Origin of the sequence: Pseudomonas sp. BIC9C (assembly GCF_034541995.1) — a bacterium.
Taxonomy (GTDB): Bacteria; Pseudomonadota; Gammaproteobacteria; order Pseudomonadales; family Pseudomonadaceae; genus Aquipseudomonas; species Aquipseudomonas fluorescens_CC.
On sequence record NZ_JAWDGM010000001.1, the window covers coordinates 1,614,518 to 1,671,594 of the forward strand.

At 60.6% G+C, this 57,077-nt stretch carries 54 protein-coding genes (2 of these 54 running past the window's edge); 21 read left to right on the plus strand and 33 right to left on the minus strand.

Translation table 11 applies throughout. The features are described 5' to 3' along the window. The 3 genes from yjiA to RS887_RS07545 form a co-directional block, all read right to left on the minus strand. Positions 1–117, minus strand: partial view of a GTPase gene (gene yjiA / locus RS887_RS07535; protein WP_322614916.1) — the start only. It extends 855 nt beyond the left edge of the window; the window shows 117 of its 972 coding nt (coding positions 1–117); it begins with the start codon at positions 115–117; its stop codon lies beyond the left edge, outside the window. 132 nt (positions 118–249) lie between these two features. Further along, positions 250–447, minus strand: coding sequence for a YbdD/YjiX family protein (locus RS887_RS07540; RefSeq protein WP_007895266.1), 198 nt, complete (start codon positions 445–447; stop codon positions 250–252). 15 nt (positions 448–462) lie between these two features. Further along, positions 463–2,529 (minus strand): carbon starvation CstA family protein, encoded by a 2,067-nt coding sequence (locus RS887_RS07545; RefSeq protein WP_322614917.1) that lies wholly within the window; start codon positions 2,527–2,529, stop codon positions 463–465. 160 nt (positions 2,530–2,689) lie between these two features. Here RS887_RS07545 and RS887_RS07550 point away from each other — a divergent pair, with 160 nt between their 5' ends. Further along, entirely contained in the window at positions 2,690–3,058 is a 369-nt protein-coding gene (locus RS887_RS07550; RefSeq protein ID WP_322614918.1) for a PilZ domain-containing protein, read from the plus strand. A 130-nt stretch (positions 3,059–3,188) separates the two neighbouring features. On the opposite strand, the gene radA is transcribed toward RS887_RS07550, so the two are convergent. Next, entirely contained in the window at positions 3,189–4,556 is a 1,368-nt protein-coding gene (radA, locus tag RS887_RS07555) for a DNA repair protein RadA (protein ID WP_322614919.1), read from the minus strand. A 635-nt stretch (positions 4,557–5,191) separates the two neighbouring features. Between radA and mscL the strand changes: the two genes are divergently transcribed. Further along, the gene (gene mscL / locus RS887_RS07560) at positions 5,192–5,605 is read left to right on the plus strand and encodes a large-conductance mechanosensitive channel protein MscL (RefSeq protein ID WP_322614920.1); all 414 of its coding nucleotides are present in this window, start codon (positions 5,192–5,194) and stop codon (positions 5,603–5,605) included. 43 nt (positions 5,606–5,648) lie between these two features. On the opposite strand, the gene RS887_RS07565 is transcribed toward mscL, so the two are convergent. Then, positions 5,649–6,425, minus strand: a complete 777-nt coding sequence (locus RS887_RS07565) for a ferredoxin--NADP reductase (protein ID WP_322614921.1) — start codon at positions 6,423–6,425, stop codon at positions 5,649–5,651. A 303-nt stretch (positions 6,426–6,728) separates the two neighbouring features. Between RS887_RS07565 and RS887_RS07570 the strand changes: the two genes are divergently transcribed. Then, positions 6,729–7,442, plus strand: a complete 714-nt coding sequence (locus RS887_RS07570; protein ID WP_322614922.1) for a helix-turn-helix transcriptional regulator — start codon at positions 6,729–6,731, stop codon at positions 7,440–7,442. Between the two features lie 175 nt (positions 7,443–7,617). Beyond that, entirely contained in the window at positions 7,618–8,742 is a 1,125-nt protein-coding gene (locus RS887_RS07575) for a methyltransferase (protein WP_322614923.1), read from the plus strand. 64 nt (positions 8,743–8,806) lie between these two features. Here RS887_RS07575 and RS887_RS07580 read toward each other — a convergent pair whose 3' ends face one another. The 3 genes from RS887_RS07580 to RS887_RS07590 form a co-directional block, all read right to left on the minus strand. Then, positions 8,807–8,974: a DUF2474 domain-containing protein gene (locus tag RS887_RS07580; RefSeq protein WP_007975773.1), complete on the minus strand. Its 168-nt coding sequence runs from the start codon at positions 8,972–8,974 to the stop codon at positions 8,807–8,809. Positions 8,975–9,061: 87 nt separating this feature from the next. Continuing rightward, positions 9,062–10,069 carry a cytochrome d ubiquinol oxidase subunit II gene (cydB, locus tag RS887_RS07585; protein ID WP_218486040.1) on the minus strand — a complete coding sequence of 336 codons (1,008 nt, stop codon included), beginning with the start codon at positions 10,067–10,069 and terminating at the stop codon, positions 9,062–9,064. Between the two features lie 3 nt (positions 10,070–10,072). Beyond that, the gene (locus RS887_RS07590; RefSeq protein ID WP_322614924.1) at positions 10,073–11,509 is read right to left on the minus strand and encodes a cytochrome ubiquinol oxidase subunit I; all 1,437 of its coding nucleotides are present in this window, start codon (positions 11,507–11,509) and stop codon (positions 10,073–10,075) included. A 483-nt stretch (positions 11,510–11,992) separates the two neighbouring features. Between RS887_RS07590 and RS887_RS07595 the strand changes: the two genes are divergently transcribed. After that, positions 11,993–13,252 carry an MFS transporter gene (locus tag RS887_RS07595; protein WP_322614925.1) on the plus strand — a complete coding sequence of 420 codons (1,260 nt, stop codon included), beginning with the start codon at positions 11,993–11,995 and terminating at the stop codon, positions 13,250–13,252. Here the strand turns inward: RS887_RS07595 and RS887_RS07600 are convergent. Both RS887_RS07600 and RS887_RS07605 read right to left on the minus strand, forming a co-directional pair. Further along, complete coding sequence (locus RS887_RS07600) at positions 13,249–13,800, minus strand: DJ-1 family glyoxalase III (protein WP_204934912.1); 552 nt, start codon at positions 13,798–13,800, stop codon at positions 13,249–13,251. The genes RS887_RS07595 and RS887_RS07600 overlap by 4 nt on opposite strands. 68 nt (positions 13,801–13,868) lie before the next feature. Then, the gene (locus RS887_RS07605; RefSeq protein WP_322614926.1) at positions 13,869–14,315 is read right to left on the minus strand and encodes a DUF4879 domain-containing protein; all 447 of its coding nucleotides are present in this window, start codon (positions 14,313–14,315) and stop codon (positions 13,869–13,871) included. Between the two features lie 223 nt (positions 14,316–14,538). Between RS887_RS07605 and RS887_RS07610 the strand changes: the two genes are divergently transcribed. After that, entirely contained in the window at positions 14,539–15,834 is a 1,296-nt protein-coding gene (locus RS887_RS07610; protein ID WP_008022569.1) for an NCS2 family permease, read from the plus strand. Then, positions 15,831–16,910: a tRNA (uridine(54)-C5)-methyltransferase TrmA gene (gene trmA / locus RS887_RS07615; RefSeq protein ID WP_322614927.1), complete on the plus strand. Its 1,080-nt coding sequence runs from the start codon at positions 15,831–15,833 to the stop codon at positions 16,908–16,910. The genes RS887_RS07610 and trmA overlap by 4 nt, the downstream gene beginning before the upstream one ends. Before the next feature lie 46 nt (positions 16,911–16,956). Here trmA and RS887_RS07620 read toward each other — a convergent pair whose 3' ends face one another. The 3 genes from RS887_RS07620 to RS887_RS07630 all read right to left on the minus strand — a co-directional run bounded on the left by RS887_RS07620 (position 16,957) and on the right by RS887_RS07630 (position 19,273). Next, complete coding sequence (locus RS887_RS07620; protein WP_322614248.1) at positions 16,957–18,288, minus strand: IS4 family transposase; 1,332 nt, start codon at positions 18,286–18,288, stop codon at positions 16,957–16,959. A 113-nt stretch (positions 18,289–18,401) separates the two neighbouring features. Beyond that, entirely contained in the window at positions 18,402–18,848 is a 447-nt protein-coding gene (locus tag RS887_RS07625; RefSeq protein ID WP_322614928.1) for a DUF2442 domain-containing protein, read from the minus strand. Beyond that, positions 18,845–19,273 carry a DUF4160 domain-containing protein gene (locus RS887_RS07630; RefSeq protein WP_322614929.1) on the minus strand — a complete coding sequence of 143 codons (429 nt, stop codon included), beginning with the start codon at positions 19,271–19,273 and terminating at the stop codon, positions 18,845–18,847. Before RS887_RS07630 ends, RS887_RS07625 begins: the two co-directional genes overlap by 4 nt. Before the next feature lie 226 nt (positions 19,274–19,499). Here RS887_RS07630 and RS887_RS07635 point away from each other — a divergent pair, with 226 nt between their 5' ends. From RS887_RS07635 to RS887_RS07645, 3 genes are all read left to right on the plus strand, one after another. Then, complete coding sequence (locus RS887_RS07635) at positions 19,500–20,411, plus strand: LysR family transcriptional regulator (RefSeq protein WP_008022572.1); 912 nt, start codon at positions 19,500–19,502, stop codon at positions 20,409–20,411. A 140-nt stretch (positions 20,412–20,551) separates the two neighbouring features. Further along, positions 20,552–20,992 carry a type II 3-dehydroquinate dehydratase gene (aroQ, locus tag RS887_RS07640; RefSeq protein WP_008022574.1) on the plus strand — a complete coding sequence of 147 codons (441 nt, stop codon included), beginning with the start codon at positions 20,552–20,554 and terminating at the stop codon, positions 20,990–20,992. Between the two features lie 5 nt (positions 20,993–20,997). Continuing rightward, the gene (locus RS887_RS07645; RefSeq protein ID WP_322614930.1) at positions 20,998–21,852 is read left to right on the plus strand and encodes a shikimate dehydrogenase; all 855 of its coding nucleotides are present in this window, start codon (positions 20,998–21,000) and stop codon (positions 21,850–21,852) included. Positions 21,853–21,946: 94 nt separating this feature from the next. Here the strand turns inward: RS887_RS07645 and RS887_RS07650 are convergent, their stop codons facing one another. Next, positions 21,947–22,624, minus strand: a complete 678-nt coding sequence (locus RS887_RS07650) for a TetR family transcriptional regulator (RefSeq protein WP_322614931.1) — start codon at positions 22,622–22,624, stop codon at positions 21,947–21,949. 102 nt (positions 22,625–22,726) lie between these two features. Further along, entirely contained in the window at positions 22,727–24,628 is a 1,902-nt protein-coding gene (gene quiC, locus RS887_RS07655) for a 3-dehydroshikimate dehydratase QuiC (RefSeq protein WP_322614932.1), read from the minus strand. 505 nt (positions 24,629–25,133) lie between these two features. Between quiC and RS887_RS07660 the strand changes: the two genes are divergently transcribed. Continuing rightward, complete coding sequence (locus tag RS887_RS07660) at positions 25,134–26,468, plus strand: MFS transporter (protein ID WP_322614933.1); 1,335 nt, start codon at positions 25,134–25,136, stop codon at positions 26,466–26,468. 63 nt (positions 26,469–26,531) lie between these two features. Here RS887_RS07660 and RS887_RS07665 read toward each other — a convergent pair whose 3' ends face one another. The 4 genes from RS887_RS07665 to RS887_RS07680 all read right to left on the minus strand — a co-directional run bounded on the left by RS887_RS07665 (position 26,532) and on the right by RS887_RS07680 (position 30,457). After that, the gene (locus RS887_RS07665) at positions 26,532–27,410 is read right to left on the minus strand and encodes a DMT family transporter (RefSeq protein ID WP_322614934.1); all 879 of its coding nucleotides are present in this window, start codon (positions 27,408–27,410) and stop codon (positions 26,532–26,534) included. Between the two features lie 155 nt (positions 27,411–27,565). Then, complete coding sequence (locus tag RS887_RS07670) at positions 27,566–28,381, minus strand: sugar phosphate isomerase/epimerase (RefSeq protein WP_322614935.1); 816 nt, start codon at positions 28,379–28,381, stop codon at positions 27,566–27,568. Between the two features lie 2 nt (positions 28,382–28,383). After that, positions 28,384–29,439, minus strand: a complete 1,056-nt coding sequence (locus RS887_RS07675; RefSeq protein WP_322614936.1) for a Gfo/Idh/MocA family oxidoreductase — start codon at positions 29,437–29,439, stop codon at positions 28,384–28,386. A 241-nt stretch (positions 29,440–29,680) separates the two neighbouring features. Then, positions 29,681–30,457, minus strand: coding sequence for an IclR family transcriptional regulator (locus tag RS887_RS07680; RefSeq protein ID WP_322614937.1), 777 nt, complete (start codon positions 30,455–30,457; stop codon positions 29,681–29,683). A gap of 176 nt (positions 30,458–30,633) precedes the next feature. Between RS887_RS07680 and RS887_RS07685 the strand changes: the two genes are divergently transcribed. From RS887_RS07685 to RS887_RS07700, 4 genes are all read left to right on the plus strand, one after another. Then, positions 30,634–32,382, plus strand: coding sequence for an FAD-dependent oxidoreductase (locus RS887_RS07685; protein WP_322614938.1), 1,749 nt, complete (start codon positions 30,634–30,636; stop codon positions 32,380–32,382). Next, positions 32,366–33,199, plus strand: a complete 834-nt coding sequence (locus RS887_RS07690) for an aldo/keto reductase (protein WP_322614939.1) — start codon at positions 32,366–32,368, stop codon at positions 33,197–33,199. Before RS887_RS07685 ends, RS887_RS07690 begins: the two co-directional genes overlap by 17 nt. A 226-nt stretch (positions 33,200–33,425) precedes the next feature. Continuing rightward, on the plus strand, positions 33,426–34,319 hold the full coding sequence (locus RS887_RS07695; RefSeq protein ID WP_322614940.1) for a neutral zinc metallopeptidase: 894 nt from the start codon (positions 33,426–33,428) through the stop codon (positions 34,317–34,319). After that, positions 34,320–35,279 (plus strand): alpha/beta fold hydrolase, encoded by a 960-nt coding sequence (locus RS887_RS07700; RefSeq protein WP_322614941.1) that lies wholly within the window; start codon positions 34,320–34,322, stop codon positions 35,277–35,279. A gap of 143 nt (positions 35,280–35,422) precedes the next feature. On the opposite strand, the gene RS887_RS07705 is transcribed toward RS887_RS07700, so the two are convergent. The 3 genes from RS887_RS07705 to RS887_RS07715 form a co-directional block, all read right to left on the minus strand. Beyond that, entirely contained in the window at positions 35,423–36,016 is a 594-nt protein-coding gene (locus RS887_RS07705; protein ID WP_322614942.1) for an HAD family hydrolase, read from the minus strand. Beyond that, on the minus strand, positions 36,013–36,882 hold the full coding sequence (gene tesB / locus RS887_RS07710; protein ID WP_008022598.1) for an acyl-CoA thioesterase II: 870 nt from the start codon (positions 36,880–36,882) through the stop codon (positions 36,013–36,015). Before tesB ends, RS887_RS07705 begins: the two co-directional genes overlap by 4 nt. A gap of 105 nt (positions 36,883–36,987) precedes the next feature. Next, positions 36,988–37,557: a GNAT family N-acetyltransferase gene (locus tag RS887_RS07715; RefSeq protein WP_322614943.1), complete on the minus strand. Its 570-nt coding sequence runs from the start codon at positions 37,555–37,557 to the stop codon at positions 36,988–36,990. A gap of 90 nt (positions 37,558–37,647) precedes the next feature. On the opposite strand from RS887_RS07715, the gene RS887_RS07720 reads away from it, so the two are divergent. Beyond that, positions 37,648–38,568, plus strand: coding sequence for a histone deacetylase (locus RS887_RS07720; protein ID WP_322614944.1), 921 nt, complete (start codon positions 37,648–37,650; stop codon positions 38,566–38,568). Between the two features lie 292 nt (positions 38,569–38,860). Next, on the plus strand, positions 38,861–40,102 hold the full coding sequence (locus RS887_RS07725) for a TIGR03862 family flavoprotein (protein ID WP_322614945.1): 1,242 nt from the start codon (positions 38,861–38,863) through the stop codon (positions 40,100–40,102). Positions 40,103–40,219: 117 nt separating this feature from the next. Here RS887_RS07725 and RS887_RS07730 read toward each other — a convergent pair whose 3' ends face one another. Beyond that, on the minus strand, positions 40,220–41,560 hold the full coding sequence (locus tag RS887_RS07730; RefSeq protein ID WP_322614946.1) for a DEAD/DEAH box helicase: 1,341 nt from the start codon (positions 41,558–41,560) through the stop codon (positions 40,220–40,222). A 65-nt stretch (positions 41,561–41,625) separates the two neighbouring features. Then, complete coding sequence (yedA, locus tag RS887_RS07735; RefSeq protein ID WP_322614947.1) at positions 41,626–42,567, minus strand: drug/metabolite exporter YedA; 942 nt, start codon at positions 42,565–42,567, stop codon at positions 41,626–41,628. A 164-nt stretch (positions 42,568–42,731) separates the two neighbouring features. Between yedA and RS887_RS07740 the strand changes: the two genes are divergently transcribed. After that, positions 42,732–43,187 carry an Lrp/AsnC family transcriptional regulator gene (locus RS887_RS07740; RefSeq protein ID WP_057713188.1) on the plus strand — a complete coding sequence of 152 codons (456 nt, stop codon included), beginning with the start codon at positions 42,732–42,734 and terminating at the stop codon, positions 43,185–43,187. A gap of 121 nt (positions 43,188–43,308) precedes the next feature. Here RS887_RS07740 and RS887_RS07745 read toward each other — a convergent pair whose 3' ends face one another. From RS887_RS07745 to RS887_RS07755, 3 genes are all read right to left on the minus strand, one after another. Continuing rightward, positions 43,309–43,920 carry a 3'-5' exonuclease gene (locus RS887_RS07745; RefSeq protein ID WP_322614948.1) on the minus strand — a complete coding sequence of 204 codons (612 nt, stop codon included), beginning with the start codon at positions 43,918–43,920 and terminating at the stop codon, positions 43,309–43,311. Between the two features lie 22 nt (positions 43,921–43,942). Then, positions 43,943–44,422: an NYN domain-containing protein gene (locus RS887_RS07750; protein ID WP_008022614.1), complete on the minus strand. Its 480-nt coding sequence runs from the start codon at positions 44,420–44,422 to the stop codon at positions 43,943–43,945. A 121-nt stretch (positions 44,423–44,543) separates the two neighbouring features. Continuing rightward, positions 44,544–45,314, minus strand: coding sequence for a DUF2076 domain-containing protein (locus tag RS887_RS07755; RefSeq protein WP_322614949.1), 771 nt, complete (start codon positions 45,312–45,314; stop codon positions 44,544–44,546). Between the two features lie 179 nt (positions 45,315–45,493). Here RS887_RS07755 and RS887_RS07760 point away from each other — a divergent pair, with 179 nt between their 5' ends. Continuing rightward, positions 45,494–46,168, plus strand: a complete 675-nt coding sequence (locus tag RS887_RS07760; RefSeq protein ID WP_322614950.1) for a hypothetical protein — start codon at positions 45,494–45,496, stop codon at positions 46,166–46,168. A gap of 66 nt (positions 46,169–46,234) precedes the next feature. Further along, on the plus strand, positions 46,235–47,314 hold the full coding sequence (locus tag RS887_RS07765; protein ID WP_322614951.1) for an endonuclease/exonuclease/phosphatase family protein: 1,080 nt from the start codon (positions 46,235–46,237) through the stop codon (positions 47,312–47,314). Between the two features lie 186 nt (positions 47,315–47,500). On the opposite strand, the gene RS887_RS07770 is transcribed toward RS887_RS07765, so the two are convergent. The 5 genes from RS887_RS07770 to RS887_RS07790 form a co-directional block, all read right to left on the minus strand. Continuing rightward, positions 47,501–48,334 (minus strand): ABC transporter ATP-binding protein, encoded by an 834-nt coding sequence (locus RS887_RS07770; protein WP_322614952.1) that lies wholly within the window; start codon positions 48,332–48,334, stop codon positions 47,501–47,503. Further along, entirely contained in the window at positions 48,322–49,125 is an 804-nt protein-coding gene (locus RS887_RS07775; RefSeq protein ID WP_111288247.1) for an ABC transporter permease, read from the minus strand. The genes RS887_RS07770 and RS887_RS07775 overlap by 13 nt, the downstream gene beginning before the upstream one ends. A gap of 8 nt (positions 49,126–49,133) precedes the next feature. Continuing rightward, on the minus strand, positions 49,134–50,120 hold the full coding sequence (locus RS887_RS07780; RefSeq protein WP_322614953.1) for an ABC transporter substrate-binding protein: 987 nt from the start codon (positions 50,118–50,120) through the stop codon (positions 49,134–49,136). 392 nt (positions 50,121–50,512) lie between these two features. Beyond that, positions 50,513–51,883 (minus strand): aspartate aminotransferase family protein, encoded by a 1,371-nt coding sequence (locus tag RS887_RS07785; RefSeq protein ID WP_322614954.1) that lies wholly within the window; start codon positions 51,881–51,883, stop codon positions 50,513–50,515. A 21-nt stretch (positions 51,884–51,904) separates the two neighbouring features. Further along, positions 51,905–53,395, minus strand: coding sequence for an aldehyde dehydrogenase (locus RS887_RS07790; protein WP_322614955.1), 1,491 nt, complete (start codon positions 53,393–53,395; stop codon positions 51,905–51,907). Between the two features lie 226 nt (positions 53,396–53,621). On the opposite strand from RS887_RS07790, the gene RS887_RS07795 reads away from it, so the two are divergent. Continuing rightward, positions 53,622–54,542: a LysR family transcriptional regulator gene (locus RS887_RS07795; protein WP_277532026.1), complete on the plus strand. Its 921-nt coding sequence runs from the start codon at positions 53,622–53,624 to the stop codon at positions 54,540–54,542. A gap of 118 nt (positions 54,543–54,660) precedes the next feature. Here the strand turns inward: RS887_RS07795 and hrpB are convergent, their stop codons facing one another. Further along, positions 54,661–57,077: the 3' portion of an ATP-dependent helicase HrpB gene (gene hrpB, locus RS887_RS07800; protein WP_322614956.1), read on the minus strand. 100 nt of this gene lie beyond the right edge of the window; the window shows 2,417 of its 2,517 coding nt (coding positions 101–2,517); the start codon falls outside the window, past its right edge; the stop codon is at positions 54,661–54,663.

The window sequence follows — 57,077 nt, forward strand, 5'->3', positions numbered from 1 at the left end:
GTTCTCGATCACGGCAATCTTCAGGCCGTGCTCGGCCTTGAGCATGTGACGCAACAGGGTGGTCTTGCCAGCGCCGAGGAAGCCGCTGAGGATCGTGACCGGGATGGGTGTGAGCAAAACAAAAATCTCCCCTACGCTTAAAAAACTGTAGGAGCGAGCTTGCTCGCGATGAGCGCAAGGTCGACGCGTGTATTCAGAAAGCACGCGTTATCGTTGACGTCCCTCGCGAGCAAGCTCGCTCCTACAAGATCAACAGCACTTCGGCCCACCCTTGCCACCGTAACGGGCTTCCTGACGCTCCCGAAAGAACATCTCATAGCTCATCACTGGTTTGTCCGGGTGTTTGGTCTGCATGTGCTCGACGTAGTTGTCGTAGTCGGGCATGCCGACCATCAGGCGCGCGGCCTGACCGAGGTATTTACCGAGGCGACTGAGGTCATTGAACATGGTGCAAATCCTCGATCACGCTTCCGGCTGCGCCTGGAATGGCGATTCTTTATCCGTACGCTCCTTGCTGCCCCAGGCGGAAATACCGACCTTGAGCGCATAGAACAGGATGCTGAACACCACGAACAGGAACAGCGCAGTCAGCGTTGCGTTGGTGTAGGCGTTGAAGATCACGTGCTGCATCTGGGTGATGTCCTTGGCCGGGGCAAGGATCTGGCCGTTGGCCAGGGCATCGCTGTATTTTTTGGCCAGGGCCAGGAAGCCGATCGCCGGGTTGGCATCGAACAGCTTGATGAAGCCGGCGGTGGTGGTGCAGATCAGCAACCACACGGCTGGCAGCATGGTGACCCAGACATAGCGCTGGCGTTTCATCTTGATCAGTACCACGGTGCCAAGCATCAGCGCGATACCGGCCAGCATCTGGTTGGAGATACCGAACAGCGGCCACAAGGTGTTGATGCCGCCCAGCGGGTCGATCACGCCCTGGTACAGCAGCCAGCCCCACATGGCCACGCAACCGGCGGTGGCGACGAAGTTGGCAGCCCAGGATTCAGTGCGTTTCAGCGCAGGCACGAAGGAACCGAGCAAGTCCTGCAACATGAAACGCCCAGCACGGGTACCAGCGTCGACTGCAGTGAGGATGAACAGCGCTTCGAACAGAATCGCGAAGTGGTACCAGAACGCCATGGTGTTTTCACCCGGCAGCACACTGTGCAGGATCTGTGCGATCCCCACCGCCAGGGTTGGCGCACCACCGGCACGGGCCAGGATGGTGGTCTCACCGATGTCATGGGCCACCGCTTGCAACGCTTCCGGCGTGATGGCAAAGCCCCAGTTGCTGACCGCTGTCGCTACCGCCACCACATCCCCGCCGACGACCGCGGCCGGGCTGTTCATGGCGAAGTACACGCCAGGCTCGATCACCGAAGCGGCGACCATGGCCATGATCGCCACGAAGGACTCCATCAGCATGCCGCCGTAGCCGATGTAACGGGCGTTGACCTCGTTATCGAGCAGTTTCGGTGTAGTGCCGGAGGAGATCAGCGCATGGAAACCCGACACCGCGCCACAGGCGATGGTGATGAACAGGAACGGGAACAGACCGCCCTTCCATACCGGACCGGTGCCGTCGACGAACTGGGTCAAGGCCGGCATCTTCAGTTCGGGCATGGTGATCAGGATGCCGATCGCCAACCCGACAATGGTGCCGATTTTCAGGAACGTAGAGAGGTAGTCACGCGGTGCCAGGATCAGCCACACCGGCAACGAGGCGGCCACGAAACCGTAACCGATCAGCATCCAGGTAATCTGGATACCGGTGAAGGTAAAGGCCTTGGCCCACACCGGGTCCGCAGCAATCTGCCCGCCCAGCCAGATCGAACCCAGCAGCAACAGCACGCCGATCACCGAGATCTCACCGATGCGACCGGGGCGGATGTAGCGCATGTAGATGCCCATGAACATCGCGATCGGGATGGTCGCCATCACCGTGAAAATACCCCAGGGGCTTTCGGCCAGGGCCTTCACGACGATCAGCGCCAGCACCGCGAGGATGATGATCATGATCAGGAAGCAACCGAACAGCGCGATGGTGCCGGGGATGCGGCCCATTTCCTCACGGACCATGTCACCGAGGGACCGGCCGTTGCGGCGGGTGGACATGAACAGGACCATGAAGTCCTGCACGGCGCCAGCCAGCACCACGCCGGCAATCAGCCACAGCGTGCCGGGCAGGTAGCCCATCTGCGCCGCCAGTACCGGGCCGACCAGCGGACCCGCACCGGCGATAGCCGCGAAGTGGTGACCAAAAAGAATGTGTTTGTTGGTCGGAACATAGTCCAGGCCGTCATTATTGAGCACGGCGGGAGTGGCCCGGCGCGCATCGAGTTGCATGACATTGTTGGCAATGAACAGACTGTAGTAGCGATAGGCGACCAGATAGATGGCCACGGCAGCGACCACAATCCACAAGGCGTTGATGGCCTCGCCTCGGCGCAATGCCACGACACCCAAGGCACACGCACCTACGATTGCCAGCACCAGCCAAGGCAGATGGCGTAGCGGGCTATTATTATTTTTCATTTTATTATTCCAGCCAGAGTGGACAAGAAAGACAGCCACCCCGAGTTTAGCGCTCCTGACGGCAAAGGCCATACCCCGACATTGGTCTAGACACCTGCACGCGCTGGCAGCCTTTGATCATGCGGGTCTATAGTCAGCGTACATTTCCGAGGATCGCGCCATGAGCGAGCACCCAGCCGAACGTCGCCGCTTCAAACGTATTGCGTTCGATGCCCGAACCGAGCTGAGTCAGGGGGAGTCCACCTGGCCGGTGAAGTTGGTTGATCTGTCGCTCAAGGGGTTACTGATCGAGCGCCCTGATCCGTGGTTGGGCAATCCGCAGCAGGATTTTCTGGTCGACATCCATCTGAGCGAAGAGGCCGACATCACCATGGATGTGCAACTGGCCCACGACGACCATGGCCAGCTCGGCTTTGTTTGCCTGCACATCAGTCTGGAATCCATCGAACGCCTGCGGCGGTTGATCGAGCTCAATCTGGGCGACGAGGCCGAACTCGAGCGAGAGTTGGCTGCGCTGATCGAATTCTGACGGCCTGACAACCGTCCAGTGTGGGAGCGAGCCTGCTCGCGAAGAGGACATCCCATTCAACATTGATGTTGTCTGTCATACCGTCTTCGCGAGCAGGCTCGCTCCCACAAGGTCCGTGTTTCGTCAGCGACTATTCGAACAATGCATCCAGCGCTTGCTCCAGGCGAGTAACGGCAATGATCTGCAACCCTGCCGGCGCCTCCTTCGGCGCATTGCCCTTGGGCACGATGGCCCGCTTGAAGCCGTGCTTGGCGGCTTCTTTCAACCGCTCCTGACCGCTCGGCACCGGACGCACCTCACCGGACAACCCGACTTCACCGAACACCAGCAGATCGTGGGGCAACGGCCGGTTGCGCAAACTGGACATCACCGCCGCCATCAACGCCAGGTCGGACGCCGTTTCCAGCACCTTGACCCCACCGACCACGTTGAGAAACACGTCCTGATCGTGGGTCGGGATGCCACCATGACGATGCAGCACCGCCAGCAACATCGCCAGCCGGTTCTGGTCCAGCCCCAGCGTGACCCGACGCGGGTTGGCCAGATGACTGTCGTCCACCAGCGCCTGAACTTCCACCAGCATCGGCCGCGTGCCTTCCCAGGTTGCCATCACCACACTGCCCGGGACTTCCTCCTGGGCACGGGTCAGAAAAATCGCCGACGGATTGGAGACTTCTTTCAGCCCCTTGTCGGTCATGCCGAACACGCCCAGTTCATTGACCGCCCCGAAACGGTTCTTCACCGCCCGCAGCAGACGCAGGCGCCCATCGGACTCGCCTTCGAAATACAGCACGGTATCGACCATGTGTTCCAGCACCCGAGGGCCCGCCAGCGCGCCTTCCTTGGTGACGTGGCCCACCAGGAAAATCGCCGTACCGCTCTGTTTGGCATAACGCACCAGCAACGCCGCACTTTCACGCACCTGGGACACACCGCCCGGCGCCGATTGCAGTTGCTCGGTAAAGATCGTCTGGATCGAGTCGATCACCATCACCCTGGGCTTTTCCTGACGGGCCGTGGCAATGATGGCTTCGATGCAGGTTTCGGTCATGACCCGCAGTTGATCCTGAGGCAACCCCAGACGCCGTGCACGCATGGCCACTTGCTGCTGGGACTCTTCACCAGTGACGTACAGCGCCGGCATGCTCTTGGCGAGGTTGCACAGGGTTTGCAACAGAATGGTCGACTTGCCGATGCCGGGATCACCACCGATCAGCACCACCGAGCCATCCACCAGACCACCACCCAGAACCCGGTCGAGTTCGCTGGAAGCGGTGGAGAAACGCGGAACTTCTTCAACACTGACCTCGGCCAGGGTCTTGATCTGCGCCTGCTGGCCGGCCCAGCCGGTACGGCCGCTGGGGGCGGCCGCCCCGCCGCTTTCCACCAGGGTTTCGGTGAGCGTGTTCCAGGCCCCGCACTCACCGCACTGGCCGGCCCATTTGGGGAAGGTTGAGCCGCACTCGGTGCAGCCGTACATGCGCTTGGCCTTGGCCATCGGAACTCCCGGAAAAAAACGCGATGATAACTCAGCCAAGACGCGCGAGTGCGGCCAGAAATTGCACAACCCTTTTGATGTTTTCAAATAGCCTCATTAAGTTCTGGCATATTCAGATACACACCAGACAAATTTTTGTATAAGTTTTTTGCGCAACATGGCCAACAAACGTTAGAGACACGCCCTACCATGCGATTTAAAAACCTATACAAACACTATTCATCCACATACTTCACGCACAGCTCCGAAAACACTACACTAAACGCAGCACCAACTGAGAGAAACATACATCTATTACACACTCGAAACTAACGAAACAGTTCATATCGCTGTAACTGCAACCAGCTGCAATAAAGCATCCTGGCCACTAACTACCCGATCAACTTTAACGCCCAGACTCAGGGATAGTCTCTAAACCTTGACTCCCTCATACAAACGACGCCATTTCACAAAAAAACGTCATATACGAACTCCGCAGAACGCCTGGCCGTCCCTCAGATGAGATCAATCGGTGAGTTTTTCAACACCACCCGGGTCGATTGCCGGCAAGCACAAGAGGCGGTTGATGCGAGCAGGATGCGATTTGCTGATTTACACTGCGTTCATCAACCTCATCTGTAACAAGGAAATAACCTATGGGCGTGCTAAACGAGTTCAAGGCCTTCGCGGTCAAAGGCAACGTGGTCGACATGGCCGTCGGTATCATCATCGGTGCGGCCTTCGGCAAGATCGTTACGTCGTTTGTCGGTGACCTGATCATGCCGCCAATCGGGATGCTGATCGGTGGCGTGGATTTCACTGATCTGGCCATAACGCTCAAGGCAGCAGAAGGCGCTACTCCAGCGGTGGTGCTGGCCTATGGCAAATTCATCCAGACCATCATCGACTTCGTTATCGTCGCCTTTGCGATTTTCATGGGCGTCAAGGCCATCAACCGCCTGAAGCGCGAAGAGGCCGTGGCCCCTAGCCTGCCACCGGTCCCCACCAAGGAAGAAGAGTTGCTGGGCGAGATCCGCGACTTGCTCAAGGCCCAGAACAACCGGCCTTGACTGCATTAGCGAAAAAACGGCGCCTTATGAGGCGCCGTTTTTCTTACCAGAAGTTTTCCACCGCCACCTGTCCAGGTCGCCGACTGAGGCTCAAGTGCATGTCCCGCTGTTTAAGCAGCTTGCGCGTGTCATCAATCATCTGCGGATTGCCACACAGCATGACCCGTGAGTGTTCAGGCGTCAGCGCAACACCCGCGACGCGCTCCAGCTCGCCGTTTTCAATCAGCTCGGTGATCCGCCCGTTCAATGCGCCTGGATGCTGCTCACGAGTAACCGTGGTGATCAATTGCAGTTTGTGTGCGTACTCCACCAGGTACTCACGTTGCGTCAGCCCTGCGATCAGTTCCTGATAAGCCAGTTCCCGGGCTTCGCGAACGCTGTAGACCAGGATGATCCGCTCGAATCTCTCCCAGACTTCGAAGTCCTGGAGTATCGACAGGAATGGCGCCAGGCCCGTGCCTGTGGATAACAACCACAGATCGCGCCCATCGACAAAACGGTCCAGCGTCAGGTAGCCGAAAGCCTGGCGGTCGACCAGCAATGTATCGTCAACGCCCAGGCGGCTCAGTTCGCTGGTGAACTCACCGCCCGGTACGACAATGGAGAAGAACTCGAGAAACTCGTCAAAGGGCGAGGACACCATGGAGTAGGCGCGCCATACCGTGCTGCCGTCAGCCTTGGTGACACCCAATCGGGCAAACTGCCCCGCCCGAAAACGAAACCCTGCATCCCGGGTGGCGCGCAGGGTAAACAGATTCGGGGTCAACGGATGAACCTCGCGCAAGGTCTGACGCGTAAATTTTTCTTCACTGACGGACATGGAAGGCTCCAATCAAAAGACACCCCCAGTGTCCCGCAAAGAAAGCAGCGTAAACACCGACAGTTTGTAGTGACATTAATCTGCACCAGTGACATGTTACAAAATATTACGCGAACCATAGATATAAAATGACATATGGAATTTTTAACTCATCGATTGCCTTAAGAACCTGAAATACACTTTTCCAACAGTCAAAAGAGCAAATTTGTTGCACCAGCACTGTAGGAACTGCCCTACACTCGTGTCGTGCCGGATCTCGGATCCAATATTGCACCCAGAGGACACACTTATGGAGATCATTCTATGGAGATCTGGAAAGAGTCACAGCTTAAGCAATTGGCGCATACGCAAGAGATCAATGCTGCCTATCGAATCGCGCTCAATTTCGCCAGAAACCTTGGATATAAATTCTGTGGTTTTTCAATTACTTCGAACTCAGTCGGGGTCGATGCCAGTACGGTGAACCTGAACAATTTTCCCCATGAGTGGAATATTCAATATGAAAAAAACAACGCCACGCAAATAGATCCGGTAGTAGCGCATTGCAATCATTCATTGTTGCCTGTTCTCTGGAGCGAAGAGCTGTTTTCCAGGACGCCATGGCTATGGCAGTTGTTGCAGCAACAAGGTTTGCAGCATGGCTGGTCCCAGGCGATCCACGACGAGGAAACAGGTCTGCGCAGTATTCTCAGCCTGGCCAGGAGCCATTGCCCGACTTCCGCTTTTGAGCTATACGAGAATCTTGGTTTCTCGGTTTTCATCAGTCGCCATTTGCACGCTCTGGCGATCGCAATGCAACCGAAAAAACCGGCTTCCCCCAAGGCTCCCCCTTTGTCACGGCGGGAACTCGAAGTATTGAAACTGTCGGCCGATGGCAAGACGGCCTATGAAATTGCCAGGATCCTCAATTTGAGTGAACGCACAGTCAACTTTCATGTGCACAGGGCTATCGAGAAGCTCGGCGTCAATAACAAGATTTCGGCCGTCATCGTCGCGGCCCGGTCCGGAGCCATCTGAAAACGCCCGACTGCGGGAAAACCTGCGGGTAATCCAGGCAAAAAAAACGTACCATTTGCGGTCCCTCCTGAGTGATGGCGTGTAGACCTTCACGGCGCAGTACACTCGGACGGCTCCGCCCGCTCCAACGCCTTAGGGCAGCGGGACATCCGTTGATTACCCAGAGCCCCGCCCCATGCCTTTGCTCGAAACACCCTTCGCCAGCCTCGACCTGATCCGCCAGCCCGAACAGCAGAACGAACCGTTGCAAGCGTTCGATGCGGCCGATGAATACCTGCTCAATCATCTGGCCGAACAGCAGCCGGCGTCAGGCACCCGGGTATTGGTGCTCAATGACAGTTTCGGCGCGTTGGCGGCCAGCCTGGCGGGTAAGGTGCGGGTGGTCAGCAGCGGTGATTCGTTCCTGGCCTTCCAGGGCCTGGAAAAGAACCTGGTGCGCAACGGCCTGGCGTTTGATGCAGTACCGGGCATCCCCGCCAGCGAGCCCCCAGTCGGGCCGTTCGACTGCGTGCTGATCCGTGTACCGAAAACCCTGGCACTGCTGGAAGAACAGCTGATACGCCTGCAAGGTCAACTGGCACCCGGCGCCCAAGTGGTTGCCGCAGCCATGATCAAACATCTGCCCCGGGCGGCGGGCGACTTGCTGGAGCGTTACATCGGCCCCGTGCAAGCCTCGTTGGCCGTGAAGAAGGCACGGCTATTGATTGCCACCGCTCAAGACACAACGCCAGCCGTATCGCCTTACCCGACGCGATACAGACTCGACGAACCGGCTATCGAACTGCTCAACCACGCCAATGTGTTTTGCCGCGAAGGCCTGGACATCGGCACCCGGGCGTTTTTGCCACACCTGCCGAAAAACCTCGGCTCGGCGCGGGTCGCCGATCTCGGTTGCGGCAACGGCGTTCTGGCCATCGCCAGTGCCCTGCAAAACCCCGAGGCCCACTACACGCTGGTGGACGAATCCTTCATGGCCGTGCAATCGGCCTCTGAAAACTGGCGTGCAGCGTTGGGCGAACGGGAAGTGACCGTGCGTGCCGGCGACGGCCTGGCCGGCCAGGAACCGCAATCGCTTGACGTCGTGCTGTGCAATCCACCGTTTCACCAGCAGCAGGTGGTGGGCGACTTCCTGGCCTGGCGGATGTTCCAGCAGGCGCGCGAAGCGCTGGTCGTGGGCGGCGCGCTATACATCGTCGGCAATCGTCACCTGGGTTACCACAGCAAGCTGGCGCGATTGTTCCGGGGCGTCGAGCAAGTGGCAGCCAATCCGAAGTTCGTGATCCTCAAGGCGCGCAAGTAACAGGCAAAAAAAACCCTCCGGCAGGAGGGTCGTAAATCCGTGCCTCGAGGCCACGGGAGAGATGTCAGTGCGTGGTCAGGCCGGCTGCGTTCATGAACAGACGCATCAGGCTGGCGACGATGAACAAGGCGCCTACGCTGCCGACCCAGATCAGGGCCAACCAGCCGAGCCGCTGCCACAGCGGCTTTTTTTCGGCTTCTTCAATGTCGTGCAGGGAATGTTTGGCAGCCATAACGTTTCAATCCTCTTCAAGATTGATGGCGTCGCTTCCGACGCCATCGCGAGCAAGCTCGCTCCCACAGGTGCAGGGTGCAACAGGCTAGTGGTAACCGTCTTCATGGGTGACCTTGCCGCGGAACACGTAGTAGCTCCAGAAGGTGTAGCCCAGGATGAACGGGATGATGAACAGCGTGCCCACCAGCATGAAGCCCTGGCTTTGCGGCGGCGCGGCGGCATCCCAGATCGAGATCGACGGCGGGATGATGTTCGGCCACAGGCTGATGCCCAAACCGCTGTAACCGAGGAAGATCAACACCAGTGTCAGCAGGAAGGGCGTGTAGTGCGCGTTGCGGGCCACGGCGCGGATCAGGCCGTACATCGTCACCAGCACCAGAATCGGCACCGGCATGAACCAGAACAGATTCGGCATGGTGAACCAGCGTGCGGCGATTTCTGCGTGGGCCAACGGGGTCCAGATGCTGACGATGCCGATCACCGCCAGCAGCACGAAGGCCAATGGTCGTGCCAGGTCATGCATCTGTTCCTGCAACTTGCCTTCGGTCTTCATGATCAGCCAGGTGCAACCGAGCAACGCATAGGCCACCACCAGCGCCGCACCACAGAACATTGTGAACGGTGTCAGCCAGTCCAGTGAGCCACCGGCGAACTGCCGATTGACCACCGGCAGCCCATCGATGAACGCGCCGAGCGCAACGCCCTGGAAGAACGTCGCAGTGATCGAGCCTCCGATGAACGCCTTGTCCCACAGGTGGCGCTTGTCGTCCCTGGCCTTGAAGCGGAACTCGAAGGCCACACCGCGGAAGATCAACCCGATCAACATCAGGATCAGCGGCAGGTACAACGCCGAGAGCACCACCGAATAGGCCAGCGGAAACGCACCGAACAACGCCGCGCCACCCAGCACCAGCCAGGTTTCATTGCCGTCCCAGACCGGGGCGACGGTGTTCATCATCACATCGCGATCCGTCTTGCCCGGAATGAACGGGAAGAGAATGCCGATGCCCAGGTCGAAACCGTCCATGACCACGTACATCATGATGCCGAAGATGATGATCACGGCCCAGATCAGCGGAAGATCAATACCCATGATTCAAATCTCCTTGGTCAGGCTGTGGTCGGCATCGGCGTGATCGTCGTCGGCTGCAGACAGCGGACGGGCCGGTGTGCGTTTCTGGCCGGGACCGCCGTCGTTGGTTTCCTTGCCTTCGTCGATCTTCGGCCCCTTGCGCACCAGGCGCATCATGTAGCCCAGACCGGCGCCAAACAGCGCGAAATAAACCACGACAAACAGGATCAGGGTGATGCTCATCTGCATGAAGCTATGGTTGGACGACGCATCCGCCGTACGCATCAGGCCGTAGACCACCCACGGCTGACGGCCGATTTCCGTGGTGAACCAGCCGGCGAGGATCGCGATCAGGCCTGACGGCCCCATCCACAACGCCAGGTACAGGAACGGCCGCGAGGTGTAGAGGGTGTCACGCTTGCGCAGCCACAGGCTCCACAGCCCGGTGAAGATCATCAGGAAGCCCAGGCCCACCATGATCCGGAACGACCAGAACACAATGGTCGAATTTGGCCGGTCTTCGGGCGGGAACTCCTTGAGGGCCGGCACCTGTTTATCCAGGGAGTGCGTGAGGATCAGGCTACCCAGGTATGGGATTTCGACCGCGAATTTGGTCTTCTCCTCCTTCATGTCCGGCCAGCCGAACAGGATCAACGGAGTCGCCTCGTCGCCTTTGTTTTCCCAGTGCCCCTCGATCGCGGCGATTTTCGCCGGCTGATGCTCAAGCGTGTTGAGGCCGTGGAAGTCACCGATGACCGCCTGGATCGGCGCCACGATCAACGCCATCCACATCGCCATCGAGAGCATTTTGCGGATCGCCGGGTTGTCCTTGCCGCGCAGCAAATGCCAGGCCGCGGAGGCACCGACGAAGAAAGCCGTGGCAACGAACGCCGCCGTGGCCATGTGCATCAGGCGATAGGGGAACGAGGGGTTGAAGATAATCGCCAGCCAGTCGGTGGGGATGACCTGACCGTTGACGATCTCGAAGCCCTGCGGGGTCTGCATCCAACTGTTAGAGGCGAGAATCCAGAAGGTCGAGATCAGCGTACCGATAGCAACCATCACGGTGGCGAAGAAGTGCAGGCCACGCCCGACCTTGTTCCAGCCAAACAGCATGACGCCAAGGAACCCGGCCTCGAGGAAGAATGCTGTGAGCACTTCATAGGTCAGCAACGGCCCGGTTACGGAACCGGCGAAGTCCGAGAAGCGGCTCCAGTTGGTGCCGAACTGATAGGCCATTACCAGACCGGAAACCACCCCCATGCCGAAGTTGACGGCAAAGATCTTCGACCAGAAATGGTAGAGGTCACGGTAGGTGTCGTTATGGGTTTTCAACCAGAGGCCTTCGAGTACCGCCAGGTAACTCGCCAGGCCGATGGTGATGGCCGGAAACAGGATGTGGAACGAAATGGTGAACGCGAACTGGATTCGGGCGAGATCAAGTGCCTCTAAACCGAACATAAGTCTTCCTCTGTCAGGTAGTACGGCTGCTGGCTGGAAGCCTGCACCCACGGCCCCCACGGATATGGAGTGTGGCGAATCCCTTTTTGTTCTTTTTTGCACGCATCACAACGCAGGACGTCTGGCCTTGCGGCCGCCGGATCAATTCCTTTTGCGGGTTTTGATCTGGATCAATCAACGTTGAAAGAGTAGTCCCATTTCCGGGGATGAACCGCGTGGTCTTTTGCCGCGTGACAAGTTGCCTCATGGCTTTTGTTATCTGCTGCAACACATTCCCTGTGGGAGCGGGCTTGCTCGCGAAGAGGGCGGCACATCCAGAATTGAAGTCGACTGACACTCCGCCTTCGCGAGCAAGCCCGCTCCCACAGGATTTGTCGTGCTGCAGAAATCGATGTCTAGCTAACTAAATTTTTTGTCATGGCAACTTCGTGTTACAGGTTGGTGATAATCTCGCCGTTCCCCCCTCCCCAGATTTGCCCGCAGATGCCCAGCCAAGAGCCCTTGCTGTTACGCCACCATCGCCCTTTTCTCGCGTTCTGGCTGGCCCGGATATTTACCGCCAGCGGCTTCCAGATGCTCACCGTGGCCATCGGCTGGAACCTGTATCAGTTAACCGGCAACGTGCTCGACCTGGGCCTGGTCGGCCTGGTCGAGTTCGCCCCGCGCGTGCTGTTCATGCTGCACACAGGGCATGTCGCCGACCGCTATGACCGGCGCAAGGTTGCGGCGATCTGCCAGTCCTTGCAGGCACTGATCGCCCTTTCGTTGGCCATCGGCAGCGCAACCGACCATGTCACCCGGGAAATGATCTTTATCCTGGCCTTCCTGCTCGGTGCCGCTCGCTCCTTTGAAATGCCGACCACCCAGGCCCTGCTGCCCAGCATCGTGCCCAGCGCGCTGTTTCCCCGTGCGGTGGCCGCCGCGCAATCGGCCCAGCAATCGGCAACCATCGTCGCCCCGGCCCTCGGCGGTTTGCTCTACGCCTTCGGCAGCGTCTGGGTGTATGGCCCGACGGTGCTGCTGTATGTCATCGCCTGTTCGCTGATGCTCAACCTGCCAGCCCGGCAAACCCCGCTGAACAAGGGCAAGGCCACCCTGGATTCACTGCTGGCGGGCATTCGCTTCATCCGCAGCCGTCCGGACATTCTCGGGGCAATCTCCCTCGATCTGTTCGCGGTGCTATTGGGCGGTGCGACAGCGTTGCTGCCGGTGTTCGCCAAGGACATCCTTCTGACCGGCCCGTGGGGGCTGGGCCTGTTGCGTTCGGCACCGGCAGTGGGTGCACTGCTGATGTCACTGTTCCTGGCGCGGTTTGCCGTGGAGCGCAATGTCGGGCGGGTGATGTTCACCGCCGTGGGCATCTTCGGCGTGGCAACCATCGCCTTCGGTCTGTCGACCTCGTTCTGGTTTTCCCTGGCGGTGTTGGTGGTGTTGGGCGCGGCGGACATGATCAGTATGGTGATCCGCGCCTCGTTCGTTCAACTGGAAACCCCGGACGAAATGCGTGGCCGGGTCAGCGCCGTGAACGGTCTGTTCATCGGTGCCTCGAACCAATTGGGCGAATTCGAATCGGGCCTGACCGCCCACTGGTTCGGTACCGTGCCAGCGGTGGTCATGGGCGGGATCGGCACGCTGGTGGTGACCGGGGTGTGGGCCAAACTCTTCCCGACCCTGGCCAGCCGTGATCGCATGCACGTGGCTAAAGATGAAGAGAAGGAGGAAGCGACAGTCCAGGCAGGCTAAACCAGCAACTCCCCCGCCACCGCCGCACGTGTGGCTTTTCCGCAGAGTTGTTCCACCAGCGCCAGGGCAAATGCCAATGCGGCAGCCGAGCCCTGGGCGGTGATGCAGTTGCCATCGACCACTACCGGTTGATCGACGAAGTTACAGCCCAACAGTTGATGGCTGGCCGATGGCAGACAGGTCATGCGCCGTTGACGCAAAACGCCAAAGGCTTGCAGCGCCACGGCGGGCGCTTCGGCGATGCCGGCGAACAGGCGACCGGCTGCCGCCTGATCCTTGATCAATTGTTGCAGGGGCTGATGCGCTGCCAAGTGCTGCGAACCCACCGCACCACCCGGCAAGGCGATCAGGTCGAAGGGCTGCGCCAGCAAGTCCACCAGCATCGCATCGGACGTCAGGCGAGTGCCGCGGGCGCAGGTGAGCATGCGTCGCCCTTCGATACTGGCCACCACCACTTCTATCTTGGCGCGGCGCAGTACGTCGATCAGGGTCACGGTTTGCAGGTCATCGGTGCCCTCGGCGAGGGCAATCAAGGCTCTAAAGGTCATCGGGTACTGTCCACGGAATGATCTTTTAAGCGTAGTCAGCTTTCCCGAGCCTTGTTCGATACCTGAGGCTACTGGATATAAAGCTGCGTCGACATCGTATTGCCGGGCGCGTTGATCGAGGTGTTGCTGAAGGTCAGCGTGCCTTCCTGCTTGCCTGCCAGATCGAGGGCATACAGATAGCCGACGGTTTTTTCCCCGGGAGTGCAACTGGTCAGGTTGCCGTTCTTGAACGCGCAGACCGGTGTGCGGGTGCCATTCACTTCGAAACCGTCCAGGGCGACATGGGCCTCGCGTCCATAACCCACTTCCAGTACGTACACCGTGATGTTCGGGCCATTGTGATCGCAGCGAGTCCGGGTTTGCCCTTCGTCGATGTTCTCGACGCCACAGGACGGCGACGCGACTTTGAGTACTTTCAATTGCGTCAATGGCGCAGCCGAGGCTGCCACGGCCGTTTGAGCCCCGAAAAACAACGCCATCCATACTCCGAAGGCGGCAACCAGACGCTTTTTCATGTAGGACCCATCCACCCCAAAAAACCAGCGCGCAGTATGGCGCACTTGGCTTTGTCGCAAAACATCGACGACGATCACCGCCATAAGCAGCCATATTCCCAAGCTACTGGTATGATGCGCGGCTTTTTCCGGCCCACAGTAATTTCCAGGCGCGTTCTGCTGCCTGTGCTTTGCTGTTGAGGTCGATACATTCACGGCGCCCGGCGCGCCACGGGGAGCAGACATGCTGGAAAGGCTGTTTCAACTCAAGGCACACAACACCAACGTGCGGACCGAGATTCTGGCGGGCGTCACGACCTTTTTGGCCATGGCCTACATTCTGTTCGTCAACCCGAGCATCCTCGGCGAGACTGGCATGGACAAGGGCGCGGTGTTTGTCGCCACCTGCCTGGCAGCTGCCATCGGCTCGACGACCATGGGCCTGATCGCCAACTACCCGATCGCCCTCGCACCGGGCATGGGCCTGAACGCCTTCTTTACCTACACCGTGGTCCTGCACATGGGCCATACCTGGCAAGTGGCGCTCGGTGCGGTGTTCATCTCGGCGGTGTGCTTCTTCCTGCTGTCGATCTTCCGCATCCGTGAATGGATCATCAACAGCATCCCGCTGCCGCTGCGCTCGGCGATTGCCGCCGGTATCGGCCTGTTCCTGGCACTGATCGCCCTGCACAACGCCGGTATCGTGGTCAGCAACCCGGCGACCATGGTCGGCCTCGGTGACCTGAAACAACCGGCGCCGATCCTCGCCACCCTCGGTTTTGCCCTGATCGTCGCGCTTGAAGCCCTTGCCGTGCGCGGTGCAGTGCTGATCGGCATTCTGGTGGTGACTATCGTTTCGATCGTGATGGGCTTCACCCCGTTCGGCGGCGTGATGTCGATGCCGCCATCGCTGGCCCCGACCTTCCTGCAACTGGACATCAAGGGCGCACTGGACATCGGTCTGGTCAGCGTGATTTTTGCGTTCCTGTTCGTCGATCTGTTCGACAACTCCGGCACCCTGATCGGTGTGGCCAAGCGCGCCGGCCTGATGGGCAAGGACGGCCACATGCCGAAAATGGGCCGCGCCCTGATCGCCGACAGCACCGCGGCCATGGCCGGTTCGCTGCTGGGTACCTCGACCACCACCAGCTACATCGAATCCGCCGCTGGCGTGAGTGCCGGTGGCCGCACTGGCCTGACCGCCATCGTCGTCGCGATCTTGTTCCTGCTGGCGCTGTTCTTCTCGCCACTGGCCGCCAGCGTTCCAGCCTTCGCCACCGCACCGGCCCTGCTGTTCGTCGCCGTGCTGATGACATCCGGCCTGGCCGAAATAGACTGGGACGACATCACTGTTGCCGCGCCTGTGGTGATCACCGCGCTGGCCATGCCATTCACTTACTCCATCGCCAATGGCATCGCCTTCGGTTTCATTTCCTGGACCGCCATCAAGCTGATGTCCGGTCGTGGCCGTGAACTGAACCCGGCGCTGGTGATCCTGTCGATTCTGTTCGTGATCAAGCTGGGTTGGTTCAACGCATGACTTTTGATTCCCAGGCCTATGCCGTTCAACTCGAAGAAAAGGTCACGCGTTTGCGTGACCTGCTGGCCCCGTTCGATGCACCCGAGCCAGCCGTTTTCGATTCACCGCTGAAAAACTTCCGCCTGCGCGCCGAGTTCCGCCTGTGGCGCGAGGCCGGTGAGCGTCATTACGCGATGTTTTCCCAGGAAGACAAACGCACGCCCATCCTGATCGAAGAGTTCCCGATTGCCAGCCTGCGCATCAACCAGTTGATGCCGCAGCTCAAGGCTGCATGGCAAGCCAGCGCGGCCCTGAGCCACAAACTGTTCCAGGTGGAGTTCCTGACCACGCTGGCCGGCGACGCGATGATCACCCTGTGCTATCACCGCCCGCTGGACGAGCATTGGCACGCGGCGGCCTCGAAACTGGCCGCGGACCTGAACGTCAGCATCATCGGCCGTTCGAAGGGCAAGCGCGAAGTCATCGGTCACGATTACGTGGTCGAGCAACTGGACGTCGGCGGTCGCACCTTCAGCTTCCGTCAGCCAGAGGGCGCTTTCACCCAGCCCAACGGTACGGTGAACCAGAAGATGCTCAACTGGGCATACGATGCGCTTGGCGATCGCTCCGATGATTTGCTGGAGCTGTATTGCGGCAACGGCAACTTCACCCTGCCGCTCGCCACCCGCGTGCGCAAAGTGCTGGCCACCGAAATCAGCAAGACCTCGGTCAACGCGGCGTTGAGCAATCTCAGCGAAAACGCGGTGGATAACGTCACCCTCGTGCGTTTGTCCGCCGAAGAACTGACCGAAGCCCTGAATGAAGTGCGCCCGTTTCGCCGCCTGCACGGCATCGACCTCAAGAGCTACGAATTCGGCAGCGTGTTCGTCGACCCGCCCCGCGCCGGCATGGACCCGGACACCTGCGAGCTGACCCGGCGCTTCGACAACATCCTGTACATCTCCTGCAACCCGGAGACCCTGGCAGCCAACATCGCCCAACTGCACGACACCCACCGCATCACCCGATGCGCAATGTTCGACCAGTTCCCGTGGACCCATCACATGGAGTCCGGGGTGATGCTGACCCGGCGGTGATTGCTTCTGCCAGGCACAAAAAAGCCGTCGTCACGACTAATGCCAGTCAGTTAAGCTGACTGGCATTTTTATTTTTGATCGGATACTTCGGGGATTTCAGCCTGATAGCTCGCGGATAAACCCGCTCTTCCCGGCGATGCGGCAGTACATAGTGCGGGGCCGAGGCATGCAATTCGGCGAGGTATTTGGGGATGTTCCCTGAGCGATCCGCAGAAACGCCATTGATAAAACCCAGGATCGCCCAAGTACACGCGGTGAAGCTTAGCTCGCACGGATGGATGCCCGGACAATGGCGGCTCATTTCCACCATCTGATAACGCAACAGGTTGTAGCCCAGCAACACGCCCCACAACTCTTGCTCGATCATCTCGGGCGTCTTGCTACGCAACGTGTAGCTGCTGTTGAGCAGTGTCTGTTTCATTTCCCTGAATCCTAATTCGATTTCCCAGCGATGGCTGTATAGGTCGACGATTTCATCGGATGGGAAACGCAGCGGATCGACCATCGACGTCAAAATCTGACAGACCTTGCCCTTTACGGTCTTGCTTAGGAGCCTTGCGGTTAGGCGCTCTGGCAAGCCTGGCCACTGCTTGCGGGCCTGCGGCGAAGTGCTGAGCGAGACCACCGCATCCTGACGCCCCAAGCGCTGAATCACTTCGTACTGCGCACCTTTACGCAGCGGCATCAGCCAATGCCGCTCAGTGCCGGCCTGCTGCCATTGGTGCAGCAACCCCAAGGAGTAGAAACCGCGATCAAACAGCGTCAGCGAGTGATCTGGCGTGGTGTCGATCAGTTGCTCTGCCAGTTTCATTTCGTTACTGCGATAGCCATCAAAAGCACTGCCGATCAGCAAATGGCTGGTCAACTCCATTTGGCAAACCATGCGCACCTGAGGAAAACCGGTATCGCCATGCTGGTTGCTGGCGGAGTCGTAACGCGCACGGTTTTCGGGTGTATCGGGCGTTCGCCAGACGACACCGTCGACCCCCAGTAAACGCAATCCGGCCCAGGTCGGATGGCCGGCCGCTTCATGCCAGCTTTTCTGCGTCAGATCGAAGACTTGTCGTACGGCCTCGCTACCCAATCGTTGACGGGCCTGGACTACGGCGCTGGGTGCGACCAGTGGGCGTTGCCCGGGCAGCATGATGTTCATGCGACTGACCACATCCCACGCCGACATGCGCCGGAAAAACGCCATGGAGATGACGCACCAGAGCATCATTTCCAAGGGCAGACGCCGCTTGCGAAGGGTGGCTACGCCGGCCTGTTCCAACGCTTGCTCGACCAGAGAGGGATCAAGCAACGAGTCCAATCCCTCAATGGAATTGGGAGTCGAGACGAAGTTGTGGGTTAGTTCCAGTGCCCGAGCCAGACGCATAAAAAAATCCGATGCCTATTCAGGCATCGGATTTTGATTTCTTGCGGCCAAAGGTCAAGCGACGAGGCTTAACTGATCGGCATTAGTCGTCACGACGGCTTTTTTGTGGGCACTTACAAGACGACATCGACCTTGCGCGGGCGCCCGCCTTTCCTGCCGTTGGCGCGCGCAGCTTCAGACTTTGCGGCGCTGCTCTGGCGACCATTGCGCGAAGCGACGACCGAGGCTGCCATGGCCATCAGCGGTTTGCTCGCAGAAATCATCCCGGCGATAGATACATGCAGGTCCTTGCCTTCATGGCACAGTGCAGTACCCGCGTAGTCAGTAGTCAGACTGGCGAAGTCCTCGACCTCAAAATCAGCGAACTCCGGATAGTTGGCCACGGGCAACAATACACCGCTGCCATCTTCGAAGCTAACGGCCAGACAGGGGGCCAAGTAAGTAACCGCTGTCGCCTGCAGGCTATTTTTTCTGCGTAATTCGCCACGTTCAATGGCTTTGTTCAGGCTACTTTCCGTTACGGGATTGTCGGCCTGAGCCTTGGCTTTTATCGTTTTCATAACTCAATCTCCACACCTTCCTGTGTGCCCAGCAGAGACAGCACCGTCTTGTTCGTTTGAGGTACGTAGCAAGCCGATCCGATCATGTTGGTGGTACTGACCACCCTTTTCACCACAACGACTTCGTTGCTTTGCCAGTCCCACAATTGATTATCAAGACAGACCGTTTGTAATTTTCGCCACCAGATGCCGCGGGCGCGCCGCAAGTGGGCAGGTGCCCTGAGCGATTGGCGCACCCCCTCAAGCACCGCCAGCGGTGGCCGACGCGAAAGCGGAACCACATCCCAGAGCTCGACACCGTTGTGCCAGAAGCTGAACCTGAATCTCGCACTCCACGTACCCGCTTCCACATGCGCATGAGGCGGACAATGTTCGTCTCGCAACATGATCACTACCGACAGTCCTTTGAAACTGCATACCTTCATTCTAACCCATCCGTTAGGTTTATGAATCCGAGAATCGGACATTCGCTGGAAAATCCGACCGCTGGCATTGGCAGTCGAATCAATTCATCCGTCTTCAGGCTAGCGTCCTCACGATTCCCGGACCTGCGGAACACCACGCGAATTGGTAAGAAATCCTTTCTTTACAGCGCTGGCACCTGATAGATACTGATCCAGCTTCTTCATCTGATCCCCGGTGTAATCAATCATGCAGCGACAATTCGACGATCTTCAGTTGGGCAGCATTGAGCTGTTTTGCCTCGCGGCCGAGGCTGGCAGTTTTACTGCCGCGGCGCTGGTGGCAGGTGTCACCCCCGCGGCCGTGAGCCGTTCGGTGTCGCGCATGGAGGAACGCCTGGGGGTGCGTCTGTTTGCGCGCACCACACGCAGTGTGAAGCTGACCGATAGTGGTCGCCGTTATTACGAAGAATGTCGCCAGGCCCTGGCACAACTGGTCGAGGCCCAGCGCGAGGTGATGGGTCAGCAGCAGGTGCCGTCCGGTACTTTGCGCATCAGTATTCCAACCACCTACGCGCATCATCGAATCCTGCCGCTGTTGCCCGAATTTCGGGCTCGCTATCCGGCGGTGAAGGTCGAGTCGCACATCAGCAATCGCAACATCGATTTCGTCGGCGAAGGCTACGACATGGCGATTCGTGTGCGAGCCATCCCGGATTCTGGCCTGATCGCCCGACAGCTGGAAGATGCCGCCCTGGTGATGATCGCCAGCCCTGATTACCTGAAACGAGCCGGCACACCGCAAACCCTCGACGATCTCGAAAACCACGAATGCATTCAGTACGAATTGCCCAGTAGCGGCCGACGCATTGCCTGGCTGTTCAACGACGAAGGCGTGCCCCGGGAGATTCTGGCCGAAGGCAACCTCAGTTGCTCCGACGATGTACTGGGTGGTGTGACCCTGGCCAAACATGGGGCGGGGTTGTTTCAGACCTATCGGTTTATCGTTGAAAAGGAACTGGCCGATGGCTCACTGGTAGAAGTGCTCAAGCCGTATGGCGGACGCTCGCGGCCATTCACCCTGCTTTACCCGCAAAGCCGTCATGTTCCGCTGCGCTTGAGGGCGTTCATTGATTTTCTGGTGGAGCATTTGCCGCGCTGAATAGCGAAAGTGTCCGATCATCGCCCACAAACCGTCAGCGTGCCTTCTCTGCAATTGACCGAATTAACTAGTTAGTACAATTTATCTCCACAGGCCGAGAACCTCGGCCGATTCCAAAAATAATAAGTGGAGAGATTCCGATGTCCCCTATCGTTCTGGTGCTCAACGGCCCGAACCTGAACCTGCTCGGCACCCGTGAACCGGCGACTTACGGCCACGAAACCCTGGCAGACATTTCGGCCCTGTGCGGGCGCGCCGCCGAAGAGTTCGGCCTGGCAGTGGAGTTTCGCCAGACCAACCATGAAGGCGAGTTGCTCGACTGGATTCACGCAGCCCGTGGTCGCTGCGCCGGGATCGTCATCAACCCTGCCGCATGGACTCACACCTCGGTCGCCATCCGCGATGCCCTGGTCGCCAGTGAACTGCCCGTCATCGAAGTCCACCTGTCGAACGTGCATGCCCGCGAGCCCTTTCGCCACCACTCGTTCGTATCCGCCATTGCGACGGCGGTGATGGCCGGTTTTGGCAGTCACGGCTATCGCCTGGCGCTGGAACATTTCAGTCATCGTTTGAAGGGGTGATCGCCGTGACTCAGAACAACGTGGTACTGGCCGGGCTGATCGGCGCCGGCATCCAGGCTTCCCGCACACCGGCCTTGCACGAGCATGAAGGCGATGCTCAGGGGCTGCGCTACCTCTATCGCCTGGTTGATCTTGATCAGTTGAAGCTCGACAGCAACGCCCTGCCCGACCTGTTGATGGCCGCCGAGCGCATGAACTTCACCGGTTTGAACATCACCTTTCCATGCAAGCAGGCGATCATTCCGCTGCTCGACGAACTCTCACCGGAGGCCCGTGGCATCGGCGCGGTCAACACGGTGGTGCTCAAGGACGGCAAGCGCATCGGCCACAACACCGATTGCCTGGGCTTTGCCGAGGGTTTTCGCCGGGGTCTGAAAGGCGTTGCCATCAACCGTGTCGTACAGATGGGCGCCGGTGGTGCAGGTGCCGCGGTAGCCCACGCCTTGTTGAGCGAAGGCGTCCAACAGCTGAGCATTTTCGACGTGGACATCCGCCGCGCCCAGGATCTGGCCGACAACCTCAATCAGCATTTCGATGTCGGTCGAGCGGTGGCCGGGTATGACCTGCCGAGTGCCATGGCCCAGGCTGACGGCCTGGTGAACACCACGCCGATGGGCATGAAAAAACTGCCGGGCATGCCGGTGCCGGTCGAGTTGCTTCGAGCCGAAATGTGGGTGGCGGAAATCGTTTACTTTCCGCTGGAGACCGAACTGCTGCGCAATGCCCGCGCCCTCGGTTGCCAGACGCTGGACGGCGGCAACATGGCGGTGTTTCAGGCGGTAAAGGCGTTCGAGTTGTTCAGCGGCGTGGTGCCGGATGCCCAGCGAATGCTTGAGCATTTCCAGAGCATGAATGGCTGAAGATCCAGGTTGACGTGCTTTTGTGGCGAGCGAGCTTGCTCGCGTTGGGCTGCGCAGCGGCCCCAAATCCCTCGCCACATTGCATTTCTACAGGTCAGGCTTGCAAATAACGCAATACCGACTCGCAAATCATCTCCCGATGACGCTGCTTGATGCGTTCGTCCGGCAGGTCGATCTGAAAAATCTCACCAAAGGTGTGGCGGTTCGAGACGCGATAGAAGCAAAACGAACTGATCAGCAGGTGCACATCCAGCGGATCAAGACCGGCACGGAACAGCCCTTGCTCGGCACCGCGACGCAGAATCTCCCCCAGTGAATCGAGGATCGTGTTGTTCATCGCCTTGATCGCATCCGAGCGCTTCACATACTCGGCGTTGTGAATGTTCTCGATGCTGACGATGCGCACGAAATCGACGTTGCGGTCGTGGTGATCGAAGGTGAACTCCACCAGCCGCCGAATCGCCTCGACCGGCGCCAGTTCCGCCAGATGCAGGCGATTTTCGGTGCTGCGGATATCGCCGTAGAGTTTCTCCAGCACCTCGACGTAGAGCTGCTCCTTACTGCCGAAGTAGTAATAGATCATGCGCTTGGAGGTGTGGATGCGCTCGGCGATGGCATCGACGCGAGCACCGGAAAGCCCCTGCTGGACGAACTCGACTATCGCCTCCTGCAGGATGTTTTCGCGGGTCTTTTCCGGGTTGTTCTTGCGACTCTTGCGCGGCTCGGCACCCGGTTCGACGGAGGCTGCGGGGAGTTCTGAAGTCATTGTCATTGCGGGCTCACGGCCATCACTGCACAGGCTGGCGATTATGGGCCGCGCGACACGGTGAAGGAAGCCGCATAGCCCACGTTTAATCCCGCGTTTACGAAATTCCTACAACTTCGCCTGACGCAATGCGCCGCTACGGGATTTGGCCATGGCCGCCAGCCGCACCGCGACGTTGGCTGCGCCGTAGCCGGCATAACCGTTTTTACGTTGGATGATCTCAAAGAAGAATCGTCCCTCGAACGGCTCGGTGTACACATGAAACAGTTCACCGCCCTGGGCATCGCGGTCGTACAACACATTGTAGTAGGCCAGTTCGCTGAGGAACTCGTCATCGAAGTCGAACCGCGCCGCCAGGTCATCGTAGTAGTTGAGCGGGATATCCAGCAGCGGCACGCCCGCCTCTTTTGCACGGCTGACCTGGGCAAAGATGTCATCACAATCAAACGCGATGTGATGCACACCGGAGCCGCGATAACTCGACAGCGCGTGTGAGATCGCGGTGTTGCGGTTTTCGGAGATGTTCAGCGGCAGGCGGATCGAACTGTCGCGACTGCGCAAGGCACGGCTCTTGACCAGACCATAAGGATCCGGCAGCACGACTTCATCGTCCGCCTCGAAATCCAGCAGGCTCTTGTAGAACAGCACCCAGCTGTCGAGGCTGTCGGCCGGCAGTGCAATGGCCATGTGGTCGATGCGTTTGAGGCCACCGCTGACCGGCGCTTGCGGGTACAGATTGAAGTCAGTGCCATAGACATCGGCATGCTGATCCACCAGATAGATCAGGCTGCCATCCGGTGCACGCACCGCCGCCAGCTCCAATTCGTTGGGGCCCACCAGCCCGCGATAGGGCTGGCCTTTGTAGGCCACGGCACGGGCCAATGCGCTCGCGCTGTCCTTGACCCGCACGGCGGTCGCGCACAACGAAGGGCCGTGGGCTTCGAAAAAGCTGTGACCGAAGGAATAAGGCTCTGAGTTCAGGATCAGGTTGATATCACCCTGACGCAACAGGCTGACGCTCTTGGAGCGATGCTGCCCGGCCTTGACGAAACCCAGTCGTTCCAGCCAATGGGAGAGCTTGGCGCCGAGGCTTTCGTCCACGGCGAATTCGAGAAACTCGATGCCGTTGTACTCGCTGGCCTTGGGTGTTTCGAACAGAATCCCGGGGTTGGCCGCAGGTTTGGCTTGCTGCGCCAGACGCTCGCGGGTTTTCTCTTCCAGGTACAACAACGAGCGCAAACCGTCGGCGGCGTTGGCTCGTGGGGGGGCGGCGCGGAAACCATCGTTGAAGATTTCCAGCGACAATGGCCCGGTGTACCCGCTCTTGATGATTGGCGCGAGGAACCCTGGCAAGTCGAACTCACCCTGGCCCGGGAAGCAGCGAAAATGCCGGCTCCACTCCAGCACGTCCATGGCCAGGATCGGCGCGTCGGCCATTTGCACGAAGAAGATCTTGTCGCCGGGAATCTCGGCGATAGCACTGGGATCGCCCTTGAGCGACAAGGTGTGAAAGCTGTCCAGCAACACGCCAAGGCTTGGGTGATCGGCCTGACGCACGATGTTCCACACCTGTTGCCAGGTGTTCACATGCCGGCCCCAGGCCAGCGCTTCGTAACCGATGCGCAAGCCGCGTGCCCCGGCATGCTCGGCCAGCAGCCGCAAATCGTCGACCAGAATCTGTTCATCACCGATGGACTCGGTCGAGGCGTTGCTGCACACCAGCACCAGGTCGGTACCCAACTCCTGCATCAGGTCGAACTTGCGCTCGGCGCGTTCCAGGTTGCGCGACAGCCGATCACGCCGACAGCCTTCGAAATCACGGAACGGTTGAAACAGGGTGATGGCGATCCCGAGATCGGCACACATCTGTTTGATTTCCCGTGGACTACCGTCGTAGTAGAGAAGGTCGTTCTCGAAAATCTCGACACCGTCGAACCCGGCGGCGGCAATGGCTTCGAGTTTTTCCGGCAGGGTACCGCTCAAGGATACGGTGGCAATGGAACGCTGCATATTTCGGCTCCCGGTGGAGGCTTCGGCTACAGGGAATTTGCGCCGCTTTTAAAAGAGTGAGGGAATTATTGAGCCGGCCGATGCATTGAGCAATTTAAAGTGTACTACCCAGTTAGTTTTGTGTTCGATTATCGAACACAATGCCCGATAGCGAATTGACGATTTTTTGTTCACTGCGCAACATCAACACCACATTGGGTCCGGTTTTGAAACCACCGGTCCCGGTCAAGAAGACCCAGAACACCACATAAAAATTTCAAAAAACGGGTATACGCTCATGCGCTCATTCCACGCCTCGCTCACTCGCTCAACCGTCATTACGCCTTGCCTGGCGTCCATCCGAACAATGCGCACCGCCGGCACAACCGTGCCACTCGCTGAATAACCCGTCAGCCGACGAACACAGCCGATCAGCCCTTTCGCGCACGCCGCGACAGACCGATTGATCACGCGCCCTTGAAGTCACGACGAGCCTCGCTTGTCAGTCATTGAACGGATGGCACACATGATTCCTACTCAAAGCTCTCGCATGGCACCTGCCATGAGCACCGCCGGCGGCATCGGCGACAAGATTCGCGGCGCCATGGCGGTCGGCAAAACCCGTTGGGGCATGCTGGCACTGGTGTTCTTCGCCACCACCCTGAACTACATCGACCGCGCCGCATTGGGCGTGATGCAGCCCATCCTGGCCAAGGAAATGAGCTGGACGGCGATGGATTACGCCAACATCAACTTCTGGTTCCAGGTGGGTTACGCCATCGGTTTCGTACTGCAGGGCCGGTTGATCGACCGGGTCGGTGTGAAGCGCGTGTTCTTCTGCGCCGTGCTGCTCTGGAGCCTGGCGACCGGCGCCCACGGCCTGGCCACTTCGGCGGCCGGCTTCATGGTCTGCCGCTTCATCCTCGGCCTGACCGAAGCGGCGAACTACCCGGCCTGCGTGAAAACCACCCGCCTCTGGTTCCCGGCCGGCGAGCGCGCCGTGGCCACCGGGATTTTCAATGCCGGGACCAACGTCGGTGCGATGTTCACTCCGATGCTGCTGCCGCTGATCCTGCACGCCTGGGGCTGGCAGGCCGCGTTCCTGTGCATGTCGGCACTGGGCGGGATCTGGCTGCTGTTCTGGGGCTTGAAGTACTTCAACCCGGAAGAGCATCCGAGCGTCAAACAATCGGAGCTGGACTACATCCAGAAAGAAGTCGAGCCGGAACAAGCCCGCGTGCCGTTCTCGAAAATCCTGCGCATGCGCGGCACCTGGGCCTTCGCCCTCGCCTACTCGATCACCGCGCCGGTGTTCTGGTTCTACCTGTACTGGCTGCCGCCGTTCCTCAATCAGCAATACAACCTGGGCATCAACGTCACCCAGATGGGCATTCCGCTGATCATCATCTACCTCACTGCCGACTTCGGTAGCGTTGGCGGCGGCATCCTCTCCTCGTTCCTGATCGGTCGAGGGGTCAACCCGATCAAGGCGCGGCTGATGTCGATGCTGCTGTTTGCCTGCTGCATCATCGGCGTGATCATGGCCGCCGGTTCCAGCAATCTGTGGGTCGCCGTATTCGCCATCTCCCTGGCCATCGGCGCGCACCAGGCCTGGACCGCAAACATCTGGAGTCTGGTGATGGACTACACGCCCAAGCACATGATGAGCACGGTATTCGGCTTCGGCGGCATGTGTGCGGCGATTGGCGGGATGTTCATGACCCAGTTGGTCGGCCATATCCTGACCGTCACCAACAACAATTACACGGTGCTGTTCACCCTGATTCCGGCGATGTACTTCATCGCGCTGACCTGGATGTACTTCATGGCACCGCGCAAGATTCCGCAAGTAGAAGGCTGATGTTCCCTCGGCGCAGGCCCGGTCTCGGGCCTGCGCTTTTTTTTGCCTGCGTTTTGCCGCAGCTTAGCGGCGGCTTTGCTGCCAGGCCGCCGCCAACCCGCTGCAGCAGATCACGGCAATGCCGATCACGGTGGTCAGTGTCGGCGTATGGGAAAACAGCAGCCAGCCCAGCAGGCCGGCGAAGATGATCTGGCAATAGCTGAACGGCGCCAGCAGTGCCGGTGCAGCGAGACGGAACGCCTGGGTCAAAAACAGGTGTGCCGTCATCCCGCAGGCCCCCAGCGCCAGCATCATCGCGCCATGCATCAGGTTCGGTGTCTGCCAGAAGAACGGCACCAGCGCACTCATCACCAGCGTGTTGCACAAGCCCGCGAAGAAATTGCTGGTGGTCGGGCTGTCGATCTCGCTGAGCTTGCGCGTCAGCAGTTGATAGAAGCAGAAAAACAGCGCCGAGCAGAACGGCAGCAACACCGCCGGGGTGAACAGATCTCCCCCCGGGTGAACGATGATAAGCACCCCGATAAAACCGCAAATCACCGCCAGCCATTGCCCCCGCGTCACTCGCTCCTTCAGCAGCGGCACCGACAACGCGGTGACCAGTACCGGTGCCAGGAAGTTGACCGACGTGGCCTCGGCCAACGGGATGTACATCAACCCGGTGGTGAAAAACAGACTGGTGCCCAGCAGACACAGCGCCCGGATCACCTGAAGCAATGGCCGCTTGGTACGCAGGACCCGCAGCCCGGATTGCGGCAGGAAAATCCCGGCCATCAGCAAGGTGTGAACCAGGTAGCGCGCCCAGACCACCATGACAATGGGATAGAAACTGGAGAGGTATTTGGAAAAGGCGTCGTGGGTGGAAAACAGGAAGGTTGCGACAACGATCAGCAAGATCCCTTTGAAGGGCTGATTGACGCCGGAAAGCGGGGTGCTGACGGTCATTGGGTTTCCTTACTTGAAGTCAAAAGCATCGCATGTAGGAGCGAGCTTGCTCGCGATGGTCGTCAACGATGATGATGGCTGCCTGGATAAACACGGCGCCCTCACGTCCATCGCGAGCAAGCTCGCTCCTACAAGCGAAAGGTGCGCTGTACCGACTACAGCCGCGCCAACAATTCCCGGGTTTTATCCAGCGCCATCTGCGCCCGGTCCAATCCACTCACGCCCTGCTCCAGCAACTGCACGGTGGGAATCTCCAGGCTCAATGGAATGTTAGTCGGCAAAATCCCCAACAACCCCTGCAGATCACAATCGCCATCGCCAGGAAAACGCCGTTCGTTACGCGCCTGGCGCAAGATCTCCGCCATATCGGTCGGCCGCAGTCCTGCGACGTCACACAACTGCGCATACCGTAACCGTGAGGGAGCAACTTTGGCCAGATCTTCCAGCCGCGATCCCGAACGATCGAAGTGGAAGGCGTCCACCAACACGCCGCCGTTTTCCCGCCCGGCGTTTTCTACAATACGCACGGCTTGTTGAAGATTGCGCGCATCGGTCCAGGGCATGAACTCCAGATGCGGGTGCAGCCCATAGAGTGCCGCCAGATCACAGAGTTCAGCAAAATGCTCCGTCAGCCGTTGTTCATCAGGATCGTTGCCGGCCACCAGCAATTCACTGGCACCCAATTGGGCCCCCACCGCCAGGATTTTCTCAAAGTCGGCGACGACGGTATCCGGCTTGAGACGCAGAATTTCGACGTCCAGCACCCCGATACCGGTATCGCGCAGGCGCGCCAGGGTTTGGCGCCGCAACTCGCTGTCGGCCACCAAGGCAAAATGGTGTTCCTCAGGGGTCGCCGGTATCAGGCGCAAGCCGACATGGCTGTAACCGGCCCGCGCGGCGACCTCGACCATGTCGGGCGGTGACAGCTCCAGCACCGTCAGGCTGGCCAGGGAGAAGACTCGTTCGCTCATGGTCAGCCCTCGACCAGGGATGGCGTGCAGGCACGACCGGTTTCGGCGGCTTCGCGGATGGCTTCGATCAGTGCCAAAGTACGTGCGGCATCGGCGGCACTCACCAGCGGCTCGACTTCTCCACGCGCAACACGCACAAAGTGCTGCAACTGCAGACGCAAGGCTTCTTCGGCACTGAAGCTTTCCTGGGTGGCCAGCAATGGTTGATGCCATCCACCATCGGCTTGCGTGTAGTGCCAGTGCTTGAGCTGCGGAATGCTCAGTGCCCCACCCGTTCCGGCCAACAAGTAACACGGTTGATCGGCGTGACGCGGATAAACCGGGTTCTCTCCTGAATCCAGCTCCCAACTCCAGGGGGCGGCCACCGCATCCGAGCCGGTCAGGCTGCCCAGCGCACCGTTGTCGAATTGCAGCAACACCGCCGCGCAGTCTTCGTTGGCAAACCCGCGTATGGCGTTGCTGGTAATGGCTTGAACCTGACGCACCTCGCCGCACAAGTGCCGCAGCAGATCGAGGTCGTGGATCAGGTTGGTCAACAACATCCCCGCACCGGCCTCGCGGCGCCAGGGTGTTTCGAAATAGCTGTCGGGCTTGCGCAACTGCCAGAGCGCCGTGACCGTGGTCAGCCGCCCCAATGCACCGCTGTGGATAAGTTCGTGGGCGCGGACGATCAGCGGATTGTGGCGACGATGATGGCCGACCAACACCGGAACACCACTCGACTTCGAGGCAGACACCAACTCCCGGGCCTCATCCAGGTGCACACCCACCGGTTTTTCCAGCAGTACCGGCACACCGGCCGCGAGGCAATCGAGGGCCGTACTGACGTGCAGCGTGTTCGGGTTGGCGACGATAACGGCGTCCGGCTTCGCCTGCTCCAGCATCTGTCGATAATCGGCGAAATGGGCCACGCCCCATTCAGCCGCAAGACTGGCCGCCTGCGGTCCGGGATCGGCCACGGCGCACAAGGTCGCTTCGGTCATGGATTGCAGATGCCGGTAATGCTGCTGGCCCATGTTGCCAGCACCGATCAAAGCGATGCGAAGGGGTGAGTTCAAGATGCGGTCCTCTTGTCAGTGTTATTGGAGCGATGAATTCCAATAATTTAGAACCGAGTTCCAGATTCTTACACAGACCAACCCTGAAAGTGTTCGAACAGCGCACAGCTTCTCAATTTGAACGCTGTTCAAAATGTGGGAGCGGGCTTGCTCGCGAATGCAGTGTGTCAGGCACCATGGATGTCAGCTGCCACACCGCTTTCGCGAGCAAGCCCGCTCCCACAAGGGATTTGCAGAGGCTTTAGCAGAACAACTCCGACGCCAGGCTCGCCGCCGACAACTCCTCGGCGTACGCCAGCAACAACGGCGCCAGCTCATGCAGCCGCGCCCCCGGCATCCGCGCGCTCGGCCCGGCGACGCTGAGCACGCCGATCACCCGCCCATCGGCGGGATGGCGCACCACCGCCGCAATGGCTGAAGTCCCCACCGCCGAACTTTCCTCGACGCAGGCGTAGCCCTGTTCTCGCGCCAGACGCAGGCGTTCAAGCAATTCGATGTTGGAGCGCGGCGCGTTCGGCCCCACATGGTCCGGCACCTGCGCGTCCTGCCGCTCCACCAGCGACAAGGCTTCGGCATCGCTCATGCACGCCAGCCACGCATGTCCCGAGGCGGTGTAAAACAATGGCGCATCGCGGCCCATGTCCGGGTCGTAACGCAAACCCGAGCGAGCGCCCTGGGATTTGGCGATCCAGGTCTGACGCTCACCGTCGATCACACCCAGGCGCACCAGTTCGCCGGTTTCCTGAGCCAGTCGATCAAGCACCGGCTGCACGATATCGGCACCGCTGCTCGACAGATAACGGAAGCCCATCGCCACCAGTTTGGTCGAGAGGTGATAGCGCAAATTCTCCGGATTCTGCCGCACGTAACCGAGGCGGATCAGCTCGGCCAACAGGCGATGGGTCGCGCTCTTGGGGATATCCAGCTGCTCCGCCAGAGTCTGCATCGGCAGGCCACGGGGATCGCTGGTGAGGCTTTCGAGCACACTGAAAACACGTTCGATCTGACTGCCGGCCATGGTCACTTCCACACAAAATTTGCTCGATTCTAGAAGACATCCGATCGAATGCGAAATCTGGAACTGACCGTTCGATAACCGCCCGTTTTATGCCATCAATACTTTTCCGGCTTCCTCTGATTCTTATATTTTATGGAATCAGATTCCAAAAAAATTAAAACACCGGAGTTCAAACAATGCCTGCCCAAGCGCACTTCCTTCCCGACATCGACTGCGATGTGCTGATCGTTGGCTCCGGTGCGGCGGGACTGTCGGCGGCCGTGACCGCCGCGTGGCACGGACTGAAAGTCATAGTGGTGGAAAAGGACCCGGTATTCGGCGGCGCCACGGCCTGGTCCGGCGGCTGGGCCTGGGTGCCTTGCAACCCGCTGGCCCGGCGCGCAGGCATCGTCGAAGATGTTGAGCTGCCTCGCACTTATCTGAAACACGAACTGGGCGAGCGCTTTGATCCGGCGATGATCGACGCTTTCCTGGAGGCTGGCCCGCGGATGGTGTCGTTCTTCGAGCAGCACACCTCGCTGCAATTCGCCGACGGTAACGCCATTGCCGACATTCATGGCGACACGCCCGGGGCAGGCACCGGTGGGCGCTCGGTGATCGCCGCCCCTTACGACGCACGAAAAGTCGGCAAGCTGCTCAAGCGTCTTCGCAAAACCATGCGGGAAACTTCGTTCATGGGCATGCCGATCATGGCGGGGGCGGATCTCACGGCATTCCTCAACCTGACCCGTTCACTGTCGGCGGCCTGGCACGTTACGCGGCGCTTGGGCCGTCACCTGTTCGACCTCGTCGTACATGGCCGGGCGATGCAACTGGTCAATGGCGTGGCACTGGTGGCGCGTCTGGCAAAATCCGCGGACGACCTCGGCGTGCTGCTCTGGGAATCTGCGCCCGTGACCCGATTGCTGCGCGAGAACGATCAGGTACGAGGCGCTGTAGTCAGCACCGCCAAAGGCTCGGTGCGCATCCATGCACGCAAGGCCGTAGTGCTCGCGGCAGGTGGTTTCGCCAATGACATCGAGCGCCGCAAGGCGCTGTTCCCCCGTACACCGACCGGACATGAGCATCTGGCCTTGCCGCCCCTCGGCGTTTGCGGCGATGGCCTGCGCCTGGGCGAAAGTGCCGGTGCGCGGGTGAATACCGACATGGCGTCTGCCGTCGCCTGGGCGCCGGTTTCTCAAGTGCCGCACAGCGACGGCAGCACGGGACACTTCCCGCACATCATCGAGCGTGGCAAACCAGGCATCATCGGTGTGCTGAGCAACGGCCAGCGCTTCGTCAATGAAGCCAACGGTTACTACGACTACGTAACGGCCATGGTCGCCGCCGCCCCACAGGGTGAAGAAGTGGCGTCGTGGCTGATCTGCACCCATGGCTTTCAGCGTCGTTATGGCCTGGGCATCTCTCGGCCATTTCCGGTGCCGCTGGCGCCCTTCATCCGCAACGGCTATCTGAAAACCGGCAACACGCTCGAGGAATTGGCTGCAGCCTGCGGTATCGACCCGATCGGCTTGCGCACCACCCTGTCGGACTACAACCGCCATGCGCGCAACGGCGAGGACCCACAGTTCGGTCGTGGTTCCACGCCCTACAACCGCAAACAGGGTGACGCAATGCAACAACCCAACCCATGCGTCGCGCCGATCGAACAAGGCCCCTACTATGCCGTGAAAGTCCGGCCGGGCTGCTTCGGCACCTTCGCCGGGCTCAAGGTCAACCCACATGCCCAGGTCCTGGACGACGCAGCGCAGCCCATCGCCGGGCTGTATGCGGCGGGCGGCGACATGGCGAGCATCATGGGCGGTCATTACCCCGCTGGCGGCATCAATCTTGGCCCGGCGCTGACCTTCGGCTACATCGCCGCGCGCCATATCGCAGGCGTCACTGCTTATGAAAAGGAGATCGACCATGCAGCACATCGTTAACGCACAGGGTTTGAACATGCCGAAACTCGGCCTCGGCACTTGGCCAATGCTCGGTGAGGAATGCACCCGTGCCGTGGAGCAGGCTCTGGCCCTGGGTTATCGGCACATCGACACGGCAGCGGCCTACAACAACGAAGACGCAGTCGGTCAGGCGCTGGCGAACAGCCCGACACTCCGCGAGCAAATACATGTCACGACCAAAGTCTGGTGGGACCAGTTGCAACCCGACGCCATGCGCCACTCCATGGACCGTAGCCTCAAAGCCCTGCGCAGCGAATACGTCGACCTGTTCATGCTCCATTGGCCAACCACCGACTGGGATTTGCCCCGCACCATCGACACCCTGGTGTCGTTCAAGGAACAAGGCCTGGCGCGCAACATTGGCGTGGCGAACTTTCCGCTGCCCTTGTTGCGCAAAGTCGTCGAAGAACTGGGAGCGCCCCTGTCGGCGATCCAGGTCGAGTACCACGTGCTGCTCGGACAAAACGCACTGCTCAACTACGCCCGCCAACACGACCTTGCGCTGACGGCCTACACGCCACTGGCACGCAACAAGGTGTCGCAGATTCCGGCCATCCAGCAGATCGCCGCGAAACACGGCGTACTGCCGACCCAGGTCGCACTCAAATGGCTGCTCGATCAACCCAACGTGGCCGCGATCCCCAAGGCCAGCAGCGAGGCCAATCAACTGGCCAATCTTTCGGCACTGGATGTGCAACTGGATGACGAAGACCGTGCCTTGATCGCCGGCCTGTCCAAACGCGAGCGACAGGTCAGCCCGGACTTTGCGCCGGTGTGGGATGCATTCGACGAATAATCCGCAAGACCGGCGATCGCCCTCACGATAAAAACCCGTCACCAGACGGAATTCGATGGGCTATCCGTGTTCAATACAAACCTGAACCGTTCTCGGCAGCCCTTCGCGGGTTGCCGGGAATCAAGCCTTGCGCGGGAAAAAGACGGACGACCGGACTGGCGCCGCTCCCACTTGGCAGCAACACTCATCGCACGGCGCTTTACCCGGAACAGAAGAGGATTCCCACATGCTATGGAAAAAAGGCCGACGCAGCGACAACGTGGTCGATGCCCGTGGCGATGACACCGGCGGCGGTGGCGGCGGGATGCGCTTCGGCGGTGGCAAGGGCCTGAGCCTGACGGCGATCCTCCTGATCGTCGGCATCGGCTGGATCACCGGCCAGGATCCGCTGCAAATCCTCGGACAACTGACCGGGCAAATGGACCAGCAATCGGCACCCGCCACCCACCAGAGCCGCAAGGCACCGCCGGCCAATGATGAAGGCGCGGAATTCGTGCGTTCGATCCTCGGCGACACCGAGGACACCTGGGGCGCGATATTCCAGCAGGCCGGTCGCCAATACAAAGACCCGACCCTGGTGCTGTTCAGCAACCGCGTGAATTCGGCCTGCGGTCTGGCCACCTCGGCGACCGGCCCGTTCTATTGCCCGGCGGACCAGAAAGTCTATCTGGACATGGCGTTCTTCCAGGAAATGTCCCAACGCTTTTCCGCCGCGGGCGACTTCGCCCAGGCCTACGTGATCGCCCATGAAGTCGGGCACCATGTGCAGACCTTGCTTGGGGTGTCCGCAAAAATTCAGGCAGCACGCCAACAAGGCCGGCAAATGGAAGGCGACGGCGGTTTGCTGGTTCGCCAGGAACTGCAAGCCGATTGCCTGGCCGGCGTCTGGGCCAACAATGCGCAGAAGCGCCTGAACTGGCTGGAACCGGGCGACATCGAAGAAGCACTGAACGCAGCGAACGCCATCGGTGACGATCGTTTGCAGCAACAGGGTCAGGGCCGCGTGGTCCCGGACTCGTTCACCCACGGTACGTCGGCGCAACGGGTGCGCTGGTTCAAAACCGGTTTCGCCCAAGGCCAGGTAAGCCAGTGCGATACCTTTGCGACGAAAAATCTGTAAATGAAGAAGTGGTTGTTGGTTGTTTTGTTTACTTGCGCAACGTCCCAGGCCGCCGAGCATGGGGTCAAGGAACTCAGCTCAGGGCGCCTGCTGTTGAAATCAGGTGAAATCGCGGTGGGCATCAGCCCCGCCCCGGCAAAAATCGAACGGGTGCTGATCATCCTCCACGGTCGCTTGCGCAACGCGCAAACCTATCTGCAGAGCGGTGAGCACGCGGTCGAGCTGGCCGGGCAAAGCGCAACGACCCTGGTGATTGCCCCGCAATTCCTCAATGAAACCGACGTTGCGGTCCACCCGGTGGCCGACACGGTTTTGCGCTGGCAAGGCAATGAATGGATGGCCGGCGGCGAATCCACGGCGCCGTTTCGGCTGAGTTCCTACGCCGCGCTCGACGAAATCATCACCCGCCTGGGTGACCGCCAGCAGTTTCCGGATGTGAAGCAAATCGTCATCGCCGGGCACTCCGGTGGCGCGCAGGTGGTTCAGCGCTATGCAGTGCTCGGTCACGCGCAGTCCGGCCTCGATGCGGCCGGCGTGCAGGTGCGCTACGTGATCGCCAATCCGTCGTCCTATGCTTACTTCGACGAGCGCCGGCCCGTGGCGTTCAGCCATGCCGGTTGCCCGGATTTCAATCGCTGGAAGTATGGGCTGACGGATTTACCGGCCTACGCCGAAGGGCAAACCGCCGCGCAGTTGCAGGAAAATTACCTCAAGCGTGAAATCGTTTACCTGCTGGGGCAGCAGGACACCGACCCGAACCATCCGGGACTGGACAAGAGCTGTGAGGCCCGGGCACAGGGGCCTTATCGATTGGCGCGCGGGCGTTTTTACTTTGACTACCTGAAGCGGTTGGCACCCAAAGGGTTGAACCAGCAACTGATCGAAGTGCCCGGGGTCGGGCATAACGGGGATGGGATGTTTACCTCACCAGAGGGGCAGAAGGCGCTTTTCGGGCAGTAGTAATTGTGGTGTCTGGAAGGGCCTCTTCGCGAGCAAGCCCGCTCCCACATTGGTCCTGCGGTGTACACATCATTTGTGAACACCGGAGATCAAATGTGGGAGCGGGCTTGCTCGCGAAAGCGATTCACCAGACAACAACGCCCTCAAGCCGAAAGCATCTGCCGCAACTCGACACAATCCGCCGCGTGCCAATCGGTCAATTCCGGCCACGGATTATCCGGCAGATTCACCAGCACCGTGCGTGCACCCGCCGCTCGCCCGCAATCGAGGTCGAAGCGGTAGTCACCGACCATCACCAGCTCGCTGGCCGGCACCTTCCACGCTTCGGCCAGCTTGAGCAGCCCGCCCGGATGCGGTTTGGGCGGTGCATCATCGCGGCCCAACACATCCTCCAGCGCAAAGCAGTCGGCCAGGCCAATGGCCTCCAGCGTGACATGCGCCAGCTCCCGGGCATTGCGCGTGAGAATGCCCAGGCGATAACCGCGCCCGGCCAGCTCGCGCACCAACTCCACCGCGCCCGGCGCCGGTTGCGAACCGAGGGCCAGGTCCCGTTCGTGCTCCAGCAGCCACGCATGCTTGGCCGCGGCTTCATCGGCCGGCAGGGCGGCGAGGTGGGTCAGGATGTCGGCTTCGGCAGGGATCGCCAATGCGACGCGAATCGCCGCAAAATCGTGCACGGCCACGGTCAGGGTGCCGTCCATGTCGAACACCCAGTGACGCACGTCGGCCAGGCTCACGCCCAATCCTTGCGGTGACGGATCAAGCCTTCCTGGGTGACCGAAGCCACCAGTTGCCCGGCGCGGTTGAACACGCTGCCACGGGAGAACCCGCGCGAGTTGCCGGCCCATGGACTGTCCATCGCGTAGAGCAGCCAGTCATCGGCACGCAGATCCTGGTGGAACCACAGCGCGTGATCGAGGCTGGCAACCTGCATGTCCTTGTGCCAGACCGATTTGCCGTGGGGCTGCATCGAGGTGACCAGCAAACCGAAGTCCGATGCATAGGCCAGCAGGTATTTATGCAGCGCCGGCGAGTCGGCCAAGGCGCCGTCGGCGCGGAACCAGACGTACTTGACCGGGTCGGACGGCAGCGGGTTGTAGGGATCTTTTTCGGTCACCGGGCGGAATTCGATCGGCTTGGGGCACAACAGCTTTTCGCGCATTTTCTCGGGAATCAGGTGCGCGCGTTGCTGGGTGATTTCCAGCTCCGACGGCAGGTTTTCCGGACCGACCACTTGCGGCATTTCGCTCTGGTGCCGGAAGCCCTCTTCGTCGTACTGGAACGACGCACTGCAGGTGAAAATCGGGTGGCCCTTCTGGATCGCCGTCACCCGGCGCGTGCTGAAACTGCCACCGTCACGCACCCGGTCAACCTGATACACCACCGGCAATCCGGCATCGCCCGGACGCAGGAAATAGCCGTGCATCGAATGCACATGGCGCGCCTCTTCAACGGTCTGACTGGCCGCCGACAGCGACTGACCGAGCACCTGACCGCCGAACAGCTGACGAAAACCAAGGTCCTGGCTGCGGCCACGGAACAGGTTTTCTTCGATCGGTTCCAGGGTCAGCAGGTCGACCAGATCTTCCAACACTTGGCTCATTCAGACTCTCCTCACGCAAAACATTGCCGCACAGTCATGGCTGCAACGGTCGATTCAATTTCCGGCCCGGGCCAACATGGGGCCATTGTAAACGTCCGTGCCAGCTTATCCATGCAAGGTTTGCAGCCATTGTTCGCGGCTGATGCGATACAGCACATGGCGACGCAACGGATGATCGGCTTCAAGTCGCGGGTGATCGAAGTCATCCGTCGGATCATGGTGCATGCCGATTGCCTGCATGACTTTCTCTGACGGCAGATTGGTTTGCGTCGTGAAAGCCACGACCTCTTTCAGGGGCAAGCGGTCGAACCCGCAGCGCAGAGCGGTCCATGCCGCTTCACTGGCGTAACCGAGGCCCCAGTGCTCGCGGGCCAGGCGCCAACCGATTTCCGTGGCGGGGGTGAAAGGTGCGTCGAATCCGACCACGTTGAGCCCGGTAAAGCCGATGAACTGGCCAGAGTCCTTGCGCTGCAAGGCCCAGAGGCCAAAACCATGCTCGGCGAAATGACCACGGATTCGCCCGATCAATGATGCGCTTTCCAACCGGCTCAAGGTTTCCGGGAAATAGCGCATCACCTGGGGATCGGCACACATCGCCGCAAAGTCCGCCAAATCTTCATCGCGCCACTGGCGTAACAGCAGCCGAGCGCTTTCAAGTTCCAGTATTGGCTCCATCGTGCCCCGCCCCTCCATTTCAATGTCGCAAGTCTACAACGCTGGTAGGATCCGTCTCTCATTCCCGTACGCTTTCCAGACAAATCAGTCATGCCCCTGCCCCTGATCTACCACGAAGACTACAGCCCAGAGTTTCCGGCGGATCACCGCTTCCCCATGGACAAGTTCCGCCTGTTGCGCGATCACCTGGTGGACAGCGGCCTGACCCGCGACGCCGACCTGCTGCGCCCGGACCTGTGTCCCGCGGACATTCTCGCCCTTGCCCATGACCCTTCGTATATCGAACGCTACATGAGTGGCGAATTGTCCCGCGAAGACCAGCGCCGCCTCGGCCTGCCCTGGAGCGAAGCCCTGGCCCGGCGTACGGTGCGGGCGGTCGGTGGCTCGTTGCTCGCGGCCGAGCAGGCGCTGGAACATGGCCTGGCCTGTCACCTGGCTGGCGGCACCCACCACGCGCACTACGACTACCCTGCCGGGTTCTGCATCTTCAATGACCTGGCGGTGATCAGCCATTACCTGCTGGAAAGTGGTCGGGTGAATCGGGTGCTGATCTTCGATTGCGACGTGCATCAGGGCGACGGAACTGCACGAATACTGCACAACACTCCAGAGGCGGTGACCGTTTCCCTGCACTGCGAGAAGAACTTTCCCGCACGCAAGGCCGAAAGTGATTGGGACATTCCGCTACCCAACGGCATGGGCGATGCCGATTACCTGAAGGTGGTGGACGATGCACTCAACTACCTGCTGCCGCTCTACCAGCCGGATCTGGTGCTGTATGACGCCGGGGTCGATGTGCACAAGGACGACGCCCTGGGTTATCTGAAGCTGACAGACGCAGGCGTCGCCGCCCGCGATGAAAGCGTGATGCGCCATTGCCTGGGCCGCGACATTCCGCTGGTCGGGGTGATCGGCGGCGGCTACAGCAAGGACCGCCAGGCCCTGGCCCGCCGTCACGGCATCCTCCATCACAGCGCGCAACGCGTCTGGCGGTCATCAGGTTGTCACTGAGCTGTGGATGCTTTACCCACAATGCCTGTGGAGCTGCCTGTGGATAACCTGAGTGAAAGGGACTACAGCCCATGGGGGGCTTGGGCTACAGAGCGGTGGTTGTTTTTTAACCAACCCTCGAATTCACCAACGATCCCCGTAGGAGCGAGCCTGCTCGCGAAAAACGCAATGTCGCCGCTGGGCATCTGGTTTCCCGCGTAATCGTTCAAGACCATCGCGAGCAGGCTCGCTCCTACAGAGGTCTGGGCTGGTAGAATGCCCGGCTTCATTCGCCAAAACCGCAGCGCACTCCATGACCCGATCTTCGACCTCCTCCCCTTCCCGCGTCGCCATCATCGGCGGCGGCCCCGCCGGTCTGATGGCGGCTGAAGTGTTGAGCCAGGCCGGAATCAAGGTCGACCTGTACGACGGCATGCCTTCGGTCGGACGAAAATTCCTCCTGGCCGGTGTCGGCGGCATGAACATCACTCACTCCGAAGCCTACCCTGCGTTTCTCTCGCGCTACGCCGAACGTGCCCCGCAAATCGCCCCGCTGCTGCGCGGCTTCGGTGCCGAAGCGCTGTGCCAGTGGATTCACGAACTGGGCATCGATACCTTCGTCGGCAGTTCCGGCCGGGTATTCCCCACCGACATGAAAGCCGCGCCGCTGCTGCGCGCCTGGCTCAAGCGCCTGCGCGACAGTGGCGTAGTTATCCACACCCGCCACCGCTGGCTCGGCTGGGACGAGCATGGCGGATTGCGCATCGACAGCCCGGAAGGCGAAAAGACCGTTGAAGCCGATGTCACCCTGCTCGCCCTCGGTGGCGGCAGTTGGTCACGCCTGGGCTCGGACGGAGCATGGATGCAGCCACTGGAGCAACACGGCGTAGGACTGGCGCCCTTGCAACCGAGCAATTGCGGCTTCGAGGTGCAGGCCTGGAGCGAATTGATGGTCAGCAAATTCGCCGGCGCGCCGCTGAAAAACATCGCCATCGGCCTTAACGACGACGTCCCCCGCCTCGGCGAATGTGTGATTACCGCCACCGGGATCGAAGGCAGCCTGATCTACGCCCTGTCGGCACCGATCCGCGAGGCAATCAACCAGCAGGGTTCGGCAACGATTCATCTGGACCTGCTGCCGGGCCGGCCTGTGGATAAAGTCCAGGCGACGTTGAGCAAACCCCGGGGATCGCGCTCCATGGCCAAGCACCTGCACAGTCAGTTGGGCATCGATGGGGTGAAAGCGGCGCTATTGCGAGAACTGACCAGCGCCGACTGCTTTGCCGATATGGCCTTGCTGGCCAACGCGATCAAGGCTTTGCCACTGACACTGGTGAAGACCCGTCCGCTGGACGAGGCGATCAGCAGCGCTGGCGGTGTGTTGTTCGAGGCGATGGATGAGCGATTGATGCTCAAGCAAATGCCTGGCGTGTTTTGCGCCGGGGAAATGCTCGATTGGGAGGCGCCGACGGGCGGCTATCTGCTGACCGCGTGTTTCGCCAGTGGGCGAGCGGCGGGGTTGGGGATGGTGGAGTGGTTACAGCGCAAAGATTGAAGACCGCAGCGCGCCCTTCGCGAGCAAGCCCGCTCCCACAGGGGATTTGTGAACGACACAGATCCCCTGTGGGAGCGGGCTTGCTCGCGAAGGCGCCTTAACTGACGCCGAAGTTAATCAAGGCTTACGCTTACGCGGCCCGGTATTGAACACCGGCACCTTGCGCACAGGCTTGATCGAAGGCTCAGCCGGCGCAACCTCGCCGCTATCCACCCATTTGCCCAAATTGCGTTTACCACCGCCACCACCGGACGCCTTGGGCTTCTTCGGTTTTTTCGGCTTCTTGATCACCTGGCCGCTGGCATCGGTGTCCGGCACGCGGTGCTCCGGCTCAAAATCTGGCTCGTTCTGCCGCTTCAGCGTCTGACGGGTCAGCATCTCGATGGCCGACAGCAGATTCACTTCATCGGCGCAGACCAGGGAAATCGCCTCGCCCGTCGAACCCGCGCGGCCGGTACGACCGATGCGGTGGATGTAGTCTTCAGCAACGATTGGCAGGTCGAAGTTGACCACCAACGGCAGGTCTTCGATGTCCAGACCACGGGCCGCCACGTCGGTGGCGACCAGAATCTGCACTTCACTGGCCTTGAAACGGTCCAGTGCGCGCTGACGGGTTGCCTGGGGTTTGTCGCCGTGGATGCCGTCGGCGTTGATGCCCAGGCCCTGGAGTTTTTCCACCAACGCGTCCACGCCATTGCGGGTCTTGGCGAATACCAGTACCTGCTTCCACTTGCCCTTGCGCATCAGGTGCACGAACAGTTCCGGCTTGCGCTTCTTGTCTACCGTCACGATCCATTGCTTGACGGTGTTGGCCGCCACGTTGCGCGGGCTGACCTCGATGCTCAGCGGATCGTTGAGCATCTGCCCGGCCAGCAGGCGGATGTCATCGGAGAAGGTCGCGGAGAACAGCAGGGTCTGGCGCTTCTTCGGCAACGCCTTGTAGATGTTCGCCAATTCTTCGGAGAAGCCCAGGTCAAGCATGCGGTCGGCTTCGTCCAGCACCAGGGTTTGCAACTGGTTGAACTTCAGCGCGTTCTGGCGAAACAGGTCGAGCAAGCGGCCCGGGGTCGCCACCAGCAGATCGACACCGCTGCGCAGCTTCATCATTTGCGGGTTGATGCTGACGCCGCCGTACACCGCGTAAGTACGCAGTGGCAGGTTTTCTGCGTACTGGCGCACGGCTTCGTGAACCTGTTCGGCCAGTTCGCGGGTCGGCACCAGGATCAGCGCGCGGACCGAGTTGGCGGTGACTTTCGGCCCTTCCATGGCCAGCAGTTGCAACAACGGCAGGGCGAAACCGGCGGTCTTGCCGGTGCCGGTCTGGGCGGCGGCCATCAGGTCGCGACCAGCCAGCACCGCCGGAACGGCTTGCGCCTGAACCGGCGTCGGAGTCTGGTAGCCGAGCTTCTCGAGAGAGCGCAGCAAGGGTTCGATCAGGCCAAGGGTGGCGAAAGTCATGGGAGTACCGTAGGAAAATTCAGCGCGGTTGTGCGAAACAAGAGTGCAATGGCGCGCAGTTTACCCTAATTCACACGGGATTCAGTCGGCACGACCTTCGTCACGACCTTCGCCACCAGCTGTTCCGGCGTACGACGCCACTGCGGCAAGCCAATCAGTACAACGGCGCTGATGATCACCAGCATGGCCAGTGCTTCTTCGATACCGATGGTCTCGCCGACAAACACGATCCCCAGCAACACCGCCACCGCCGGGTTGACGTAGGCATAACTGGTAGCCGCCGCCGGACGCACGTGTTTCAACAAGTACATGTAGGCGTTGAAGGCGATGATCGAACCGAACACGGTCAGGTACGCCAGCGCGGCCCAGCCTTCAATCGGCGGAACCTTGTCCATATGTTCACCACTGATCGCACTGCCGATCAGCAACACCACGCCACCCACCAGCATTTCCACGGCACTGGCCATGGCGCCCTGAGGCAACGGCAAATGTTTGCTCCACACCGAACCGAAGGCCCAGGTGGCCGCCGCAAAAATCAGCAGAGCTGCACCCAACGGGCTCGATTGCAGGTTGGAGCCAAGGTTGAGCATGGCGATACCGATCATCCCCAGCACAATTCCCGCCCATTCGAGACGGGTATTACGCGCGCCCCAGAAATAGCCACAGAGCAAGGTAAACAGCGGCACCGTCGCCACCGCCAACGCGGCCACACCCGAAGCGACGCCCGTGTGTTCGGCCACGCTGACCGCCCCGTTACCACACGCCAGCAGCAATACGCCGATGATCCCGGCGGCTTTCCACTGCGCCCAGGTCGGCGCCGGCGCCCCGCGCCAGCGCAGGAAGGCGTACATCAAGGTCCCGGCAATGACGAAGCGGACTCCGGCGAGCAACAAGGGCGGCCAATACTCCACGCCGATGCGGATCACCAGGTAAGTCGAGCCCCAAATCACGTACAAGGCGAAAAAGGCTGCGATCAACGGTAAGGGGAAGCGACGTAGGCCGGACATGGGGGCAACTCACAGGCAGAACAGGCGAACGGCTATTCTAGAAAGGCTGGCGCCGGAAAATAAGTTACAAAACCTTTTTAAACCGCCAGTACACTTTTCAAAACACGGAGTTCATGGCTATTAACCGTGTTTTTGAAAGTCCGTCATTATTCAGGAGTGCCACGATGGATAAGTACGACCGCATGCTGCTCAGCGCCCTGCTGGAAAACGGTCGCGCGTCCTACGCGGATCTCGCGCGCAAGGTCAACCTGTCGGCCCCGGCCGTGGCCGAGCGCGTGGCCAAGCTCGAAGCCAGCGGCGTGATCACCGGCTATCAGGCAAAGGTCGACATGGCCAAGCTCGGTCTGCCGATCCAGTGTGTGATCGAACTGCGCCTTAACCAGCACGGCAACCAGAAAGCCTACGACGACCTGATCAAAATCCCGCAACTGACCGAATGCCATCGGGTGACCGGCGATCCCTGCGTGATCATGCAAGCGGCGGTGGGTTCGATGCCGGAGCTGGAAGAGCTGATCAACCGGATCGCCACGTTCGGGTTCAGCAAGACGTCGATTGTGTTGTCGAGTGCGATAGAGAAGCGGGTGCCGTTGGGGCATATCGAAGGGAATGGCAAATCCTGAGGCAATGATGTCCCTGTGGGAGCGAGCTTGCTCGCGATGAGGCCATCACATTCAACATTTTTGTTGACTGACAGTCCGCTATCGCGAGCAAGCTCGCTCCCACAGGAGACTTGCGGTGAATTCAAAACCCGCGATAGCGCTTGAGGTGTTCGCCCACTTTCGCCGCCGGGACCTTCTGCAACTTGCACAGCAAGTCATGGGACAGCTCGCGCAAGCCGTGCTTCTGCCGCAGCTCTTCGGTCAGATGTATGGTCAGGTTGGCCGCCATCTCGGCATCGGCCATGGCCCGGTGGGCCTTGCCGGTGTCGGGCAGGTTGGCGAAGGTGGTGAGGGTGCCAAGCTTGTGGTTCGGCGCGGCGGGCATCAGGCGCCGGGCCAGCAGCAGCGAGCAGGCAAAGTTCTGCAGGCGGGTGCGTTTGATTCGCCCGAGCTCAAAGTCCCAGAACTTCTGGTCGAACGCAGCGTTGTGCGCCAGCAGTGGCGTGGTGCCGACGAATTCATTGACCTCGTTCATCACCTGCTCCGCCGACGGCGCGGTGCGCAGCATGGCGTTGCTGATGCCGGTGAGTTGCTCGATGAAAGCCGGGACGCGTACGCCGGCGTTCATCAGGCTTTGGTAACGCTCGACGATGCGCCCCTGTTCAAGGATCACCACGGCAATTTCCGTGGCCCGGCAGCTGCTGCTCGGGGAGATCCCGGTGGTTTCAAAGTCGATGACTGCGATGCGTTCCAAACCTGGTTCAACTCCGTAAAAATCAATTCTTGAGCAGCAACGCGCCTTCGATCGGCACATAGCGGCTAGCGGCGCGGATCAGCGAGTTGGCGGTCAGGCCCGGCACGCCGTAGGCCACCGCTTGCACGCCGTGTTTGCTGATGATGCGTTCCAGCAGCATGTCGAAATCACCATCGCCGGAGGCCAGGACGATTTCATCGACATGGTCGGCGGCATCCATGATGTCGAGGGTGATGCCCACGTCCCAGTCACCCTTGGCCGAACCATCGCTGCGCTGGATGTACGGCTTGAGCTTCACGGTGAAACCGAGGTTACGCAGGATCTGCTGGAACTGCTGCTGTTTGCTGTCGCCACGGTCGATGGCGTAGGCGTAGGCTTCGACGATCTCGCCCTGCTTGCTGACGTCAGCCCACAGCGCGGCATAGTTGAAGTGGCAACCATAAGCCTGACGCACGGTGTAGTAGAGGTTCTGGACATCGGCGAACACTGCGATTTTTTTCACCGGTATTCCTCAAAGGCTGAATCAGGCACCAGGCCCGAAAAGTCGCCCAGTATGCCAGCCCGGAGGATTGTTCCGCGAATAATCGGCCCGGAGTGCCGTTGCGCTCCGGACGAATGGCAGGTCAGACGAAGGAATCGTCGTCGCCGCCGAAGAGCGAGTCATCGCTGTAATCAGCGTCGCTGAACCCGCCCTGATCGCGGCTCCAGGCGTCGTTACCGGCCATGCGCTGGTCATCGCCCCAACCATTGTTGCCCTGGTCGTTGACCTGGGCCGGCTCTTCCTTGATGACTTCGACGACTTCAGGTTGCTGGTTGTGATGGAACAGGCTGCTGATGCCTTGTGCCAGCATCACGCCACCCGCCACGCCGGCGGCGGTTTTCAGCGCACCACCGAGGAAACTGCTGCCGGCCGCTGCCGGAGCCTGCTGTTGCGGGGCGTAGCCCTGTTGTGGAAAGTTTTGCGGCGGGGCACCGAAGTTCTGCTGCGGCGCTTGCGAGCCGAACGATGAGCGTCCCGGCTCACGCCAGCCACCGCTCGATGGCGGCGCGCTCTGGGTCGGTGCCGGTTGTGGTTCACGGGAAGCACCACCAAAAATGCTCGACAAAAAGCCACCACTGCTCGGGGCTGGGGCCGCCTGAGCCTTTGCCTGTTGCAATTCGGCCTGCAACTGCTGGACTTGCTGGGTCAGCTGCCTGTTCTGTTCATCGAGGCTCTTGATCGCCGCCTCTTGCACCAGAATCGCCTGGGTCATGAAATAGCCTGCCGCGGGCTGACGCGTCAGGTGTTCCTTGATCCGCGCCTCGGCCTGGGCGTCGCGCGGGGCTGAGTCCGTTTCGGCCTGTTGCAGCCGGGAAAACAGTCCATCGATCAGGGTTTGTTCTTCGCTGTTCATGGCGACCTCGTAGATTGCCGGGGGAAATCGTTGCCTTTATCCACTGAGGATAAGGTGCCTGACCTTAATGGAGGCTGAAACAAGATGTTTCAATGACATTTACCGAACGTTTACGTTTGCGTCCCGGAGTGCTTGTTCGGTTAAAGTGAGCCACTGCTTCCAACCTGCGATACCTACTGATGAATCCGTTAGACGTCCTGCGTGACTCGCTGTATTTCTTCAAGCGCAATCTGGGCCAGATCGTGCAGCTGTGCCTGCCGCTGGTGATTCTCGAGGCGCTGCTGCAACAAGTGGTCGACCACTCCACGGAGCCGGACAGTTTCCCCGGTATCAGCGTGATTGTCGGCTTGCTGGTGTACCCGCTGTACACCGCCGCGCTGATTCTGTTTCTCGACGCCCGCAGCCGAGGCGAGTCGCCGCGCAACCGCGACCTGCTGGCGATGGCGGCGAGCCTGTGGCCGCGCTTCGCCCTGCTGACGGCGCTCAATACCGTGCTGATTCTGCTGGGCCTGTCGCTGTACTTCCTGCCGGGCATCTACCTGATGGTGACCCTGGCGTTTGGCGAATACCTGCTGGTGCTGCGCGGCCTGGCGCCGCTGGCGGCCATGAAGGAAAGCCTGCGTCAGACCCGCGGTCATTTCATGCGCATCCTGCTGTGCATTCTGTGTGTGATGGGGCCGCTGTGGCTGCTCAAGGGGGTCACCCTGGCGGTGTATCCGGAACCGCAAAACCCGGTGATCTCGCTGCTGATCGACAGCGCCCACAGTTTCCTGCAGCTGTTTACCAGCGTGGTGCTGTTTCGTCTGTTCATGCTGATCAACCCGTTGACTGAAAGAAGTGACAGCTCGCTCTGACCTTGGGCGCGACCAGCGCTCTCGGGTATGCTCGGGGGCAATTTTGTAACGCCAATAAGCCGAGCCATGACCCGTCTACTGCGCCACACTCTGCTGGGCCTGCTGATCGCGATCGGCCTGATCGCCGCAATGATCTACAGCCTGACCTGGCGCCCCGATGCCAAGGAAGTGTTGCCCGTCAGTTGCAGTGCACAGGCACCCACCCTGGTCCCCGGACAGGTGCTGAAGGTGATGACCTGGAACGTCCAGTACCTGGCCGGCAAGCGTTACGTGTTCTGGAATGACCTGGCCGCCGGTACCGACGAACGCCCAACGCCGGAAGACATGGCCTTCAGCCTCGACGAAGTGGCGCGGGTGATTCGCGACGAACAACCGGACATCGTGCTGTTGCAGGAGCTGGACGACGGCGCCAAGACCAGCGATTACCAGCACCAGTTCAAACTGCTGCAAGAACGGCTCGCCGATCTGTACCCATGCAGCGCCAGCGCCTTCGACTGGAAGGCCGACTTCGTACCGAACCCGCATATCTTCGGCAGCGTCGGTCGGCAACTGGCGACCCTGAGCCGTTACCAGATCGAACATGCCGAACGCCTGCAACTGCCCGTCGCCTCGGGCAATCCGGTCAGCCGTCAATTCAAACCCAGAAACGCTTTGCTGGTGAGCTACTTGCCTTTGAGTGACGGTGGGCAGATGGCGGTGCTCAATACCCACCTGGACCGCGCGACCCAGGCCGACAATACCTTGCAACATCAGGTGAACGCAGTGGCCAGGGCCCTCGATAAATTCGAAAGCCGTGGCACGCCGTGGCTGATCGGCGGGGATTTCAACTTGTTGCCACTGGGCCAGTATCGACGCCTGCCCGATGCGCAACGCATGCCCTACTCCGCCGACAGCCCGTTGCACATTCTGTGGGACAAGTACCCGATGATCCCGACCAACAACGAAGCCAGTGGCATCGATCGCGAACGCTGGCTGACGCATTACCCGAACGATACCGGGCTGAACGGCCCGGACCGGACCGTTGACTACCTGTTCTACAGCCCGAGGATCAAACGGGTGGAGGCGATGGTGCGGCAGGACGATACGTTGCGCATCTCCGATCACCTGCCGGTGATTGCCCGGTTTCTGTTGCCGGCTGCGCCCTGACACCTCACTCCAGCCAGACACAAAACCTGTGGAAGGGGGCTTGTGTGGCGAGGGGGCTTGCCCTCGTTGGGTCGCGTAGCGACCCCAAGATTTTCGAACAGAGTGTTTACGACTGCTGCGCAGCCGAACGGGGGCAAGCCCCCTCGCCACAAAGGCTCGCTCCCACAGGGTCTGTGCAAACCTGACTTAATGCACCTCCTCCAGATCATCATGCAGCAACCCGAAGATCTCGCGCTTCATCTCGATGAACGAGCGCTCCATGACCATGTCCAGGTTGCGTGGACGTTCAATCGGCACATCCAGAATCTGCTTGATCCTCCCAGGCCTTGCGCCCATCACATACACCCGGTCACCCAGCAGGATCGCTTCGTCGATGTCGTGGGTCACGAACAACACGGTCTTCTTGCTGTTGCCCCAGACCCGCAGCAACAACTGCTGCATTTGCAGGCGCGTCTGGCTGTCGAGGGCACCGAAGGGTTCGTCCATCAGCAGGATCTGCGGGTCATTGGCCAGCGCCCGGGCAATGGCGACACGCTGCATCATCCCGCCAGACAACTGCTTGGCGTAGTTGTCGGCAAAGCCGCTCAGGCCCACTTCATTGACGTAGTAGTCGACGATGTCCTTGCGTTGCGCCGCCGGCATGCCCCGCCGCTTGAGACCGAACTCGACGTTCTGGCGCACCGTCAGCCACGGGAACAGCGTGTAGCTCTGGAACACCATGCCGCGATCCGCACCGGGCCCTTCCACCTGTTGGCCGCCGACGTAAATCTCGCCTGAGGTCGGTTCGGCCAGGCCAGCGGTGAGGTACATCAGGCTCGACTTGCCGCAGCCCGAAGGCCCCACCAGCACAGCGAATTGCTGGTCCGGCACCTCGAACGACACCTCCTGTAACGCGGTAAAGGTTCCGCCATCGGGTTTCCTGTAGCTCAGGCTGACCTTGTCCACTTGCAGCCGTGGCACGTTCACCGGGGCGGTCTGAGGGGCGACAAAACGATGAGTGGCGGCGGTTACTGAGCCCATGCGGTGATCCTCAGGCGTAGGAAACGGAACAGTTGATCGGTGACCAGGCCCAACAGACCGATGATCGCGATGGCGAGGAAAATCACGTCCACCTGAAAGCCACGCATGGCCTTGAGGCTCAGGTAACCCAAGCCACTGGAAGCGGCGACCAGTTCAGCCACCACCAGGTAAGTCCAGGCCCAGCCCATGGTCACGCGCAGGGTGTCGAGCACTCCTGGCAAGGACGCCGGAGCGATCACATGCAGCACCGCATCGCGACGGTTCGAACCGAGGGTATAGGAGGCGTTGATCAGGTCCTTGGAGATGCCCTTGGACACGTCCGCGATCATCACCAGTTGCTGGAAGAACACGCCGAAAATGATCACCGACACCCGCTGCTCCAGACCGATGCCGATCCACAGGATGAACAGCGGCACGAACGAGGTTACCGGCAGGTAGCGAATGAAATTCACCAACGGCTCAAGGAAGGCCTGGACGATGCGGAAGCTGCCCATCAGCAAACCCAGCGGCACCGCCACCAGGGACGACACAATGAACCCGACCATCACCACTTCGACGCTGGCCCACACGTGCTGGCCGAGGGTGCCGTCGCGGCTCAGGCGTACGGCGGCCTCGACCACCGCGCCGGGCGTGGGCAGGAACATGCCCGGCACCACGCCGCCGTAGGACAACCCGGCCCACAGGCCGACCAACAGCACCCAGGCCAACCCGCTCGCGCTCCAGATCACCGAGACCGGCAAACCGGTCTTGGGCGTGATGCAGCGGCTCAGCCATGAATTGCGCTTGAACATGCAGCCTCCTAGAGCGGGGTAACGAAACGGTTGTCGATCAGGTCGTCATTGCTGACGTTGTAGGGTTTGCCTTGCAGCTCGCTGGCGGTCTCGTTGGCCAGTTTGATCAGCGGTGCGCTGTCACCCGGTTTGCCCGGCGCGCCCAGCAGTTTTTCGCTCATGGCCTGGTCGTAGAAACGCACGCCCTTGGCGGCCGCTTCGAGCTCCTTCGGATCGGCCAGATAACCACCAACGCCCTTGGCCATGATCTTGTAGGCTTCCTGCGGATGATCCTTGGTGTACTGCACGGCTTTGTACAAACCGGCCACCAGTGCCTTGACGTCCTCCGGCTGTTTTTCGATGACGGTGCAGTTTAGTGCGACCACGTCGACGATCACCCCCGGTGTGCTGCTGCTGTCGACCAACACCTTGCCCTGCTGCTTGTCGCGCACCATCGACAGGTGCGGCTCCCAGGTCACGGCAGCGGGTACGCGACCGGCGATGAACGCAGTGGCGGCATCGTCGGCCGTCATGTTCTGCACGGTGATGTCACTCATTTTCATGCCGTTCTTTTTCAGCAGATACGACAACCAGAACTGCGAGGTCGAACCTTCGTTCACCGCCACGGCCTGGCCTTTGAGCTCTTGCAGGCTCTTGACGTCCTTGCCCACCAGCACACCATCGCCACCATGGCTGTCGTCCAGCGCGGCCACGGCCTTGAAGCAGAACTGCGGACGGTACTTGAGCACCTCGTCGATGGTCGACGCCGATCCGGACAACTCGCCGGAAGCTTGTGCGGCCATGTACATCGCCGCTTCCTCGACCACCGGCAACTCGACGGTCAAACCGTTTTCCTTGAAGTAGCCCAGGTCCTGGGCCAGGTACAGGGTGCCGTAGCCGACCCAGGTGGTATGACCGATGGACAGGGTGCCGGCCTGGGCGCTGGTGGCGACCGTCGCGGCGATGGCGGTGACCGCCAGTGGATGGGCAACGCACGTAAGCAAGGACTTGATCATGGAGCACTCCCAAAGCTGTTGATTTAGTTTTGTCATGGGCAGTACGGCGAGCCCTGAATCGGCTGCAACCTGTGGTCTCTGATGGACCCTTCGGTGGGCAGCATTCGGCGGGCTGGCGAGATCGATGGTGGCCCAAGGGCGGGCTTAGGAAAATGAGGAAATATGTGGATGCGAACGATGAAAAAACTCGTTAGTGCGCACTGCCAAAGGGCGCTGTGGGCGGGGATGCCCGAGGTGGGTGCAGGACTTGGAGAATGTGTTGAATGGACAATAGCCATCGCGGGCAAGCCCGCTCCCACAGGGTTTGTGTCGGCCGCATTATCTGGGCATTACACATAACCTGTGGGAGCGGGCTTGCCCGCGATCAAGGTCCGAAGGACCTTCCGGCCATATCAAATCCGGCCGTATTCCTGCGCCGTACGATCCACCGCCTTCAAGGTCTTGGCGATCAGTTCGTCAATCTCCTCACGACTGGCAATCAGAGCCGGCGCCATGATCATCCGCCCCAGTGTGGAACGAATGATCACGCCCTCTTCAAAACCAATCGTACGGCAGCGCCACGCAATGTCGTTCTCGTTGGAAAAACGCTTGCGGCTGGTTTTGTCTTCGGCCAGTTGCAGCGCCGCGACCATGCCCGTGCCCTGGATATCGCCCACCAGCGGGTGCTTGCCGAACACTTCGCGCAGGCACTGTTGCAGGTACGGGCCGATGTCATCCTTGACCCGCGTCACCACGCCTTCATCGCGCAGGGCCTTGAGGTTGGCAATCGCCACCGCCGCCGCCACCGGGTGCCCGGAATAGGTCAGGCCGTGGGCAAACACGCCGCCCTGCTCCACCAGCACCGAGGCCATTTTCTTCGACAGGATCAAGCCCCCCATGGGGATGTAGCCCGAGGTCAGGCCCTTGGCGATGGACAGGGTGTCCGGCTCGAAACCGAAGTACTCGTGGGCGAACCATTCGCCGGTACGACCGAAGCCACCGATCACTTCATCGGCGCACAGCAGCACATCGTACTGGCGGCAGATGCGCTGGATTTCCGGCCAGTAGCTTTCTGGCGGGAAGATCATGCCGCCGGCACCCTGGAACGGTTCGGCGATGAAGCCTGCAACCTTGTCCGCGCCCAGCTCGAGAATCTTCGCTTCCAGTTGCTGTGCCGCGCGCAGGCCGAATTCAGCCGGCGTCAGGTTGCCCTCGTGAGCGAAGAAGTACGGCTCGTCGATGTGCTCGATGTGCGGAATCATGCCGCCCATTTCGTGCATGAATTTCATGCCACCGAGCGCCGTCGCGGCCAGGGTCGAACCGTGGTAACCGTTCCAGCGGCCGATCATGATTTTCTTCTCGGGCTTGCCGAGCACCTGCCAGTAACGACGCACCGTGCGGATCAGCACCTCGTTGGCTTCAGAGCCGGAGTTGGTGTAGATCGCGTGGCTGTAGTGACCCGGCAGCAGGCTGAACAACAGTTCGGACAGCTCGATCACCTGCGGGTGGGTGGTGTGGAAAAACATGTTGTAGTACGGCAGCTGTTCCAGCTGCTGGCTCGCCGCGGCCGCCAGGTCCTTACGCCCGTAACCGAGGTTGGTGCACCACAACCCGGACATGCCGTCGAGGTAACGTCGGCCATCGTTGTCCCACAGGTGCAGGCGCTCGCCACGGACCATCACCCGTGGCCCCTCGTCATTGAGGGCTTTCTGATCGACGAACGCATGGATGTGGTGCGCAGCGTCGGCGGCCTGGTAGTCGCGGGTTTCACGTGGTGTGGTCATCGCCGTTTCTCCGTTTTGTTATCAGCGCAATTGAAACCAGGTGGTCTTCAACTGGGTGTATTTATCGAATGAATGCAGGGACAGGTCGCGGCCGAAACCCGACTGCTTGCCGCCGCCAAAAGGCACGGTCACGTCCAGTGCATCGACGCTGTTGACCGACACCGTGCCCGCTCGCAACTGTCGCGCCACACGGTGGGCGTGGTTGAGGTCGTCTGTCCACAGCGAGGCCGCCAGGCCGTAGACGCTGTCGTTGGCCAATTGCAAGGCGTGGGCCTCGTCGTCGAACGCCGTGACGGCCAGTACCGGGCCGAACACTTCATCGCGAAACAGCGGCATGTCAGGCGTCACGCCGGTGAAAATCGTCGGCTGAATGAAGTTGTCGCTGCCATTGAAGATCGACTGCCGACCACCGCAGACTTTTGTCGCACCCTGCAGTTCGGCCTGCTGGATGAACTTCATAATGCGTGCAGTCTGACGGCTGTCGACGATGGCCCCGGCGGCGCTCGACGGATCCAGCGGATCTCCCGGCTGCCAGCGTTCGGCCTGGGCCTTGAGGCGTTCGACGAACTCGTCATGAATCGAGCGCTGCACCAGCAATCGCGAGTTGGCCGAGCAGACTTCGCCCTGATTGAAGAAGATGCCGAATGCGGCTTTCTCGGCCGCCAGGTCCAGATCCTGACAATCGGCGAACACCAGGTTGGCGCTCTTGCCGCCGCACTCCAGCCACACCTGCTTGAGGTTCGACTGGGCCGAGTACTGCATGAAATATTTGCCGACTTCAGTGGAGCCGGTGAACACCAGGCAATCAACGTCCGGGTGCAGGCCCAGGGCCTTGCCGGTCTGCTCGCCGAGGCCCGGCAGCACATTGAGTACACCGGGAGGAATACCCGCTTCCAGCGCCAGCTCAGCCAGACGCAAGGCCGAAAACGGCGACTGCTCGGCCGGTTTGAGAATCACCGAATTGCCCGAAGCCAGGGCCGGGGCGAGTTTCCACGCGGCCATGTCCAGGGGGAAATTCCACGGCACCACGGCCGCCACCACGCCAAGGGCTTCGCGGGTGATGGTCGCCAGCACGTTCTGTGCACTCGGCGCGACCTGATCGTAGAGTTTGTCGAGGCTCTCGGCGTACCAGCGGAACACTCCCGCGGCGCCCGGCACATCGATGTTGTAGGCATCCGCAACGGGCTTGCCCATGTTCAGCGAGTCGAGCAGCGCCAGTTCTTCGCGGTGGTCGAGGATCAAATCGGCCAGGCGCAACAGCACTTGCTTGCGTTCGGTCGGTGAGCGCGCAGCCCAGGTGCCCGCCTCGAAGACCTGCCGCGCATTGCGCACCGCTGCGTTCACGTCGTCTTCGCCGCAGGCGGCAACGTTGGCCAGGCACTGGCCGGTGGCGGGGTTGATCGCGGCGAAAGTCTGTCCCGACTGCGCCGCACGGCGCTGCCCGTCGATCACGGCCTGGTCGGGAAACCGCAGGGAAGCGGCCTTGCGTTGCCAATACTCAAGCTCGAACACGTTCAGATGCTCCAGAGGACATTCTTGTGTATTGGATAGTCGCTCAGGCTCAAGCGGTGGAAAACCAGTAAAAATGTGTTCGCAGGCCAAGAAAAAACTACGTAGCCAATCTCCCTTCTGGCGCAGCATGTGGTTATTGTTCAACCACAACAAATCGCTGCCCGAGCGGATAGGGGTGGTGCGCAAATTGCCTGGATGCCTGATTCGTTCTCCCCCGAGGTTTGCTGTGGCTGCCTACAATCTGCGTCAACTGAAATACTTCATCACCACCGTCGAGTGCGGCAGCGTCGCCGAGGCCTCGCGCAAGCTGTACATCGCCCAGCCTTCGATCTCCACGGCCATCAAAGGGCTGGAAGACAGTTTCGGCGTGCAACTGCTGATCCGCCATCACGCCCAGGGCGTGTCGCTGACCCCCAGCGGTGCACGCTTTTACCGCAAGGCCCAGGAACTGCTGCGCATGGCCAGGGAGTTCGAGCAGAACGCCTTGGCCGACAACGATGTGGTGTCCGGGCAGATCGATATCGGCTGTTTCGAAACCGTCGCGCCGCTGTACCTGCCGCAATTGATCGCCGGGTTTTCGGCGTTGTACCCGGGGGTGGAAATCCGCATCCGTGACGGCGAGCAGCAAGAGCTGGTGCAAGGCCTGACCTCCGGGGCCTTCGATCTGGCGATCCTCTACGAGCACGACCTCGACGGCACCATCGAGACCGAACCGCTGATGCCAGCGCAACGGCCTTACGCATTGCTACCGGCGGATCACCGCTTCGCCCAGCAGGCGCAAGTGTCGCTGCGGGACCTGTGCCTGGAGCCGATGATTCTTCTGGACGTGCAGCCGAGCCGGACCTACTTCGTCAGCCTGTTCGATGAGCTGGGACTGACCCCACGCATCGCCTTCAGCTCGCCATCGATCGAGATGGTGCGCGGCATGGTCGGACAAGGCTTTGGTTTCTCGATCCTGGTGACCAAGCCGCATTCGGAGTGCACCTACGACGGACAGAAAGTGGTGTGCGTGGACATCGCCGAAGACGTCACCGGTTCAGGACTGGTGGCGGCGTGGCTCAAACGCGGGCAACTGACCAAACCGGCGCAGTTGTTTGCTGACTATTGCCGCGAGCAGCTGACCGCCAAATCCGAGAGATCACAGTAACTTCTGTGGCGAGGGAGCTTGCTCCCGTTGGGTCGCGCAGCGGCCCCAAAAAACAGGCCTGCTACGCAGTCCAGCGGGAGCAAGCTCCCTCGCCACAGGTTGGGTGTTGCCTTGGCGGTTATTTACGCGGTTTGATCCGCGCAGTCGCCTCCGCCACCAGCGGATCATCCGGCCAGTAATGCTTCGGATACCGCCCCTTCAAATCTTTCTTCACCTCGGCGTAGGTGCTGCGCCAGAAGTTGGCCAGGTCCTGCGTCACCTGCACCGGCCGCCGCGCCGGAGACAGCAGATGCAGTTTCACTACCTGCCGCCCCCCCGCAATGCGCGGGGTTTCGGCCAGGCCGAACAGTTCCTGCAAACGCACCGCCAGAATCGGCGGCTGTTCGCTGTAGTCCAAGCGAATAGAGGAGCCCGACGGCACGCTCAAATGATGCGGCGCCAGTTCGTCCAGCCGCTGCGGCAGCGGCCAAGGCAGCAAGTTGTGGACAATGCTCGACAGGTCCAGATTGGCGAAGTGACTGAGCCGGGAAACCTTGCCCAGATATGGCATCAGCCAATGTTCCAGGCTTTTTAGCAATGCTGCGTCACTGACATCCGGCCACTCGCTCTCGCCCTTGCCGGCGAGGTCCAGTTGCCGCAACAACGCGACCCGCGCCTGCCACTGACGCAGCTCCGGCGTCCACGGCAACAGCTCCAGCCCTTTGCGCCGTACCAGATTCACCAGCGCCTGGCTGCGTGCGCTTTCGTCGAGGCCGGTGAGCGGTTCACGACTGAGGATCAACTCGCCAACCTTGCGTTGGCGCTCGGCCCGAAGTACGCCTTCACGTTCATCCCAATCCAGTTGATCGACGCAGCGCACCTGCTCGGACAGTACCGAATCGAACAACGCCGGATCGAAGTCCGTCGCCAGATAGATCCGCTCCTCACGCTGGCCCTGACGACTGCCCAGATCGGCGATCACCAGCCACGGCTGCTTCATCAGGCTGTCCGCCTCAGCGAACAATGCTGCGCGACCGTTGGCCAGGCGATACTCCGCACCACCGGCACGGCGTTGTTGGGCGACCCGGTCGGGATAGGCCAGCGCCAGCAACGCACCCAACCAGCGCGGATGCTCGGGATCGCTGACTGGTTCCGACGCTTGACCCCGCAGATAACCACGGTACTGCCGCGCCAATTGCCGTGCGCGCTGCACGCCCCCCTGAGCACCGCGTGCGGCGCGTTCTTCGCCAGACAGCAGCACCAATCGGCTGTGCAAGTCCGCCCCGCCGCCGCGCAGGATATCGCGCTCGCCGAGCAGCGCCGCGACGTCGCAGGCCATGTCCGCCAGCCCCAGAGCCTGGCCGCGCAACAGCAAATGCGCGATGCGCGGATGCGCTGGCAGTTCGGCCATGGCCTGACCGTGACGGGTCAGCGCATCGCCCTCCAGTGCGCCCAAGCGTTCAAGCAAGTCCTGAGCCTGCGCATAAGCCGCTGCGGGTGGAACGTCGAGCCACACCAGTTGACCTGGTGTCACGCCCCAGCGCCCCAGTTGCAAGGCCAGCCCGGCGAGGTCCGCCGAAAGGATTTCCGCGGTGCCATAGGCCGCCAGCTGCTCGTGCTGGTCCTGGGACCACAAGCGATAACACACGCCGGGTTCCAGGCGCCCGGCCCGGCCCGCCCGCTGAGTGGCACTGGCCTTGGAAATGCGCTGGGTGTCGAGGCGGGTCATGCCGCTGCCGGGATCGAAACGCGGCACCCTCGCCAGCCCGGCATCGATCACCACTCGTACGCCGTTGATGGTCAGGCTGGTCTCGGCGATGTTGGTGGCCAGTACCACTTTACGTTTGCCTGCCGGTGCCGGATCGATTGCCGCCCGTTGCGCCGCCAGGTCCAGTTCACCGTGCAACGGACACAACAGAACCTGTGGGTTATCGCCCAGCGCATCGGCCAGTTGCTGATGCACTCGCCGGATTTCCGCCTGCCCCGGCAGGAACACCAGCACACTGCCGGTCTCGTCGTTCAAGGCTTCAAGGATGGTCTGCACCAGACGCGGCTCGATGAATTCACCGGCCTGGAACGGCCGCCCCCAACGCATCGCCACCGGGAACATGCGCCCTTCGCTGCGCAGGATCGGCGCGTCGTCCAGCAACCCGGCCAGGCGCTCGCCTTCCAGGGTCGCGGACATCAGCAGGATTTTCAGCGGTTGGTCATCACGAAACAGTTCCCGGCCATTGAGACTCAGGGCCAGAGCCAGATCGGCATCGAGACTACGCTCGTGAAACTCATCGAAGATCAGCAGCCCCACGCCTTCCAGCGCCGGGTCGTCCTGCAGGCGCCGGGTGAGGATGCCTTCCGTGACCACTTCGATACGGGTGTTGGGGCCGACCTTGCTGTCGAGTCGAATGCGATAGCCCACGGTTTCGCCGACCTTCTCCCCCAGCTCACTGGCCAGCCGCTCCGCCGCCGCCCGCGCGGCCAACCGGCGGGGTTCGAGCATCAGGATGGTCTGCCCGGCCAGCCACGGCTCGTTGAGCAAGGCCAAAGGCACGCGGGTGG

Bases quoted from the DNA above. Each gene is read 5' to 3' on its own strand.
- RS887_RS07540 (WP_007895266.1), bottom strand. From the start codon at position 447: ATGTTCAATGACCTCAGTCGCCTCGGTAAATACCTCGGTCAGGCCGCG.
- RS887_RS07545 (WP_322614917.1), bottom strand. From the start codon at position 2,529: ATGAAAAATAATAATAGCCCGCTACGCCATCTGCCTTGGCTGGTGCTG.
- RS887_RS07550 (WP_322614918.1), top strand. From the start codon at position 2,690: ATGAGCGAGCACCCAGCCGAACGTCGCCGCTTCAAACGTATTGCGTTC.
- radA (WP_322614919.1), bottom strand. From the start codon at position 4,556: ATGGCCAAGGCCAAGCGCATGTACGGCTGCACCGAGTGCGGCTCAACC.
- mscL (WP_322614920.1), top strand. From the start codon at position 5,192: ATGGGCGTGCTAAACGAGTTCAAGGCCTTCGCGGTCAAAGGCAACGTG.
- RS887_RS07565 (WP_322614921.1), bottom strand. From the start codon at position 6,425: ATGTCCGTCAGTGAAGAAAAATTTACGCGTCAGACCTTGCGCGAGGTT.
- RS887_RS07570 (WP_322614922.1), top strand. From the start codon at position 6,729: ATGGAGATCTGGAAAGAGTCACAGCTTAAGCAATTGGCGCATACGCAA.
- RS887_RS07575 (WP_322614923.1), top strand. From the start codon at position 7,618: ATGCCTTTGCTCGAAACACCCTTCGCCAGCCTCGACCTGATCCGCCAG.
- RS887_RS07580 (WP_007975773.1), bottom strand. From the start codon at position 8,974: ATGGCTGCCAAACATTCCCTGCACGACATTGAAGAAGCCGAAAAAAAG.
- cydB (WP_218486040.1), bottom strand. From the start codon at position 10,069: ATGGGTATTGATCTTCCGCTGATCTGGGCCGTGATCATCATCTTCGGC.
- RS887_RS07590 (WP_322614924.1), bottom strand. From the start codon at position 11,509: ATGTTCGGTTTAGAGGCACTTGATCTCGCCCGAATCCAGTTCGCGTTC.
- RS887_RS07595 (WP_322614925.1), top strand. From the start codon at position 11,993: ATGCCCAGCCAAGAGCCCTTGCTGTTACGCCACCATCGCCCTTTTCTC.
- RS887_RS07600 (WP_204934912.1), bottom strand. From the start codon at position 13,800: ATGACCTTTAGAGCCTTGATTGCCCTCGCCGAGGGCACCGATGACCTG.
- RS887_RS07605 (WP_322614926.1), bottom strand. From the start codon at position 14,315: ATGAAAAAGCGTCTGGTTGCCGCCTTCGGAGTATGGATGGCGTTGTTT.
- RS887_RS07610 (WP_008022569.1), top strand. From the start codon at position 14,539: ATGCTGGAAAGGCTGTTTCAACTCAAGGCACACAACACCAACGTGCGG.
- trmA (WP_322614927.1), top strand. From the start codon at position 15,831: ATGACTTTTGATTCCCAGGCCTATGCCGTTCAACTCGAAGAAAAGGTC.
- RS887_RS07620 (WP_322614248.1), bottom strand. From the start codon at position 18,288: ATGCGTCTGGCTCGGGCACTGGAACTAACCCACAACTTCGTCTCGACT.
- RS887_RS07625 (WP_322614928.1), bottom strand. From the start codon at position 18,848: ATGAAAACGATAAAAGCCAAGGCTCAGGCCGACAATCCCGTAACGGAA.
- RS887_RS07630 (WP_322614929.1), bottom strand. From the start codon at position 19,273: ATGAAGGTATGCAGTTTCAAAGGACTGTCGGTAGTGATCATGTTGCGA.
- RS887_RS07635 (WP_008022572.1), top strand. From the start codon at position 19,500: ATGCAGCGACAATTCGACGATCTTCAGTTGGGCAGCATTGAGCTGTTT.
- aroQ (WP_008022574.1), top strand. From the start codon at position 20,552: ATGTCCCCTATCGTTCTGGTGCTCAACGGCCCGAACCTGAACCTGCTC.
- RS887_RS07650 (WP_322614931.1), bottom strand. From the start codon at position 22,624: ATGACAATGACTTCAGAACTCCCCGCAGCCTCCGTCGAACCGGGTGCC.
- quiC (WP_322614932.1), bottom strand. From the start codon at position 24,628: ATGCAGCGTTCCATTGCCACCGTATCCTTGAGCGGTACCCTGCCGGAA.
- RS887_RS07660 (WP_322614933.1), top strand. From the start codon at position 25,134: ATGATTCCTACTCAAAGCTCTCGCATGGCACCTGCCATGAGCACCGCC.
- RS887_RS07665 (WP_322614934.1), bottom strand. From the start codon at position 27,410: ATGACCGTCAGCACCCCGCTTTCCGGCGTCAATCAGCCCTTCAAAGGG.
- RS887_RS07670 (WP_322614935.1), bottom strand. From the start codon at position 28,381: ATGAGCGAACGAGTCTTCTCCCTGGCCAGCCTGACGGTGCTGGAGCTG.
- RS887_RS07680 (WP_322614937.1), bottom strand. From the start codon at position 30,457: ATGGCCGGCAGTCAGATCGAACGTGTTTTCAGTGTGCTCGAAAGCCTC.
- RS887_RS07685 (WP_322614938.1), top strand. From the start codon at position 30,634: ATGCCTGCCCAAGCGCACTTCCTTCCCGACATCGACTGCGATGTGCTG.
- RS887_RS07690 (WP_322614939.1), top strand. From the start codon at position 32,366: ATGCAGCACATCGTTAACGCACAGGGTTTGAACATGCCGAAACTCGGC.
- RS887_RS07695 (WP_322614940.1), top strand. From the start codon at position 33,426: ATGCTATGGAAAAAAGGCCGACGCAGCGACAACGTGGTCGATGCCCGT.
- RS887_RS07700 (WP_322614941.1), top strand. From the start codon at position 34,320: ATGAAGAAGTGGTTGTTGGTTGTTTTGTTTACTTGCGCAACGTCCCAG.
- tesB (WP_008022598.1), bottom strand. From the start codon at position 36,882: ATGAGCCAAGTGTTGGAAGATCTGGTCGACCTGCTGACCCTGGAACCG.
- RS887_RS07715 (WP_322614943.1), bottom strand. From the start codon at position 37,557: ATGGAGCCAATACTGGAACTTGAAAGCGCTCGGCTGCTGTTACGCCAG.
- RS887_RS07720 (WP_322614944.1), top strand. From the start codon at position 37,648: ATGCCCCTGCCCCTGATCTACCACGAAGACTACAGCCCAGAGTTTCCG.
- RS887_RS07725 (WP_322614945.1), top strand. From the start codon at position 38,861: ATGACCCGATCTTCGACCTCCTCCCCTTCCCGCGTCGCCATCATCGGC.
- RS887_RS07730 (WP_322614946.1), bottom strand. From the start codon at position 41,560: ATGACTTTCGCCACCCTTGGCCTGATCGAACCCTTGCTGCGCTCTCTC.
- yedA (WP_322614947.1), bottom strand. From the start codon at position 42,567: ATGTCCGGCCTACGTCGCTTCCCCTTACCGTTGATCGCAGCCTTTTTC.
- RS887_RS07740 (WP_057713188.1), top strand. From the start codon at position 42,732: ATGGATAAGTACGACCGCATGCTGCTCAGCGCCCTGCTGGAAAACGGT.
- RS887_RS07755 (WP_322614949.1), bottom strand. From the start codon at position 45,314: ATGAACAGCGAAGAACAAACCCTGATCGATGGACTGTTTTCCCGGCTG.
- RS887_RS07760 (WP_322614950.1), top strand. From the start codon at position 45,494: ATGAATCCGTTAGACGTCCTGCGTGACTCGCTGTATTTCTTCAAGCGC.
- RS887_RS07765 (WP_322614951.1), top strand. From the start codon at position 46,235: ATGACCCGTCTACTGCGCCACACTCTGCTGGGCCTGCTGATCGCGATC.
- RS887_RS07770 (WP_322614952.1), bottom strand. From the start codon at position 48,334: ATGGGCTCAGTAACCGCCGCCACTCATCGTTTTGTCGCCCCTCAGACC.
- RS887_RS07775 (WP_111288247.1), bottom strand. From the start codon at position 49,125: ATGTTCAAGCGCAATTCATGGCTGAGCCGCTGCATCACGCCCAAGACC.
- RS887_RS07780 (WP_322614953.1), bottom strand. From the start codon at position 50,120: ATGATCAAGTCCTTGCTTACGTGCGTTGCCCATCCACTGGCGGTCACC.
- RS887_RS07785 (WP_322614954.1), bottom strand. From the start codon at position 51,883: ATGACCACACCACGTGAAACCCGCGACTACCAGGCCGCCGACGCTGCG.